Source organism: Endozoicomonas sp. GU-1, assembly GCF_027366395.1.
Lineage (GTDB): Bacteria > Pseudomonadota > Gammaproteobacteria > Pseudomonadales > Endozoicomonadaceae > Endozoicomonas.
In genome coordinates this window covers 4,208,123-4,265,793 of record NZ_CP114771.1, presented here as the reverse complement: position 1 = coordinate 4,265,793, position 57,671 = coordinate 4,208,123, and the positions used below count along the sequence as shown (strand labels likewise).

The 57,671-nt window shown below is 49.6% G+C and carries 23 protein-coding genes and 6 pseudogenes (2 of these 29 running past the window's edge); 11 read left to right on the top strand and 18 right to left on the bottom strand.

Translation table 11 applies throughout. The features are described 5' to 3' along the window. From O3276_RS17650 to O3276_RS17610, 9 genes are all read right to left on the bottom strand, one after another. Positions 1 to 1,573, bottom strand: partial view of an RAP domain-containing protein gene (locus O3276_RS17650; protein ID WP_269672515.1) — the 5' portion only. The gene continues 1,694 nt to the left of window position 1, outside the view; the window shows 1,573 of its 3,267 coding nt (coding positions 1-1,573); its start codon is at positions 1,571 to 1,573; the stop codon falls past the left edge of the window. Positions 1,574 to 1,651: 78 nt separating this feature from the next. Then, positions 1,652 to 4,531 carry an RAP domain-containing protein gene (locus O3276_RS17645; RefSeq protein ID WP_269672514.1) on the bottom strand — a complete coding sequence of 960 codons (2,880 nt, stop codon included), beginning with the start codon at positions 4,529 to 4,531 and terminating at the stop codon, positions 1,652 to 1,654. A gap of 90 nt (positions 4,532 to 4,621) precedes the next feature. After that, positions 4,622 to 7,642 carry an RAP domain-containing protein gene (locus tag O3276_RS17640; RefSeq protein ID WP_269672513.1) on the bottom strand — a complete coding sequence of 1,007 codons (3,021 nt, stop codon included), beginning with the start codon at positions 7,640 to 7,642 and terminating at the stop codon, positions 4,622 to 4,624. A 52-nt stretch (positions 7,643 to 7,694) separates the two neighbouring features. After that, positions 7,695 to 10,559, bottom strand: coding sequence for an RAP domain-containing protein (locus O3276_RS17635; RefSeq protein ID WP_269672512.1), 2,865 nt, complete (start codon positions 10,557 to 10,559; stop codon positions 7,695 to 7,697). 53 nt (positions 10,560 to 10,612) lie between these two features. Continuing rightward, positions 10,613 to 11,296: an RAP domain-containing protein gene (locus tag O3276_RS17630; protein ID WP_269672511.1), complete on the bottom strand. Its 684-nt coding sequence runs from the start codon at positions 11,294 to 11,296 to the stop codon at positions 10,613 to 10,615. Beyond that, the gene (locus tag O3276_RS17625; RefSeq protein ID WP_269672510.1) at positions 11,241 to 13,604 is read right to left on the bottom strand and encodes a DUF1601 domain-containing protein; all 2,364 of its coding nucleotides are present in this window, start codon (positions 13,602 to 13,604) and stop codon (positions 11,241 to 11,243) included. The genes O3276_RS17630 and O3276_RS17625 overlap by 56 nt, the downstream gene beginning before the upstream one ends. Positions 13,605 to 13,674: 70 nt before the next feature. Continuing rightward, on the bottom strand, positions 13,675 to 17,154 hold the full coding sequence (locus tag O3276_RS17620; RefSeq protein WP_269672509.1) for an RAP domain-containing protein: 3,480 nt from the start codon (positions 17,152 to 17,154) through the stop codon (positions 13,675 to 13,677). Positions 17,155 to 17,207: 53 nt separating this feature from the next. Next, positions 17,208 to 20,060, bottom strand: coding sequence for an RAP domain-containing protein (locus tag O3276_RS17615; RefSeq protein ID WP_269672508.1), 2,853 nt, complete (start codon positions 20,058 to 20,060; stop codon positions 17,208 to 17,210). Positions 20,061 to 20,154: 94 nt separating this feature from the next. Then, positions 20,155 to 20,967: an RAP domain-containing protein gene (locus O3276_RS17610; protein WP_269672507.1), complete on the bottom strand. Its 813-nt coding sequence runs from the start codon at positions 20,965 to 20,967 to the stop codon at positions 20,155 to 20,157. Positions 20,968 to 21,404: 437 nt separating this feature from the next. Here O3276_RS17610 and O3276_RS17605 point away from each other — a divergent pair, with 437 nt between their 5' ends. After that, complete coding sequence (locus tag O3276_RS17605) at positions 21,405 to 25,742, top strand: hypothetical protein (protein WP_269672506.1); 4,338 nt, start codon at positions 21,405 to 21,407, stop codon at positions 25,740 to 25,742. Here O3276_RS17605 and O3276_RS17600 read toward each other — a convergent pair. Next, positions 25,691 to 25,846 (bottom strand): annotated as a pseudogene (locus O3276_RS17600) (IS1595-like element ISEnu2 family transposase); the annotation flags it as partial. The gene O3276_RS17605 and the pseudogene O3276_RS17600 sit on opposite strands and share 52 nt — an antisense overlap. 120 nt (positions 25,847 to 25,966) lie before the next feature. On the opposite strand from O3276_RS17600, the gene O3276_RS17595 reads away from it, so the two are divergent. Next, positions 25,967 to 30,418 carry a hypothetical protein gene (locus O3276_RS17595; protein ID WP_269672505.1) on the top strand — a complete coding sequence of 1,484 codons (4,452 nt, stop codon included), beginning with the start codon at positions 25,967 to 25,969 and terminating at the stop codon, positions 30,416 to 30,418. Here the strand turns inward: O3276_RS17595 and O3276_RS17590 are convergent. Further along, positions 30,415 to 30,687 (bottom strand): annotated as a pseudogene (locus tag O3276_RS17590) (IS1595-like element ISEnu2 family transposase); the annotation flags it as partial. The gene O3276_RS17595 and the pseudogene O3276_RS17590 overlap by 4 nt on opposite strands. Between O3276_RS17590 and O3276_RS25855 the strand changes: the two are divergent. Both O3276_RS25855 and O3276_RS17585 read left to right on the top strand, forming a co-directional pair. Beyond that, positions 30,678 to 30,821: pseudogene (locus O3276_RS25855) on the top strand (transposase domain-containing protein); the annotation flags it as partial. The pseudogenes O3276_RS17590 and O3276_RS25855 sit on opposite strands and share 10 nt — an antisense overlap. Positions 30,822 to 30,836: 15 nt before the next feature. Continuing rightward, positions 30,837 to 35,396 (top strand): hypothetical protein, encoded by a 4,560-nt coding sequence (locus O3276_RS17585; protein WP_269672504.1) that lies wholly within the window; start codon positions 30,837 to 30,839, stop codon positions 35,394 to 35,396. On the opposite strand, the pseudogene O3276_RS17580 reads toward O3276_RS17585, so the two are convergent. Further along, positions 35,345 to 35,500: pseudogene (locus tag O3276_RS17580) on the bottom strand (IS1595-like element ISEnu2 family transposase); the annotation flags it as partial. The gene O3276_RS17585 and the pseudogene O3276_RS17580 sit on opposite strands and share 52 nt — an antisense overlap. Before the next feature lie 120 nt (positions 35,501 to 35,620). Between O3276_RS17580 and O3276_RS17575 the strand changes: the two are divergent. Then, positions 35,621 to 39,844, top strand: a complete 4,224-nt coding sequence (locus tag O3276_RS17575) for a hypothetical protein (protein ID WP_269672503.1) — start codon at positions 35,621 to 35,623, stop codon at positions 39,842 to 39,844. On the opposite strand, the pseudogene O3276_RS17570 reads toward O3276_RS17575, so the two are convergent. Then, positions 39,793 to 39,948 (bottom strand): annotated as a pseudogene (locus tag O3276_RS17570) (IS1595-like element ISEnu2 family transposase); the annotation flags it as partial. The gene O3276_RS17575 and the pseudogene O3276_RS17570 overlap by 52 nt on opposite strands. A 120-nt stretch (positions 39,949 to 40,068) precedes the next feature. Between O3276_RS17570 and O3276_RS17565 the strand changes: the two are divergent. Then, positions 40,069 to 45,201 (top strand): hypothetical protein, encoded by a 5,133-nt coding sequence (locus O3276_RS17565; RefSeq protein ID WP_269672502.1) that lies wholly within the window; start codon positions 40,069 to 40,071, stop codon positions 45,199 to 45,201. Here the strand turns inward: O3276_RS17565 and O3276_RS17560 are convergent. Continuing rightward, positions 45,150 to 45,305 (bottom strand): annotated as a pseudogene (locus tag O3276_RS17560) (IS1595-like element ISEnu2 family transposase); the annotation flags it as partial. The gene O3276_RS17565 and the pseudogene O3276_RS17560 sit on opposite strands and share 52 nt — an antisense overlap. A gap of 120 nt (positions 45,306 to 45,425) precedes the next feature. Between O3276_RS17560 and O3276_RS17555 the strand changes: the two are divergent. The 5 genes from O3276_RS17555 (at position 45,426) to yciH (ending at position 53,704) form a co-directional block, all read left to right on the top strand. Continuing rightward, positions 45,426 to 50,009 carry a hypothetical protein gene (locus O3276_RS17555; RefSeq protein WP_269672501.1) on the top strand — a complete coding sequence of 1,528 codons (4,584 nt, stop codon included), beginning with the start codon at positions 45,426 to 45,428 and terminating at the stop codon, positions 50,007 to 50,009. Between the two features lie 86 nt (positions 50,010 to 50,095). Next, positions 50,096 to 50,425, top strand: a complete 330-nt coding sequence (locus tag O3276_RS17550; RefSeq protein ID WP_269672500.1) for a zinc ribbon domain-containing protein — start codon at positions 50,096 to 50,098, stop codon at positions 50,423 to 50,425. Between the two features lie 109 nt (positions 50,426 to 50,534). Next, on the top strand, positions 50,535 to 51,350 hold the full coding sequence (gene mutM / locus O3276_RS17545) for a bifunctional DNA-formamidopyrimidine glycosylase/DNA-(apurinic or apyrimidinic site) lyase (RefSeq protein WP_269672499.1): 816 nt from the start codon (positions 50,535 to 50,537) through the stop codon (positions 51,348 to 51,350). A 72-nt stretch (positions 51,351 to 51,422) separates the two neighbouring features. Beyond that, positions 51,423 to 53,261: a hypothetical protein gene (locus O3276_RS17540; protein ID WP_269672498.1), complete on the top strand. Its 1,839-nt coding sequence runs from the start codon at positions 51,423 to 51,425 to the stop codon at positions 53,259 to 53,261. Positions 53,262 to 53,368: 107 nt separating this feature from the next. Continuing rightward, the gene (yciH, locus tag O3276_RS17535) at positions 53,369 to 53,704 is read left to right on the top strand and encodes a stress response translation initiation inhibitor YciH (protein ID WP_269672497.1); all 336 of its coding nucleotides are present in this window, start codon (positions 53,369 to 53,371) and stop codon (positions 53,702 to 53,704) included. 56 nt (positions 53,705 to 53,760) lie between these two features. Here yciH and O3276_RS17530 read toward each other — a convergent pair whose 3' ends face one another. From O3276_RS17530 to add, 4 genes are all read right to left on the bottom strand, one after another. Further along, a complete protein-coding gene (locus O3276_RS17530; RefSeq protein ID WP_269672496.1) occupies positions 53,761 to 55,869 on the bottom strand; it encodes a hypothetical protein in 2,109 nt (702 codons plus the stop codon). Between the two features lie 40 nt (positions 55,870 to 55,909). Beyond that, on the bottom strand, positions 55,910 to 56,086 hold the full coding sequence (locus O3276_RS17525; RefSeq protein ID WP_269672495.1) for a hypothetical protein: 177 nt from the start codon (positions 56,084 to 56,086) through the stop codon (positions 55,910 to 55,912). 375 nt (positions 56,087 to 56,461) lie between these two features. Further along, positions 56,462 to 56,752 carry a helix-turn-helix domain-containing protein gene (locus tag O3276_RS17520; RefSeq protein ID WP_269676011.1) on the bottom strand — a complete coding sequence of 97 codons (291 nt, stop codon included), beginning with the start codon at positions 56,750 to 56,752 and terminating at the stop codon, positions 56,462 to 56,464. A gap of 115 nt (positions 56,753 to 56,867) precedes the next feature. Further along, positions 56,868 to 57,671, bottom strand: partial view of an adenosine deaminase gene (gene add / locus O3276_RS17515; RefSeq protein ID WP_269672494.1) — the 3' portion only. 201 nt of this gene lie beyond the right edge of the window; 804 of the gene's 1,005 nt are visible here — the last part of the coding sequence; its start codon lies off the right edge, out of view — the gene reads right to left on this strand; it ends in the stop codon at positions 56,868 to 56,870.

Below are 57,671 nucleotides of genomic sequence, written 5' to 3'. Positions count from 1 at the left end.
CCAGTTTCGCCAAGGCCCACATCATGTTGGAGATATGCTGAGAAATAAAGTATTCCTTCTCTTCGTTTGATTTGGCTTTGGCCTTAATATGGCGCAAAAGTGCGGTAACAGCCTCTTTGAGCTTCGGTGTCTTCTCCAGCTCCAGCCCATGGTCCACCAGTTTCGCCACGGCCCAATATAGATTGGCAACTTCCTGTGGCGTGAAGTGGTCTTTCTCTTCTTTTGATTCGGCTTTGGCTTTCACATGGGACAACAGCACGGCCACAACCTCTTTCAGCTTCGGTGTGTTCTCCAGCTTCAGTCCGTGGTCCACCAGTTTCGCCAGGGCCCACAGCAGGTTGGCGGTAGTTTGATTGTTAAAGTGGTCTTTCTCCTCTTTTGATTCAGCTGTGGTTTTTACATGGGGCAACAGCGCAACCACGGACTCTTTGAGCTTCAGTGTCTTTTCCAGTCCGTTGTCCACCAGTTTTGCCACGGCCCACAGCAGGTTGGTGATATGCTGAGGAATAAAGTGGTCTCTCTCTTCTTTTAATCTGGCGTTGGTTGTCACATTGTGCAAAATTACGGCCACGACCTCTTTGAGCAACGGTGTCTTCTCCAGCTCTAGCCCGTTGTCCACCAGTTTCGCCACGGCCCACATCAGGTTGGCGTTACCTTGAGCGTTGAAGTGGTCTTTCTTCTCTTTTGATTCCGCTCTGGTTTTCGCCTGGTGCAACAACGTGGCCACAGCCTCCTGGAGCTTCGGTATCTTCTTCAGTTCCAGCCCGTTGTCCACCAGTTTTGCCACAGACCACAGCAGGCTGGCGATTCGCTTGGGAATAAAGTGGTCGTTCTCTTCTTTGGATTCGGCTTTGATTTTCGCATAGGGTAACAGCGCGGCCACGGCCTCTTTCAGCTTCGGTGTTTTCTTCAGTACCAGCCCATTGTCCACCAGTTTCGCCAGGGCCCACATCAGGTTGACGGCACCCAGTGCATCAATATCTCTGGTTTCCTGATTGCACTTAAGTATTACCAGATCAAGCAAATTTGACAGTAAAGCAGCTTGAGTTTCCTTAACCCACGCATCCATGTATTTATGAGGGGTAAAAACACCCGCCGAAGTAAATGAATGAAACGTTGTCGTCAGGCTTCGCCAGCTCCACCGGGGTGTTGCTTTAAAATCGTGCAACAATGATATCAGTTGACGTTGTTCACTGTGATTTAAAGGTCGTTGTGACGCTAATGTGTATTGTTTAATTAAAGTGGTAAATTGACTGTGTTTTTTCCCATCATAGTTTTTACCGTAATGGGCAGAGACCTTTGCCAGCCAATCCATTTTTTCTTTAGTAACGAGAGTATTAAAATCATCAACAGGTTTTACTGAATATCTTGGCGGATAGTCAGCAGAGCAGGCACCAGAAGCACGATAAAACTCATTACGCCCCGGAATATAGGGGGTTGGCGTATGCGCCTGCCTGGCTGTGCGATGTCGATATCGCCTGTCCCTTGAAGAATCGCCATGACTCTCCGATTGTTTATAATCATTACCTGATGTCGTGTATTTCCAACTTATGCCAGCACCGCCTCTATCCATATTTACATTTCATTAATTCATGGAAAATATAAAAGTAGACTACTGGCTTGTTTTTAGCCCATCTTGCTTAAATGTCTATCAACTCCTGTGTAATTGCCGCTTGAGTAAATGGGTTTTTACCGGCTTTTTTCTCTTCCTTTTTCTTTTTGATTTACCTGTTTTCTCTTCTAAATACTCTTCGGCAGTAAAATAACAGTCATCTGAACATTGTCCGTCTTCATTGGCAGTAAAATATACTTCATCTGCCGCCTCCTCTTCCCTGTCAGGTAACACAGAACCATGGGCCTCTGGCGGGATGGCTAACTTTGTCTTGAGTTGCTCAATAACGATTTTCCTTGAATCCTGGTTGTTAAGTTTGTTCACCGGGATTTCAACAACCTCAAATCCCAATTTCTGCAGCAGGGTGATTTTCAGTAACGTCGTGCCATTCCTGGTTTTGAAATCACCACTCACGTAATGAAAAGGTCCCTGAACGTCGATCACCATGTTGTAATCTGGCAATAGCAGGTCAACCGGGGGTAATGAGTTCAGACTCTTTTCTTCTTCTATCTGCAAAAACGGAAGGCTTGACTGGAGTTGGTCGCGGAAAGTGGCTTGTAATTCTGAAATGAATATCTGGTAATCGGGGACCACCGGGCACACTTTTCCAAGCCAACTTGCGGCCATGGCCATGACGGTTTTAACCTCTGTATTGTCCGGACAGGTATTTTCAAGGCGAGAAAAAAGTTTACCTATGTGCTTTTCAAGCGGGTTTTTATCATTGCTACCTGAGCCCAGATAAAATCTGGCACTGAATACCATGACTCCCCAGAGTGACATGGATATATTTTGCTGAGAGAGTCGAGGGTTTTTGCTGATTCTGTCAACAAGAAAATCGAACGTAGATTGAACCAGGTTCAACTCAATGGCCTCACCCAGTTTCGCCAGCGCCCACAGCAGGTTGACGGTACATTGAGTGTTGAAGTCGTCTCTCTCTTCTTTTGATTCAGCTTTGATTTTCACATGATACAGCAGCGCAGGCACGGCCTCTTCAAACTTCGCTGTCTGATCCAACACCGGTCCATTGTCCAACAGTATTGCCAGGGCCCAAAGCAGGTTGATGGCACCTTGAGTGGTGAAGTGGCCTTTCTCTTCTGTTGATTCGGCTTTGGTTTTCACATGGGGCAACAACGCGACTACGGCGTCTTTCAGCTGCCCAGTCTCCTCCAGCTCCAGCCCATTGTCTACCAGCTTGGCAAAAGACCACAGTAAGTTGGAGATTCCCTGTGGCTTGAAGTGGTCTTTCTCTTCTTTTGATTCCGCGTTGATTTTCACACGGGACAACAGCACGGCCACGGTCTCTTTCAGCTTCGGAGTATTCTCCAGCCCGTTCTCCACCAGTTTCGCCATGACCCACAGCAGATTAGCGATATGCCGAGGCACAAACTGGTCTTTCTCTGCTGTTGATTCAGCTTTGGTTGTCACATGGGGTAATAACGCGGCCACGGCCTCTGTGAGCTTCACTGTTTTCTCCAGCTTGAGCCCGTTGTCCACCAGCTTAGCCATGGCCCACAGCAGGTTAGAGATATGCTGAGGAGTAAAGTGGTCTTTCTCTTGTTTTGATTCGGCTTTGGTTGTCACAAGGGGTAATAGCGCGGCCACGGCCTCTTTCAACTTCGTTGTCTTCTCCAGTGTCAGACCGTTGTCCACCAGTTTCGCCAGGGCCCACAGCAGGTTGGCGATATGCTGAGGGATAAACAGGTCTTTCTCTTGTTTTGCTTCGGCCCTGGTTTTCACATGAAGCAACAGCGCGGTCACGGCCTCTTTGAGCTGCACTGTCTTCTCCAGCTCCAACCCGTGATCCACCAGTTTCGCCAACGCCCACAGCAGATTTGCGATAGTTTGAGCGTGCAAGTGGTCTTTCTCTTGTTTTGATTCGGCTTTGTTTTTCACCTGGGGCAACAACGCAGCCACAACATTTTTGAGATTCGGCATCTTCTCCAGCTTCAGCCCATTGTCCACCAGTTTCGCCACGGCCCACAGTAGATTGCTGACTTCCTGTGGCTTGAATTGGTCTTTTTTTGCATCAGCTTTGGTTTTCACCCGGGGCAACAGCGCGGCCACGGCCTCTTCGAGCTTCGGCGTATTGTCCAGTTTCAGCCCATTGCCCACCAGTTTTGCCATGGCCCATAGCAGGTTGGCGACTTCCTGTGGCATGAAGTGCTCTACTTTTGATTCAGCTTTGAATTGCACAAGGGGCAACAGCGCACTCACAGCCTCTTTCAGCTTCGGTGTCTTCTTCAGCTCCAGCCCATTGTTCACCAGTTTCGCAAGGGCCCACAGCTGGTTGGTGATACCTTGTATATCTACATCACTGCCTACAGTTTTCTGGTTGCACTTAAGGATTAATGCATCAAGTAACGTTGACAGTAAAGCAGCTTGAATTTCCCTATTCCCCTCATTCATGTATTTATGAGGGGTAAAAACACCTGCGGAAGTCAGTGAATGCAGCGTTGTTGTCAGACTTCGCCAGGACCACCCCGGCGTCACTTTAAAATCGTGTAGCAATGGTAGAAGTTGACGTTGTTCACTATGATTTAATGGTCGTTTTGACCCTGAGGTGTACTGTTTGATTGAACAGGCAAATTGACCATGATTTCTACCATCATAGCGATCACCATAACGAGCAGATCCCCCCGTCAGCCAATCCTTTATTTCTGGAGTAATAAGGGCATTAAAACCATCAACAGATTTTATTGAATGGCCTGGCGGATGGTGAGCAGAGCAGGCATCAGAAGCGGGATCAAATTCATTACGCTTTTGGGTATAGCGTAGCGGCACTTGCACCTGCCTGACTGTGCCAGACCGGTATTGCCCACTCCCTGAAGCACCGGCATGGTCATCCGGTTTTTTAAAATCATTACCTGAAGCTGTGTATTTCCAACCAGGTTGACAAACACCGGCACCGCCTCTGTCCATATTTATATTTCATTGATTCATGGAAAATATAAAAAAAGTAGACTGCTGTCTTGTTTATAGTTCATCTTGCTTAAATGTCTATAAGTTTAATCAGTGCTTGTGTAATTGAGTTTTTACCAGCTTTTTTCTCTTCCTTTTTCTTTTTGGTTTACCTGTTTGCTCTTCTGAATACTCTTCGGCGGTAAAATAACAGTCATCTGAAAATTGGCCTCCATCATCGGCCGTAAAATATGCCTCATCTGCCGCCCACTCGCCGCTGTTAAGAGACACAGAGTCATGAGCTTCTGGCAGGATGGCTAACTTTGCCTTCACTTGCTCAATAACCATTTTCATTGACTCCTGGTTATCAATCTTGTTCACCGGGATTTCAATAACCTCAAATCCTAATTTTTGCAGCAGGGCGATTTTCAACAAAGTCGAACCATTCCTGGTGTTGAAATCACCACTCACGTAATGAGAAGGTCCCTGAACGGCAATAACCGTGTTGTAATCTGGCAGCAGCAGGTCAACCGGAGGTAATGAGTTCAGACTCTTTTCTTCTTCTATCGTCAAAGATGGAAGGCTTGCTTGGAGTTGATCACGGAAAGCGGATTGTGGTTCGGAAATGACGATCCGGTAATGAGGGACCACCGGACATGCTCTGCCAAGCCAACTTGCGGCCATGGCAATGACGGTTTGAGCCTCTATATTGTCCGTGGCGGTATTTCCCAGGCGAACAAATAGTTCACCTATGTGCTTTTCCAGCGGGTTTTTATTATTCCTGCCTGAATCCAGATAAACTCTGGCACAAAATACCATGACTCCCCAGAGCGACAGCGATATATTTTGCTCAGAGAGTTGAGGGTTTTTACTGATTCGGTCAACAAGAAAATCGAACGTAGACTTAATCAGGTTCGGCTCAATGGCCTCACCCAGTTTCGCCAGGGCCCACAGCAGATTGACGGTACCTTGAGTAGTGAACTGACTTCTCTCTTCTTTTGCCTCGACTTTGGTTTTCACATGGTACAATAGCGCGGCCAGAGCCTCTTTGAGCTTTGCTGTCTTCTCCAGCTCGAGCCCATTGCCCACCAGTTTCACCACGGCCCACAGCAGGTTGGCGACTTCCTGTGGCTTGAAGTGGTCTTTCTCTTTTTTTGATTCGGCTTTGGTTGTCACATAGGGCAGCAGCACGATGACGACTTCTTTGAGTTTTGGTGTTTTCTCAAGTTCCAGCCCGTTGTCCACCAGTTTCGCCAAAGCCCACAGCAGGTTGGCGAGATGCTGAGGAATAAAGTAGCCTTTCTCTGATTCGGCTTTGCTTTTCACATGAGGCAGCAGAGTGGTCACAGTCTCTTTGAGCTTCGGTGTCTTCTCCAGCTCCAGCCCGTTGTCCACCAGTTTCGCCACGGCCCACAGCAGGTTCACGATAGCTTGAGCTTTCAAACGGCCTTTCTCTTCTTTTGCTTCGGCTTTGCTTTTCACATGGGGCAACAGCGCGGCCACGGCCTCTTTCAGCTTCGGTGTCTTCTCCAGCTCCAGCCCGCTGTCAACGAGTTTCGCTACCGCCCACAGCAGGTTGGCGACGCCCTGTGGCTTGAAGCCGTCTTTCTCTTCTTTTGCTTCGGCTTTGCTTTTCACATAGGGCAACAGGGCGGCCACGGCCTCTTTCAGCTTCGGTGTCTTCTCCAGCTCCAGCCCGTTGTCAACGAGTTTCGCTACCGCCCACAGCAGGTTGGCGACTCCCTGTGGCTTGAAGTGGTCTTTCTCTTCTTTTGCTTCGGCTTTGGTTTTCACATAGGGCAACAGCGCGGCCAGAGCCTCTTTGAGCTGCGCTGTCTTCTTCAGCTCCAACCCGTAATCCACCAGTTTCGCCAAGGCCCACAGCAGGTTGGCGATACCCTGAGTATTGAATTGGTCTTTCTCTTCTTTTGCTTCGGCTTTGGTTTTCACATGGGGTAACAGCGCAACCACGGCTTCTTTCAGCTTCGGTGTTTTCTCCAGCTCCAGACCATTGTCCACCAGTTTCGTCACCGCCCACAGTAGATTGGTGACTTCCTGTGGATTGAAGAGGTCTTCCTCTTGTTTTGAATTGGCTTTGGTTGTCACTTGGTACAACAGAGCAGCCACGGCCTCTTTCAGCTTCGGTGTTTTCTTCAGTTTCAGCCCGCTGTCCACCAGTTTCGCCACGGCCCACAGCAGGTTGGCGGTACCCTGAGCGTTGAAGTGCCCCTTCTTTGAATCGGCGTTGGTTGTCACATGAGGCAACAGCGCGACCACGGTCTCTTTGAGCTTCGGTGTTTTCTCCAGTTTCAGCCCGTTGTCCACCAGCTTCGCCATGGCCCGCAACAGGATGGCGATATGCTGAGGAATAAAGTGATCTTTTTCTCCTTTTGCTTCGGCTTTGGTTTGCACATGTGGCAACAGTGCGACCACGGCTTCTTTGAGCTTCGCTGTCTTGTGCAGATCCAGCCCATTGTCCACCAGTTTTACCAGGGCCCACAGCAGGTTGGCGGCACCTTGTGCATCAATATCCCAGGTTTCAGGTTTTTGGTTGCACGTATGTATTACTGCATCAAGTAAATTTGACAGTAAAGCGGCCTGAGTTTCACTAACCCCCTTGTTCATGTGTTCATAAGGGGTCAAAACACCCGCGGAAGTCAATGAATGAAGCGTTGTTGTCAGGCTTCGCCAGGTCCAACCGGATGTCACTTTAAAATCGTGCAACAATGGTATCAGTTGGCATTGTTCACTTTGATTTAATAATCGTTTTGCCCCTGATGTGTATTGTTTGATTGAACAGGCAAATTGACTGTGTTTTTTACCATCATAGTGATCACCATAACGAGCAGATACCCTCACCAGCCAATCCATTTTTTCTGGTGTGATGAGGGCATTAAAACCATGAACAGGTTTTATTGAATGTCCCGGTGGATGGTTAGCAGAGCAGGCGTCAGAAGCAGTATGGCATGTATTATGCATCTGGATGATATAGGGGAATGGTGCACTCACCTGCCTGACTGTGCCGTATCTGTATTGCCCGCTCCCTGAAGCACCGGCATTATCATCTGGTCGTTTATAATCATTACCTGATGTTGTGTACTTCCAACTTATACCAGAACCACCTATGTCCATAATTACATTTCATTAATTCATGGAAAATATAAAAATAGACTATTCTACGGTATCAGCAGGCAGCAGTTTTTGCTGGCTTTTTCCTTTTCCTTTTTCTTTTTTTGGGCTTTTTTATTTGCTCTTCTAAATATTCTTCAGCGGTAAAATAACAGTCATCTGAAAATTGCCCTCCATCATCGGCCGTAAAATATGCCTCATCTGCCGCCCACTCGCTGCTGTTAAGTGACACAGGGCCATGAGCTTCTGGCAGGATGGCTAACTTTGACTTTATTTGCTCAATAACTGTTTTCATTGACTCCTGGTTATCAAGCTCGTTCACCGGGATTTCAATGAACTCAAATCCCAATTTCTGCAGCAGGGCGATTTTCAACAAAGTCGAACCATTCCTGGTTTTGAAATCAGCACTCACGTAATGAAAAGGTCCCTGAACATCGATAACCGTGTTGTAATCTGGCAACAGCAGGTCAACCGGAGGTAATGAGTTCAGACTCTTTTCTTCTTCAATCTTCAACAACGGAAGGCTTGATTGGAGTTGATCACGGAAAGTGGATTGCAATTCAGAAATGTCTGTCTGGTAATGGGGGACCACCGGACACGCTCTGCCAAGCCAGCTTGCGGCCATGGCAATGACGGATTGAACCTGTATATTGCCCGGGGGTGTATTGACCAGGCAGGAAAATAGTTCACCTATGTGCTTTTCAAGCGAGTGTTTATCATTGCTGCCTGAGTCCAGATAAAACCTGGCACAAAATACCATGACTCCCCAGAGCGACATCGATATATTTTGCTGAGAGAGTTGAGGGTTTTTACTGATTCTGTCGACAAGAAAATCGAACATAGATTGAACCATGTTCAGCTCAATGGCCTCACCCAGTTTCGCCATGGCCCACAGCAGGTTGATGGTACCCGGAGTGTTGAAATCGTCTCTCTCTTCTTTTGATTCCGCTTTGGTTTTCACATGATACAACAGCACAGACACCACCTCTTTAAGCTTCGCTGTCTTCTCCAGCACCAGCCCGTCGTTCATCAGTGTTGCCAAGGCCCACAGCAGGTTGATGCTACCTTGAGTGTTGAAGTGGTCTTTCTCTTTTTTGGATTCAGCTTTGGTTTTTACCTGGGGCAACAGTGCGGCCACGACCTCATTGAGCTTCGGTTTGTTCCCCAGCCCGTTATCCATCAGTTTCGCCAGTGCCCACAGCAGGTTGGCGACTGCCTGTGACTTGAAGTGGTCTTTCTCTTCTTTTGATTCGGCTTTGATTTTCACCTGAGGCAGCAGTGCAACCAAGGCCGCTTGGAGCTTCGCTGTCTTCGTCAGCTCCAGTCCGTTGTCCACCAATTTCGCCATGGCCCACAGCAGGTTGGAGATGTGTTGAGGCATAAAGTGGTCTTTCTCTTCTTTTGATTCGGCTTTGATTTTCACATGGGGTAATAGCGCGGCCACGGCCTCTCTGAGTTTCGCTGTCTTATTCAGCTCCAGCCCGTTGTCCACCATTTTCGCCACGGCCCACAGCAGATTGGTGATATGCTGTGGCATAAAATGGTCTTTATCTTCTTTTGATTCGGCTTTGTTTTTCACCTTGGGCAGCAGCGCGGCCACGGCCTCTTTGAGCTTTGGTGTCTTCTCCAGTTCCAGCCCGTTATCTATCAGTTTCGCCAGGGCCCACAGCAGGTTGGAGATATACTGAGGAATAAAGTTATCCTTCTCTTCTTTTGATTGGGCTTTGGCTTTCAAATGGGGCAACAATGCGACCACAGCCTCTTTGAGCTTCGGTGTCTTCTCCAGCGCCAGCCCATTGTCCACCAGTTTTGCCATGGCCCAATATAGATTGGCGACTTCCTGTGTCTTGAAACGGTCTTTCTCTTCTTTTGCTTCGGCTTTCTTTTTCACCTGGGGCAGCAGCGCAGCCAGGGCCTCTTTGAAGTTCGTTGTCTTCTCCCACTCCAGCCCGTTGTCCACCAATTTCGCCACCGCCCACAGCAGGTTGGCGATATGCTGGGCATCAAAGTGGTCTTTCTCTGCTTTTGATTCGGCTTTGGTTTTTACCTGGGGCAACAGTGCGACTACGGCCTCTTTGAGCTGCGCTGTCTTCTTTAGCTCTAGTCCGTTGTCCACCAATTTCGCCATGGCCCACAGCAGGCTCGCGATTTCCTGCGGTTTGAAATGGTCTTTCTCTGCTTTTGATTCGGCTTTGGTTTTTACCCGGGGCAACAGCGCGGCCACGGCCTCTTTGAGCTTCGGTGTTTTCTCCAGCTCCAGCCCATTGTTCACCAGTTTCGCCAGGGCCCACAGCAGGTTGGTGGTACCTTGTGCATCAATATCCCTGGTTTCAGGTTTTTGGTTGCACTTATGTATTACTGTATCAAGTAAGTTTGACAGTAAAGCGGCTTGAGTTTCCCTATCCTCCTTGTTCATGTATTTATGAGGGGTCAAAACACCCGCTGAAGTAAATGAATGAAGCATTGTTATCAGGCTTCGCCAGGTCCACCCGGGTGTCACTTTAAAATCGTGCAACAATGGTATCAGTTGGCATTGTTCACTTTGATTTAATAATCGTTTTGCCCCTGATGTGTATTGTTTGATTGAACAGGCAAATTGACTGTGTGTTTTACCATCATAGTGATCACCATAACGAGCAGATAGCCTCACCAGCCAAGCCATTTTTTCTGGTGTGATGAGGGCATGAAAACCGTGAACAGGTTTTATTGAATGTCCTGATGTATGGTTAGCAGAGCAGGCGTCAGAAGCAGGGTGACATTCATTATGCTTCCGGAGATAGGGGCGTGGCACATTCACCTGCCTGACCGGGGCATACCTGTATTGCCCACTCCCTGAAGCACCGGCATGATCATCCGGTCGTTTGTAATCATGGCCTGAAGTTGTGTGTTTCCAACTTATACCAGCACCACCTCTGTCCATAATTATATTTCATTAATTCATTGAAAATATAAAAAGTAGACTATTCCAGGGCATCAGCAGGCAGCCGTTTTTACTGGCTTTTTTCTCTTTCTTTTTCTTTTTCTTTTTTTGGGCTTTTTGGTTTGCTCTTCTAAATATTCTTCGACGGTAAAATGTGCCTCGTCTACCTCCCACTCGCCGCTGTTAAGAGACACAGAGCCATGAGCCTTTGGCAGGACGGCTAACTTTGCCTTTATTTGCTCAATAACTGTTTTGATTGGATCCTGGCTATCAATCTTGTTCACTGGGATTTCAATGACCTCATATCCTGCTTTTTGCAGCAGGGCGATTTTCAGCAACGTCGAGCCATTCCTGGTTTTGAAATCAGCACTCACGTAATGAAAAGGTCCCTGAACGTCGATCACCATGTTGTAATCTGGCAGCAGCAGGTCAACCGGAGGTAATGAGTTCAGACTCTTTTCTTCTTCAATCTTCAACAACGGAAGGCTTGATTGGAGTTGATCGCAGAAAGTGGATTGCAATTCTGAAATGGCTATCTGGTAATGGGGGACCACCGGACACGCTCTGCCAAGCCAGCTTGCGGCCATGGCAATGATAGATTGATTCTCTGTATTGTCAGTATTTTTTTCCAAGCGAGAATAGAGTTCACCTATGTGCGTTTCAAGCGGGTTTTTATCATTGCTATCTGAGCCCAGATAAAATCTGGCACAGAATGCCATGACTCCCCAGAGAGACATCAATATATCTTGCTGAGAGAGTTGAGAAGCTTTTACTGATTCCACCGACAAGAGAATCGAACGTAGATTGAACCAGACTCAGCTCAATGGCCTCACCCAGTTTCGCCACAGCCCACAGCAGATTGGCGATATGCTGAGGAATAAAGTGGTCTTTGTCTTCTTTTGATTCAGCTTTGGTTTTCACATGGGGCAGCAGTGCGGCCAGGGACTCTTTGAGCTTCGGTGTCATCTCCAGCTCCAGCCCATTGTCCGCCAGTTTCGCCACGGCCCACACCAGGTTGGCGATACCTTGAGTGTTGAAGTGGTCTTTCTCTTCTTTTGATTCGGCTTTGGTTTTCACATGGCACAACAGCATGGCCACGACCTCTTTGAGCTGCGGCGTCTTCTCCAGCTCCGGCACATTGTCTACCAGTTTCGCCAAGGCACACAGCAGGTTGGTGACTCCCTGTGGGTTGAAGTGGTCTTTCTCTTTTTTTGATTCGGCTTTGGTTTTCACATGGGACAACAGCGCAGTCACGACCTCTTTACTATCCGCTGTCTTCTTCAGCTCCAGCCCGTTGTCCACGAGTGCCGCCACGGCCCACATCAGGTTGGCGATATGCTGAGGAATAAAGTGGTCTTTCTCTTTTTTTGATTTGGCTTTGGTTTTCACATGGGACAACAACGCAGTCACGGCTTCTTTACTACCCGCTGTCTTCTCCAGCTCCAGCCCGTTGTCCACCAGTTTCGCCAAGGCCCACAGTAGATTGGCAACTTCCTGTGGCTTGAAGTGGTCTTTCTCTTCTTTTGATTCGGCTTTGGTTTTCACATGGGGCAATAGCGCGGCCACGGCCTCTTTGAGCTTCGGCATCTTGTCCAGCTTCAACCCATTGTCCACCAGTTTCGCCAAGGCCCACAGCAGGTTGGCAACTTCCTGTCGCTTGAAATGGTCTTTCTCTTCTTTTGATTTGGCTTTGGTTTTCACATGGGGCAATAGCGCGGCCACGGCCTCTTTGAGCTTCGGTTTCTTCTCCAGCTCCAGCCCGTTGTCCACCAGTTTCGCCAAGGCCCACAGCAGGTTGGCAACTTCCTGTCGCTTGAAGTGGTCTTTCTCTTTTTTTGATTCGGCTTTGGTTTTCACATGGGGCAACAGCGTGGCCACGCCCTCTTCGAGCTTCGACATCTTGTCCATCTTCAACCCATTGTCCACCAGTTTCGCCAATGCCCACAGTAGATTGGCAAATTCCTGTGGCTTGAAGTGGTCTTTCTCTTCTTTTGATTCGGCTTTGGTTTTCACAAGGGGCAACAGCGCGGCCACGGCCTCTTCGAGCTTCGACATCTTGTCCAGCTTCAACCCGTTGTCCACCAGTTTTGCCAAGCTCCACAGGAGGTTGGCGACTCCCCTCGGTTGGAAGTGGTCTTTCTCTTTTGTTGATTTTGATTCGGCTTTGGTTTTCACCTGAGGCAGCAGTGCGACCAGAGCCTCTTCGAGCTTCGTTGTCTTCAGCTCCAGTCCGTTGTCCACCAATTTCGCCATGGCCCACAGCAGGTTGGAGATATGTTGAGGTATAAAGTGGTCTTTCGCTTCTTTTAATTCAGCTTTGGTTTGCACTAGGGGCAACAGCGCGGCCACGGCCTCTTTCAGCTTCGGTGTATTCTTCAGTGCTAGCCCATTGTCCACCAGTTTCGCCACGGCCCACAGCACGTTGGCGGTACCTTGGGCATCAATAATATCCCTGGCTTCAGGTTTTTGGTTGCACTTAAATATTACTGCATCCAGTAAAGCTGACAGTAAAACGGCTTGAATTTCCCTATCCCCCTCATCCATGTATTTATGAGGGATAAAAACACCTGCTGAAGTAAATGAATGAAGCGTCGTTGTCAGGCTTTTCCAGGTCCACCCGGGTGTCACTTTAAAATCGTGCAACAATGGTATCAGTTGGTGTTGTTCACTAAGATTTAATGGTCGTTTTGACCCTGATGCGTAGTGTTTGATTGAACAGGCAAATTGACCATGATTTCTACCGTCATAGTGATCATCATAACCCCCCTCCCCCGCCAGCCAATCCATTTTTTCTGGTGTGATGAGAGCTTTAAAATCAGGAACAGGTTTTATTGAATGTCCTTGTGGATGGTTAGCAGAACAGGCGTCAGAAGCAGGATGACCTTTATTACGCTTCTGGATATTGGACGGTGGCGGATTCACCTTTCTGACTGTGCCATGCCTGTATTGCCCTCTCCCTGAAGCACTGGCCTGAACGTCTGGTTGTTTGTAATCATGGCCTGAAGTTGTGTGTTGCCAACTTATACCAGAACCACTTCTGTCCATAATTATATTTCATTAATTCATTGAAAATATAAAAAGTAGACTATTCCAGGGCATCAGCAGACAGCAGTTTTTACTGTTTTTTTCTCTTCCTTTTTCTTTTTTTGGGCTTTTTGGTTTGCTCTTCTAAATATTCTTCGGCGGTAAAATAACAGTCATCTGAAAATTGCCCTCCATCATCGGCAGTAAAATATGCCTCATCTGCCGCCCACTCGCTGCTGTTAAGTGACACAGAGCCATAAGCCTTTGGCAGGACGGCTAACTTTGCCTTTATTTGCTCAATAACTGTTTTGATTGAATCCTGGTTATCAATCTTGTTCACCGGGATTTCAATGACCTCAAATCCCAATTTCTGCAGCAGGGCGATTTTCAGCAACGTCGAGCCATTCCTGGTTGTGAAATCGCCACTCACGTAATGAAAAGGTCCCTGAACGTCGATCACCATGTTGTAATCTGGCAGCAGCAGGTCAACCGGAGGTAATGTGTTCAGACTCTTTTCTTCTTCAATCTTCAACAACGGAAGGCTTGATTGGAGTTGATCGCGGAAAGTGGCTTGTAATTCTGAAATGACTGGCTGGTAATGGGGGACCACCGGACACGCTCTGCCAAGCCAGCTTGCGGCCATGGCCATGACGGATTGAACCTGCATATTGCCCGGAAACATACTGCCCAGACGGAAAAATAGTTCACCTATGTGCTTTTCAAGGGAGTGTTTATCATTACTGCCTGAATCCAGATAAAATCTGGCACAGAATGCCATGACTCCCCAGAGAGACATCGATATATCTTGCTGAGTGAGTTGAGGATTTTTACTGATTCTGTCGACAAGAAAATTGAACGTAGATTGAACCAGGTTCAGCTCGATGGCCTCACCCAGTTTCGCCAGGGCCCACAGCAGGTTGATGTTACCTTGAGTGTTGAAGTCGTCTCTCTCTTCTTTTGACTCAGCTCTGGTTTGCACATGATGCAACAGCGCGGGCACGGCCTCTTTCAGCTTCGCTGTCTTCTCCAGCACCAACCCGCTGTCCGCCAGTGTTGCCAAGGCCCACAGCAGGTTGATGCTACCTTGAGTGTTGAAGGGGTCTTGCTCTTTTTTTGCTTCGGCTTTGGTTTTCACATGAGGCAACAGTGCGGCCACGACCTCATTGAGCTTCGGTCTGTAATCCAGCCCCAGCCCGTTGTCCACCAGTTTCGCCAGCGCCCACAACAGGTTGACGACTCCCTGTGACTTGAAGTGGTCTTTCGCTTCTTTTGATTCGGCTTTGAGTTTCACCTGGGGCAGCAGTGCGGCCAGGGCCTTTTTGAACTTCGCTGTCTTCTTCAGCTCTAGCCCATTGTCCACCAGTTTCGCCATGGCCCACAGCAGGTTGGCAATATGCTGAGGCATAAAGTGGTCTTTCTCTTCTTTTGATTCGGCTTTGATTTTCACCTGGGTTAATAGCGCGACCACGGCCTCCGTGAGCTTCGCTGTCTTCTCCAGTTCCAGCCCGTTGTCCACCAGTTTCGCCACGGCCCACAGCAGATTGGTGACTCCCTGTGGCTTGAAGTGGTCTATCTCTTCTTTTGATTCGGCTTTGGTTTTCACATGGCACAACAGCACGGCCACGCCCTCTTTGAGCTCCGGTGTCTTCTCCAGCCCTTTGTCTACGAGTGTCGCCAGGGCCCACAACAGGTTGGTGATATGCTGAGGAATAAAGTGGTCTTTCTCTTCTTTTGATTCGGCTCTGGTTTTCACATGGGGTAACAGCACAGCTGCGGCCTCTTTGAGCTTCGGTTTCTTCTCCAGCTCCAGCCCGTTGTCCACCAGTTTCGCCACTGCCCACAGCAGGTTGGCGACTTCCTGTGGCTTGAAGTGGTCTTTCTCTTCTTTTGATTCGGCTTTGGTCTTCACATGGGACAACAGCGCAGTCACGGCCTCTTTGCACTTCTGTGTCTTCTCCAGCCCGTTGTCCACCAGTTTCGCTACTGCCCACAGCAGGTTGGTAGCTTCCTGTAGCTTGAATTGGTCTTTCTTTTCTTCTGATTCGGCTTTGGTTTTCACATGGGACAACAGCGCAGCCACGGCCTCTTTACTGTTCGCTGTCTTCTCCAGCTCCAGCCCGTTGTCCACCAGTTTCGCCACGGCCCACAGCAGGTTGGCGACTTCCTGTGGCTTGAAGTGGTCTTTCTCTTCTTTTGATTTGGCTTTGGTTGTCACTTGGTATAACAACGCGGCCACGACCTCTTTGAGCTTCGGTGTTTTTTCCGGTTTCAGCCCGTTGTCCACCAGTTTCGCCACGGCCCACAGCAGGTTGGCGACTTCCTGTGGCTTGAAGCAGTCTTTCTCTTCTATTGATTCGGCTTTGGTCTTCACATGAGGCAACAGCGCGGCCACGGTCTCTTTGAGCTTCGGTGTTTTCTCCAGTTTCAGCCCGTTTTCCACCAGTTTCACCACGGCCCAAAGCAGGTTGGCGACTTCCTGTGGCCTGAAGTGGTCTTGTTCTTCTTTTGATTTGGCTTTGGTTTTCACATGGGGCAATAGCGCGGCCACGGCCTCTTTGAGCTTCGGCATCTGGTCCAGCTTCAGCCCATTGTCCACCAGTTTCGCCAAGGCCCACAGCAGGTTGACAACTTCCTGTCGCTTGAAGTGGTCTTTCTCTTCTTTTGATTCGGCTTTGGTTTTCACATGGGGCAACAGCGCGGCCACGGTCTCTTTGAGCTTCGGTGTTTTTTCAAGCTTCAGCCCGTTGCCCACCAGCTTCGCCAGGGCCCTCAACAGGTTGGTGATATGCTGAGGAATAAAGCAGTCTTTTTCTTCTTTTGATTCAGCTTTGGTTTGCACATGGGGCAACAGCGCAGCCACTGCCGCTATCAGCTTTGGTGCCTTCTTCAGCTCCAGCCCATTGTCCACCAGCTTCACCAAGGCCCACAGCAGGTTGGCGACACCTCGTATATCAATATCACTGGCTTCAGGTTTTTGGTTGCACTTATGTATTACTGCATCAAGTAAATTTGACAGTAAAGCAGCTTGAGTTTCCCTATCCCCCTTATTCATGTATTTATGAGGGGTCAAAACATCCGCTGAAGTCAATGAATGAAGCGTTGTTGTCAGGCTTCGCCAGGACCACCCGGGTGTCACTTTAAAATCGTGCAACAATGGTATCAGTTGGCGTTGTTCACTAGGATTTAATGGTCGTTTTGCCCTTGATGTGTATTGTTTGATTGAACAGGCAAATTGACTGTGTGTTTTACCATCATAGTGATCACCATAACGAGCAGATCCCCTCACCAGCCAATCCATTTTTTCTGGTGTGAGGAGAGCATTAAAACCATAAACAGGTTTTATTGAATGCCCTGGTGGATGGGTTCCTGGTGGATGGTTAGCAGAGCAGGTGTCAGAAGCAGGATAACCTTCATTACGCTTCTGGATGCAGGACGGTGGCACATTTATCTTTCTGACTGTGCCATGCCTGTATTGCCCACTCCCTGAAGCACTGGCATGAACGTCTGGTTGTTTGTAATCATTACCTGAAGTTGTGTATTTCCAACTTATACCGGCACCGCCTCTGTCCATAATTATATTTCATTAATTCATCGAAAATATAAAAAGTAGACTATTCTACGGCATCAGCAGGCAGCAATTTTTACTGGCTTTTTTCTCTTCCTTTTTCTTTTTTTGGGCTTTTTGGTTTGCTCTTCTAAATATTCTTCGGCGGTAAAATAACAGTCATCTGAAAATTGCCCTCCATCATCGGCAGTAAAATATGCCTCGTCTGCCACCCACTCGCTGCTGTTAAGTGACACAGAGCCATGAGCCTTTGGCAGGACGGCTAACTTTGCCTGTATTTGCTCAATAACTATTTTCATTGAATCCTGTTTCCAAAGCTTGTTCGACGGAATTTCAATGACTTCAAGTCCTAATTTTTGCAGCAGGGCAATTTTCAGCAACGTTGAACCGTTCCTGGTTTTGTAATCACCACTCACGTAATGAGAAGGTCCCTGAACGTCAATAGCCATGTTGTAATCTGGCAGTAGCAGGTCAACCGGAGGTAATGAGTTCAGACTCTTTTCTTCTTCAATCTGCAAAGACGGAAGGCTTGATTGGAGTTGATCGCGGAAAGTGGCTTGTGATTCGGAAATGGATATCTGGTAATGGGGGACCACCGGACACGCTCTTCCAAGCCAACTTGCGGCCATGGCAATGATAACGGTTTGAACCTCTGTACTGCCCGGGCAGGCATTTTCCAGGCGAGAATAGAGTTCACCTATGTGCTTTTCAAGCGGGTTTTTATCATTGCTACCTGAGTCCAGATAAAATCTGGCACAGAATGCCATGACCCCCCAGAGAGACATCGATATATCTTGCCGAGAGCATTGAGAGTTTTTACTGATTCTACCGACAAGAGGATCGAACGTAGATTGAACCAGGCTCAGCTCAATGGCCTCACCCAGTTTCGCCACAGCCCACAGCAGGTTGGCGACTTCCTTTAGCTTGAAGTGGTCTTTCTCTTCTTTTGCTTCGGCTTTGGTTTGCACCTGGGACAACAGCGCAGCCACGGTCTCTTGCAGCTTCGCTGTCTTCTCCAGCTCCAGCCCATTGTCCACCAGTGTCGCCAAGGCCCAAAGCAGATTGGCGCTACCTTGAGTGTTGAAGTGGTCTTTCTCTTCTTTTGATTCAGCTTTGGTTTTCACATGAGGCAATAGCGCGGCCACGGCCTCTTTGAGCTTCGGCATCTTCTCCAGCTTCAACCCATTGTCCACCAGTTTCGCCAAGGCCCACAGCAGGTTGGCAACTTCCTGTCGCTTGAAGTGGTCTTTCTCATCTTTTGATTCGGCTTTGGTTTGCACATGGGGCAACAGCGCGGCCACGGCCTCTTTGAGCATCGCGGTCTTTTCCAGCTCCAGCCCGTTTTCCACCAGTTTCGCCAAGGCCCACAGCAAGTTCGCAGCGTCCTGTGGTATAAAGTGGTCTTTCTCTTCTTTTGATTCGGCCTTGGTTTTCACATGGGGTAATAGCACGGCCGCGGCCTCTCTGAGCTTCACTGCCTTCTCCAGCTTCAGACCATTGTCCACCAGTTTCGCCACCGACCACAGCAGGTTGGCAATATTTTGAGGAATAAAGTGGTTTGTCTCTTCTTTTGATTCGGCTTTGGTTTTCACATGGTAAAACAGCGCGGGCACGACTTCTTTGAGCATCGCTGTCTTCTCCAGCTCCAGCCCGTTGCTCACCAGTTTCGCCAAGGCCCATATCAGGTTGGTGATTTGCTGAGGATTAACGTGGTCTTTGTCTTCTTTTGATTCGGCTTTGGTTTTCCCCCTGAGCAGCAGCGTGACGATGGCTTCTTTGAGCTTCGGTGTTTTCTCAAGTTCCAGCCCGTTGTCCACCAGTTTCGCCAGGGCCCACAGCAGGTTGGCGATATGCTGAGGAATAAAGTGGTCTTTCCCTTCTTTTGATTCGACTTTGGTTTTCACATGGGGCAACAGCGCGGTCACGGTCTCTTTGAGCTTCGGTGTCTTCTCCAGCTTCAGCCCATTGTCCACCAGTTTCGCCACGGCCCACAGCAGGTTGGCGACTTCCTGTGACTTGAATTGGTCTTTTTTTGATTCGGCTTTGGTTTTCACATGGGGCAACAGCGCGGTCACGACCTCTTTCAGCTTCGGCATCTTCTCCAGCTTCAGCCCATTGCCCACCAGTTTCGCCACCGCCCACAGCAGGTTGGTGACTTCCTGTGGATTGAAGTGCTCTACTTTTGATTCAGCTTTGGTTTGTACATGGGGCAACAGCGCGGCCACTGCCTCTTTCAGCTTCGGCGTCTTCTCCAGTACCAGCCCATTGTCCACCAGTTTCGCCGCGGCCCATAGCAGGTTGGCGATACCTTGTACATCAATATCACTGGCTTCAGGTTTTTGGTTGCACTTAAGGATTAATGCATCAAGTAACGTTGACAGTAAAGCGGCTTGAGTTGCCCCATACCCGTATTTATGAGGGGTAAAAACACCCGCGGACGTAAATGAATGCAGCGTTGTGGTCAGACTTCGCCAGGACCACCCAGGTGTCACTTTAAAAGCGTGCAACAATGGTATCAGTTGGCGTTGTTCACTATGATTTAATGGTCGTTTTGCCTCTGATGTATACCGTTTGATTGAGCAGGCAAATTGACCATGATTTCTACCATCATCGTGGTCACCATAACGAGCCGATATCCACGCCAGCCAAGCCATTTTTTCTGGTGTGATGAGAGCATTAAAACCATGAACAGGTTTTATCGAATGTCCTGGTGGATGGTTAGCAGAGCAGGCGTCAGATGCAGGATGATATTCATTACGCTTTTGGAGATAGGTTCGTGGCGCATCCACCTGCCTGACTGTGCCATACCTGCATTGCCCACTCCCTGAATTACAGGCATGATCGTCCGGTTGTTTATAATCATTACCGGATGTCGTGTATTTCTGACGTATACCAGCACCGCCTCTATCCATATTTATATTTCATTCGTTCATGGAAAATATAAAAAGTAGACTGCTGTCTTGTTTATAGTTCATCTTATCTGAGTGTCTATAAACTCTGGTTTAATTAATGCTTATGTAAATAAGTTTTACCGGCTTTTCTTCTGTTCTTTTTTCTTTTTGGTTTATCTGTTGGCTCTTCCAAATACTCTTCGGCAGTAAAATATGCCTCATCTGCCGACTCCTCGTCCCTGTTAAATGACACAAAGCCACGAGCCTCTGGCAGGGCGGTTAACTTGGTCTTTACCTGCTCAATCACTGTTTTTATTGACTTCTGGTTGACAAGCTTGTTCACCGGGATTTCAATTACCTCAAATCCTGATTTCTGCAGCAGGGCAATTTTCAGCAACGTCGAACCATTCCTGGTTTTGAAATCACCACTCACATAATGATAAGGTCCCTGAATGTCGATCACCAGGTTGTAATCTGGCAGTAGCAGGTCAACCGGAGGTAATGAGTTTAAACTCTTTTCTTCTTCAATCTTCAAAGACGGCAAGCTTGATTGCAGTTGATCGCGGAAGTTGGATTGCGGTTGTGAAATAATTGTCGGGTAATGGGGGACGACCGGACACGCTCTGCCAAGCCAGCTGGTAGCCATGGCAACGATGGATGCATCCTCTGTATCTATTGGGAATGTGTTTTCCAGGCGAGCTAACAGGTCACCGATGTGCTTTTCAAGTGCGCTTTTATTGCCATCATAAAGATAAAACCTGGCACAAAATACCATGACTCCCCAGAGAGACATCAATATACCTTGTTGAGAGAACTGAGGGCTTTCACTGATTCTGTCGACAAGAGCATCGAACGTAGATTTAACCATGCTCAGCTCAATGGCCTCACCCAGTTTTGCCAGGGACCACAGCAGGTTGTTTATAATCATTACCGAATGTTGTATCTTGCCAACTTATACCATCAGCACCTCTATCCATAATTATTCCTGAATTCAAGCTGTAAAGAATATAAAAAGTAGACTACTGTTTTGTCCGAGGCTCATTATTATTCAGAAGGGTTGCCAGCGCTTGCAACTTTAAACGAAAAGGGTTGCAAACCATTCTGGAATCCGCAATGCTCGGGAATCCAACCCTTGTTGTGGTTACCACAATAAGGGTTCAGCGGTTACCTGCAAACTGACGGCTATGCCAGTTACAGTGCCGAAACGGTTGAGAAACTGGAGCAGCTTCTACCCTGGTCAGTGAAGGCATCTCAAGAATAAGCTGATCCGGTTGGCTATTACGCTGGTTAAATTAGCGTTTACGTTCTATTGTTGTCATCCCCAGACGATTCTCCAACTGCAAACAGGTAATCCCCGAAGAAACCATGCAGTCACCTTCCTCCTCAGTAACCGCAGACACGGCATCCCCGTTAACAGCCACTGAAGCCGGAAGGCACCGGCCAGCAAACAGCCGAAAACAAAAAAGAAAGCGATCCATGTCAGGTTACCAGGTGGAACAGACAACAACGGGCACTGGAACATTGCCACCGCATCAACTGCAATCTGAATCCGGGCCCATCCCATCCATAAAGCGCAGGCGTGTTACTGACAACAGCAGGCGTATTGTGTGTTCTGCAACTTCGCTACCTGCTAATCCGGAGCCAATGGAGACCGAACCGGCCATGCCTGCTGACCCAGCTTCCAGGCTTCCGGGAGTGATCAGTTTCCTATCAAGAAATCTACCAACAGTCAGCGACAACAGGCTATTAACTGGCAATGAACATACCTCAGCGATGGTGCAGGTCATGCCTGAACCAATGGAGGATCTACCGCTCACTACAGAAATTAACAGTGAAATATCAATTTCAGAATTTCCTGTAAGCCAGCAAAATGAACTGCGAACACATTTAAATAATCAAGAAATTCAAGCAATATTAACGAATGCCGGGACTCTTCTGAAAAACCTCAAAGACAGGAAAATCCAGTTAGCGCGAGACAGGGGAAAGCCGCCCGCACACTCCCTCTTTTCCAAGTTAAAAAACTTCAGCATTGTTAAAGATTCTCAGACTTTCAAAGGCTATTTTGCCAAGGCCAACACGTTCTTTTTAGCTGTCAATCCCCAGCAGATTACCAATACCAGCTGCCTTACCAGCATGCTCAATTCCAAGACTCAGATAAAAAAGTTTGCAGAAGAAAGCGAGGAAAACATTCAGGCGATTGCTGCTAACCCATGCTTGAAACAGATTGCCTCCATGTGTAATGGCAAAGGCTTGCCCGACCAAGCGAAGGTGGCAGCGTTCGTGGCGTGGGAGTGCTGGAAGGTGAACGGCGAATTCAGCCTGGAACTGCTGCGGGCCTTTTCCTCCATGTGTAATGGCAAAGGCTTGCCCGACAAAACGAAGGTGGAAGCGTTCTTGGCGTGGGAGTGCTGGAAGGTGAACGGCGAATTCAGCCTGGAACTGCTGCGGGCCTTTTCCTCCATGTGTCATGGCAAAGCCTTGCCCGACAAAGCGAAGGTGGAAGCGTTCGTGGCGTGGGAGTGCTGGAAAGTGAACGGCGAATTCAGCCTGGAACTGCTGCGGGCCTTTTCCTCCATGTGTCATTGCAAAGGCTTGCCCGACAAAGCGAAGGTAAAAGCGTTCGTGGCGTGGGAGTGCTGGAAGGTGAACGGTGAATTCAGCCTGGAACTGCTGCGGGCCTTTTCCTCCATGTGTCATGGCAAAGGCTTGCCCGACAAAGCGAAGGTGGAATCGTTCGTGGCGTGGGAGTGCTGGAAGGTGAACGGCGACTTCAGCCTGGAACTGCTGCGGGCCTTTTCCTCCATGTGTCATGGCAAAGGCTTGCCCGACAAAGCGAAGGTGGAAGCGCTCAAAGCGTGGGAGTGCTGGCAGGTGAACGGCGACTTCAGCCTGGAACTGCTGCGGGCCTTTTCCTCCATGATGAGCAGTAGGGGTTTGCCCGACAAAGCGAAGATGGAAGCGTTCGTGGCGTGGGAGTGCTGGAAGGTGAACGGCGACTTCAGCCTGGAACTGCTGCGGGCCTTTTCCTCCATGTGTCATGGCAAAGGCTTGCCCGACAAAGCGAAGGTGGAATCGTTCGTGGCGTGGGAGTGCTGGAAGGTGAACGGCGACTTCAGCCTGGAACTGTTGCGGGCCTTTTCCTCCATGTGTCATGGCAAAGGCTTGCCCGACAAAGCGAAGGTGGAATCGTTCGTGGCGTGGGAGTGCTGGAAGGTGAACGGCGAATTCAGCCTGGAACTACTGCGGGCCTTTTCCTCCATGTGTCATGGCAAAGGCTTGCCCGACAAAGCGAAGGTGAAAGCGTTCGTGGCGTGGGAGTGCTGGAAGGTGAACGGCGACTTCAGCCTGGAACTGCTGCGGGCCTTTTCCTCCATGATGAGCAGTAGGGGCTTGCCCGACAAAGCAAAGGTGGAAGCGTTCGTGGTGTGGGAGTGCTGGAAGGTGAACGGCGAATTCAGCCTGGAACTGCTGCGGGCCTTTTCCTCCATGTGTAATGGCAAAGGCTTGCCCGACAAAGCGAAGGTGGAAGCGCTCAAAGCGTGGGAGTGCTGGAAGGTGAACGGCGAATTCAGCCTGGAACTGCTGCGGGCCTTTTCCTCCATGATGAGCAGTAGGGGCTTGCCCGACAAAGCGAAGGTGGAAGCGTTCATGGCGTGGGAGTGCTGGAAGGTGAACGGCGAATTCAGCCTGGAACTGCTGCGGGCCTTTTCCTCCATGTGTAATTGCAAAGGCTTGCCCGACAAGGCGAAGGTGGAAGCGTTCGTGCATTGGCTACCCTCGGATGAAAATAAGAATATTCTGAAACTTTCTTGCCGAATATTTGCCAGTTTTGGTTTGCCCTCAGCAGAAAAACTGACTGAAAATGAGAAGACACTGCGCCAATGTCTTAATCAGTATGGTTGTACCACTGAACATGGAGACGACAATAGTGATGAAGATCTTTTAGAATCGAGTCAAATGAAAGCACTGGCCCTGTTCTTCTCCGGGCCCGCAAAATGGCGCATGAAAATTGCCGAATTCCAACAATATCTGGCTGCCCACAAGAGTCCTCGAAATGACAGAGTGGCTGTTCGTGCTGCGCTGAAATCATTGCTACCGATATTGGCTATCCATGGAGGAACTGGTATCCAGTTCTGGATGGAAAAATATCGTGAAAATCCACGCTGCAAAGGAGTACTCACTCAGGCATTAGCCATTCCTGCACCACTGGCTTTAACAAAATTTGCACTAACGCAACTCCCTGAATCTGAGAGGCAGGAATACCTTGAACTGTGCAGAAACCTGAAGCCAGCCCCGACTCAGGAACAGTGGTATGCATTAAAACCACTTTGCCAACAGCTTGGCCAGCGATTTGACTTCACGCAATCCAAACGCACGATGCTGGAGATTCTCTGGCAACAATCAGAAGATAACCGCTCAAAATACGCGGATAAGATGGATGAGCTATTCAAAACCTTGCCCACCATCTCACAGTGGCGCGGGTTACATCGGGTGCTTGGACCACACCAAATGCAGCAATTCATGGATGCCTGTCTTGACTATCAAGCTACCCCTGAAACCGCTCCTGATGTCACGATTCAGCAACGGTTGCTGGCAGGAATGCTGCTCACCAACCACTCTCTACCGGAACAAGGGAAAATACCGGATCTCTGCTTTTCAAACCGAGCGTCAACAGATGATAAAAGAGGGGTGATGGTCGGTGGTGATCCCGCCATGTCGGGCCAGGAACGCCTGTGGCGCTTTATCACGGCCATGTTAATTGAGCTTGAACAAACAGAATATCAATTCAAGAATCACAGACTAACCGTTTTGCCAGACGATGGCGATCCGGTGGTACTCCAAAATCCAAAGTTTACCCTGAGAGATACCGGCTTTGTTATCAAGAACTGGACATTGCAACAGTTAACCGCCTTTTTCAAGGCAACCGAGTTCACAGAACAATGGTATAAAAAGCCTCAGGACAAGCGCGATCCCTATGCGATCAGGCTTGAGGCAAAATTAGCCCAAATGCAAGCGAGAACCAAAGAGCCCAAGAAAGCCAAGCCGAAAAAAATACCACACCTGGTGGCACCCTCTCTGATTATTAGACTAATCAATTGCCATAAACCCTTAAAGCCTGCGGTCTGGTCATCTCTTGAACACTATGCCAGCAGCGGCCAGCTAAACGCCCGTTTATGCACGGCACTCGGCCCGGTTATCAAAGATGATAAAGACGGCATGGTTCCAGACCTCGTTAAGAAAGCGGTGGTTGCCAAGTTGGAACAGATTGAGGCAGCAAAAACGCCAGTAGTAACATCAATCCCTCAGCAAGGACTTCCAGCAAGGGCAAGCACATCAACTCAAGGGAACCAGGTTGCCAACCGTCGCATTCAAGGGCCGCTATCTGACTTTGACGCGGCAATGGAAGCTCTGGATCGTTTTCGCGAATTGGGAAATGCAGAACTTGAACTGCTGGAACCCCACCGAAGCCGAATGACTTATGTTGAATTAAGCATTGCTATCTGCAAAATGAGCTACGCAGTGGATTCAGAAACACGGAAAGAATGGCATGAAGCCAGCGAGAACAGGAGAAGAGACCCATTTGGGCTTGATGAAATAGTGGCATGGGATTTGGATTCGTTGGCGACATTGGATTCATTGGCGACAGAGTCAGAACTGGTCAACAACGATGACTGGATGGAAGAGTTCCTACAAGGGCTGTGATATGCAAGGCTTGCATCGGTGTATACGACTGCTTCAATATTTATTCGACCGTTCAAATGACGACAAAGCTCGTCTGCACTCTGATTCTCCAGAATGCCTGACAAAACAGGTCAGCCTTCCCTGATACCGGCTGCCTGGAACTTTACCGGGCTGACCAGGTCAGTTCTATTGTTGTCATCCCCAGACGATTCTCCAACTGGAAACAGGTAATCCCCAAAGAAACCATGCAGTCACCTTCCTCCTCAGTAACCGCAGACACGGCATCCCCGTTAACAGCCACTAAAGCCGGAAGGCACCGGCCAGCAAACAGCCGAAAACAAGAAAGAAAGCGATCCATGTCAGGTTACCGGGTGGAACAGACAACAACGGGCACTGGAACATTTCCACCGCATCAACTGCAATCTGAATCCGGGCCCATCCCATCCATAAAGCGCAGGCGTGTTACTGACAACAGCATGCGTATTATGTGTTCTGCAACTTCGCTACCTGCTAATCCGGAGCCAATGGAGACCGAACCGGCCATGCCTGCTGACGCAGCTTCCAGGCTTCCGGGAGTGATCAGTTTCCTATCAAGAAACCTACCAACCCTCAGCGACAACAGGCTATTAACTGGCAATGAACATACCTCAGCGATGGTGCAGGTCATGCCTGAACCAATGAAGGATGTACCGCTCACTACAGAAATTAACAGTGAAACATCAATTTCAGAATTTTCTGTAAGCCAGCAAAATGAACTGCGAACACATTTCAATAATCAAGAAATTCAAGCAATATTAACGAATGCCGGGACTCTTCTGAAAAACCTCAAAGACAGGAACATCCAGTTAGCGCGAGACAGGGGAAAGCCGCCCGCACATTCCCTCTTTTCCAAGTTAAAAAACTTCAGCATTGTTAAAGATTCTCAGACTTTCAAAGGCTATTTTGCCAAGGCCAACACGTTCTTTTTAGCTGTCAATCCCCAGCAGATCACCAATACCAGCTGCCTTACCAGCATGCTCAAGACGAAGACTCAGATAAAAAAGTTTGCAGAAGAAAGCGAGGAAAACATTCAGGCGGTTGCTGCTAACCCATGCTTGAAACAGATTGCCTCCATGTGTAATGGCAAAGACTTGCCCGACAAAGCGAAGGTGGAAGCGTTCGTGGCTTGGGAGTGCTGGAAGGTGAACGGTGAATTCAGCCTGGAACTGCTGCGGGCCTTTTCCTCCATGTATCATGGCAAAGGCTTGCCCGACAAAGCCAAGGTGGAAGCGCTCAAAGCGTGGGAGTGCTGGAAGGTGAACGGCGAATTCAGCCTGGAACTGCTGCGGGCTTTTTCCTCCATGTGTAATGGCAAAGGCTTACCCGACAAAGCGAAGGTGGAAGCGTTCGTGGCGTGGGAGTGCTGGAAGGTGAACGGCAAATTCAGCCTGGAACTGCTGCGGGCCTTTTCCTCCATGATGAGCCGTAGGGGCTTGCCCGACAAAGCGAAGGTAGAAGCGCTCAAAGCGTGGGAGTGCTGGAAGGTGAACGGCAAATTCAGCCTGGAACTGCTGCGGGCCTTTTCCTCCATGTGTAATGGCAAAGGCTTGCCCGACAAAGCGAAGGTGGAAGCGCTCAAAGCGTGGGAGTGCTGGAAGGTGAACGGCGAATTCAGCCTGGAACTGCTGCGGGCCTTTTCCTCCATGTGTAATGGCAAAGGCTTGCCCGACAAAGCGAAGGTGGAAGCGCTCAAAGCGTGGGAGTGCTGGAAGGTGAACGGTGAATTCAGCCTGGAACTGCTGCGGGCCTTTTCCTCCATGTGTAATGGCAAAGGCTTGCCCGACAAAGCGAAGGTGGAAGCGCTCAAAGCGTGGGAGTGCTGGAAGGTGAACGGCGAATTCAGCCTGGAACTGCTGCGAGCCTTTTCCTCCATGATGAGCAGTAGGGGCTTGCCCGACAAAGCGAAGGTGGAAGCGCTCAAAGCGTGGGAGTGCTGGAAGGTGAACGGCGAATTCAGCCTGGAACTGCTGCGGGCCTTTTCCTCCATGTGTCATGGCAAAGGCTTGCCCGACAAAGCGAAGGTGGAAGCGCTCAAAGCGTGGGAGTGCTGGAAGGTGAACGGCGAATTCAGCCTGGAACTGCTGCGGGCCTTTTCCTCCATGTGTCATGGCAAAGGCTTGCCCGACAAAGCGAAGGTGGAAGCGCTCAAAGCGTGGGAGTGCTGGAAGGTGAACGGTGAATTCAGCCTGGAACTGCTGCGGGCCTTTTCCTCCATGATGAGCAGTAGGGGCTTGCCCGACCAAGCGAAGGTGGAAGCGCTCAAAGCGTGGGAGTGCTGGAAGGTGAGCGGCGAATTCAGCCTGGAACTGCTGCGGGCCTTTTCCTCCATGATGAGCAGTAGGGGCTTGCCCGACCAAGCGAAGGTGGAAGCGCTCAAAGCGTGGGAGTGCTGGAAGGTGAACGGCGAATTCAGCCTGGAACGGCTGCGGGCCTTTTCCTCCATGTGTAATGGCAAAGGCTTGCCCGACAAAGCGAAGGTGGAAGCGTTCATGGCGTGGGAGTGCTGGAAGGTGAACGGCGAATTCAGCCTGGAACTGCTGCGGGCCTTTTCCTCCATGTATAATGGCAAAGGCTTGCCCGACAAAGCGAAGGTGGAAGCGCTCAAAGCGTGGGAGTGCTGGAAGGTGAACGGCGAATTCAGCCTGGAACGGCTGCGGGCCTTTTCCTCCATGTGTAATGGCAAAGGTTTGCCCGACAAAGCGAAGGCGGAAGCGTTCGTTCAATGGCTACCCTCGGATGAAAATAAGAATATTCTGAAACTTTCTTGCCGAATATTTGCCAGTTTTGGTTTGCCCTCAGGAGAAAAACTGACTGAAAATGAGAAAACACTGCGCCAATGTCTTAATCAGCATGGTTGTACCACTGAACATGGAGACGACAATAGTGATGAAGATCTTTTAGAATCGAGTCAAATGAAAGCACTGGCTCTGTTCTTCTCTGGGCCCGCAGCATGGCGCATGAAAATTGCCGAATTCCAACAATATCTGGCTGCCCACAAGAGTTCTCGAAATGACAGAGTGGCTGTTCGTGCTGCGCTGAAATCATTGCTACCGATATTGGCTATCCATGGAGGAACTGGTATCCAGTTCTGGATGGAAAAATATCGTGAAAATCCACGCTGCAAAGGAGTACTCACTAAGGCATTATCTATTCCTGCACCACTGGCTTTAACAAAATTTGTACTAACGCAACTCCCTGAATCTGAGATGCAGGAATACCTTGAACTGTGCAGAAACCTGAAGCCAGCCCCGACTCAGGAACAGTGGTATGCATTAAAACCACTTTGCCAACAGCTTGGCCAGCAATTTGACTTCACGCAATCCAAACGCACGATGCTGGAGATTCTCTGGCAACAATCAGAAGATAACCGCTCAAAATACGCGGATAAGATGGATGAGCTATTCAAAACCTTGCCCACCATCTCACAGTGGCGGGGGTTACATCGGGTGCTTGGACCACACAAAATGCAGCAATTCATGGATGCCTGTCTTGACTATCAGGCTACCCCTGAAACCGCTCCTGATGTCACGATTCAGCAACGGTTGCTGGCAGGAATGCTCCTCACCAACCACTCTCTACCTGAACAAGAGAAAATACCGGATCTCTGCTTTTCAAACCGAGTAGCAACAGATGATAAAAGAGGGGTGATGGTCAGTGGTGATCCCGCCATGTCGGGCCAGGAACGCCTGTGGCGCTTTATCACGGCCATGTTAATTGAGCTTGAACAAACAGAATATCAATTCAAGAATCACAGACTAACCGTTTTGCCAGCCGATGGCGATCCGGTTGTACTCCAAAATCCTGAGTTTACCCTCAGAGATACCGGCTTTGTTATAAAGAACTGGACATTGCAACAGCTAACCGCCTTTTTCAAGGCAACCGAGTTCACAGAACAATGGTATAAAAAGCCTCAGGACAAGCGCGATCCCTATGCGATCAGGCTTGAGGCAAAATTAGCCCAAATGCAAGCGAGAACCAAAGAGCCCAAGAAAGCCAAGCCGAAAAAAATACCACACCTGGTGGCACCCTCTATGATTATCAGTCTAATCAATTGCAATAAACCATTAAAGCCTGCGGTCTGGTCATCTCTTGAACACTATGCCAGCAGCGGCCAGCTAAACGCCCGTTTATGTACGGCACTTAGCCCGGTTATCAAAGATGATAAAGACGGCATTGTTCCAGACCTCGTTAAGAAAGCGGTGGTTGCAAAGTTGGAACAGATTGAGGCAGCAAAAACGCCAGTAGTAACATCAATCCCTCAGCAAGGGCTTCCAGCAAGGGCAAGCATACCAACTCAAGGGAACCAGGTTGCCAACAGTCGCATTCAAGGGTCGCTCTCTAACTTTGACACGGCAATGGAAGCTCAGGATCGTTTTCGCGAATTGGGAAATGCAGAACTTGAACTGCTGGAACCCCACCGAAGCCGAATGACTTATGTTGAATTAAGCACTGCTATCTGCAAAATGAGCTACGCAGTGGATTCAGAAACACGGAAAGAATGGCATGAAGCCAGCGAGAACAGGAGAAGAGACCCACTTGGGCTTGATGAAATAGTGGCATGGGATTTGGATTCATTGGCGACATTGGATTCATTGGCGACCAAGTCAGAACTGGTCAACAACGATGACTGGATGGAAGAGTTCCTACAAGGGCTGTGATATGCATTCACACGTTGCAGGTGAAAAACACCTTCTATAACCTGTATTCCAGAGGATGACACCCGTTCTTTAAAGGTGAACCCCAAGGTTCTCGCAAGCCTCTCATGTACAAGGCTTGCATCGGCGCATACGACTGCTTCAATATTTATTCGACCGTTCAAATGACGACAAAGCTCGTCTGCACCCTGATTCTCCAGAATGCCATCAACTGTCTGATTATCGGGGTCTCTGGCTACCATGACCGGTATTTGTCGACACTCTGTCTTCTTCTCATTACATTTGTTACGTACTGGAGGAGCTGCCGTATGCGGATACGGTTGAGAAGCTGGAAGCACTCCTGCCCTGGAATGTAAAAGCCAACGGTGCGCTATCCCGTAACACATCTCACTGCCAGAGTGCCTGACAAAACAGGTCAGCCTTGTTTGATACCGGCTGCCTGGAACTTTACCGGGCTGACCAGGTCAGTTCTATTGTTGTCATCCCCAGACGATTCTTCAACTGGAAACAGGTAATCCCCGAAGAAACCATGCAGTCACCTTCCTCCTCAGTAACCGCAGACACGGCATCCCCGTTAACATCCACTGAAGCCGGAAGGCACTGGCCGGCAAACAGCCGAAAACAAAAAAGAAAGCGATCCATGTCAGGTTACCGGGTGGAACAGACGACAACGGGCACTGGAACATTTCCACCGCATCAACTGCAATCTGAATCCGGGCCCACCCCATCCATAAAGCGCAGGCGTGTTACTGACAACAGCGGGCGTATTGTGTGTTCTGCAACTTCGCTATCTGCTAATCCGGAGCCAATGGAGACCGAACCGGCCACGCCTGCTGACGCAGCTTCCAGGCTTCCGGGAGTGATCAGTTTCCTATCAAGAAATCTACCAACAGTCAGCGACAACAGGCTATTAACTGGCAATGAACATACCTCAGCGATGGTGCAGGTCATGCCTGAACCAATGAAGGATGTACCGCTCACTACAGAAATTAACAGTGAAACATCAATTTCAGAATTTTCTGTAAGCCAGCAAAATGAACTGCGAACACATTTCAATAATCAAGAAATTCAAGCAATATTAACGAATGCCGGGACTCTTCTGAAAAACCTCAAAGACAGGAAAATCCAGTTAGCGCGAGACAGGGGAAAGCCGCCCGCACATTCCCTCTTTTCCAAGTTAAAAAACTTCAGCATTGTTAAAGATTCTCAGACTTTCAAAGGCTATTTTGCCAAGGCCAACACATTCTTTTTAGCTGTCAATCCCCAGCAGATTACCAATACCAGCTGCCTTACCAGCATGCTCTACTCGAAGACTCAGATAAAAAAGTTTGCAGAAGAAAGCGAGGAAAACATTCAGGCGGTTGCTGCTAACCCATGCTTGAAACAGATTGCCTCCATGTGTAATGGCAAAGGCTTGCCCGACAAAACGAAGGTGGAAGCGTTCGTGGCGTGGGAATGCTGGAAGGTGAACGGCGAATTCAGCCTGGAACTGCTGCGGGCCTTTTCCTCCATGTGTAATGGCAAAGGCTTGCCCGACAAAGCGAAGGTGGAAGCGTTTTTGGCGTGGGAGTGCTGGAAGGTGAACGGCGAATTCAGCCTGGAACTGCTGCGGGCCTTTTCCTCCATGTGTCATGGCAAAGGCTTGCCCGACAAAGCGAAGGTAGAAGCGTTGGTGGCGTGGGAGTGCTGGAAGGTGAACGGCGAATTCAGCCTGGAACTGCTGCGGGCCTTTTCCTCCATGTGTCATGGCAAAGGCTTGCCCGACAAAGCGAAGGTGGAAGCGCTCAAAGCGTGGGAGTGCTGGAAGGTGAACGGCGAATTCAGCCTGGAACTGCTGCGGGCCTTTTCCTCCATGTGTCATGGCAAAGGCTTGCCCGACAAAGCGAAGGTGGAAGCGCTCAAAGCGTGGGAGTGCTGGAAGGTGAACGGCGAATTCAGCCTGGAACTGCTGCGGGCCTTTTCCTCCATGTGTCATGGCAAAGGCTTGCCCGACAAAGTGAAGGTGAAAGCACTCAAAGCGTGGGAGTGCTGGAAGGTGAACGGCGAGTTCAGCCTGGAACTGCTGCGGGCCTTTTCCTCCATGATGAGCAGTAGGGGCTTGCCCGACAAAGCGAAGGTGGAAGCGTTCGTGGCCTGGGAGTGCTGGAAGGTGAACGGCGAATTCAGCCTGGAACTGCTGCGGGCCTTTTCCTCCATGATGAGCAGTAGGGGCTTGCCCGACAAAGCGAAGGTGGAAGCGCTCAAAGCGTGGGAGTGCTGGAAGGTGAACGGCGAATTCAGCCTGGAACTGCTGCGGGCCTTTTCCTCCATGTGTCATGGCAAAGGCTTGCCCGACAAAGCGAAGGTGGAAGCGCTCAAAGCGTGGGAGTGCTGGAAGGTGAACGGCGAATTCAGCCTGGAACTGCTGCGGGCCTTTTCCTCCATGTGTAATGGCAAAGGCTTGCCCGACCAAGCGAAGGTGGAAGCGTTTTTGGCGTGGGAGTGCTGGAAGGTGAACGGCGAATTCAGCCTGGAACTGCTGCGGGCCTTTTCCTCCATGTGTCATGGCAAAGGCTTGCCCGACAAAGCGAAGGTGGAAGCGCTCAAAGCGTGGGAGTGCTGGAAGGTGAACGGCGAATTCAGCCTGGAACTGCTGCGGGCCTTTTCCTCCATGTGTCATGGCAAAGGCTTGCCCGACAAAGCGAAGGTGGAAGCGCTCAAAGCGTGGGAGTGCTGGAAGGTGAACGGCGAATTCAGCCTGGAACTGCTGCGGGCCTTTTCCTCCATGTGTCATGGCAAAGGCTTGCCCGACAAAGCGAAGGTGGAAGCGCTCAAAGCGTGGGAGTGCTGGAAGGTGAACGGCGAATTCAGCCTGGAACTGCTGCGGGCCTTTTCCTCCATGTGTCATGGCAAAGGCTTGCCCGACAAAGCGAAGGTAGAAGCGTTCGTGGCGTGGGAGTGCTGGAAGGTGAACGGCGAATTCAGCCTGGAACTGCTGCGGGCCTTTTCCTCCATGATGAGCGGTAGGGGCTTGCCCGACAAAGCGAAGGTGGAAGCGTTCGTTCAATGGCTACCCTCGGATGAAAATAAGAATATTCTGAAACTTTCTTGCCGAATATTTGCCAGTTTTGGTTTGCCCTCAGGAGAAAAACTGACTGAAAATGAGAAAACACTTCGCCAATGTCTTAATCAGCATGGTTGTACCACTGAACATGGCGACGACAATAGTGATGAAGATCTTTTAGAATCGAGTCAAATGAAAGCACTGGCTCTGTTCTTCTCTGGGCCCGCAAAATGGCGCATGAAAATTGCCGAATTCCAACAATATCTGGCGGCCCACAAGAGTCCTCGACATGACAGAGTGGCTGTTCGTGCTGCGCTGCAATCATTGCTACCGATATTGGCTATCCATGGAGGAACTGGTATCCAGTTCTGGATGGAAAAATATCGTGAAAATCCACGCTGCAAAGGAGTACTCACTCAGGCATTAGCCATTCCTGCACCACTGGCTTTAACAAAATTTGCACTAACGCAACTCCCTGAATCTGAGAGGCAGGAATACCTTGAACTGTGCAGAAACCTGAAGCCAGCCCCGACTCAGGAACAGTGGTATGGATTAAAACCACTTTGCCAACAGCTTGGCCAGCAATTTGACTTCACGCAATCCAAACGCACGATGCTGGAGATTCTCTGGCAACAATCAGAAGATAACCGCTCAAAATACGCGGATAAGATGGATGAGCTATTCAAAACCTTACCCACCATCTCACAGTGGCGCGGGTTACATCGGGTGCTTGGACAACACAAGATGCAGCAATTCATGGATGCCTGTCTTGACTATCAGGCTACCCCTGAAACCGCTCCTGATGTAACGATTCAGCAACGGTTGCTGGCAGGAATGCTGCTCACAAACCACGCTCTACCTGAACAAGGGAAAATACCGGATCTCTGCTTTTCAAACCGAGTGTCAACAGGTGATAAAAGAGGGGTGATGGTCGGTGGTGATCCCGCCATGTCGGGCCAGGAACGCCTGTGGCGCTTTATCACGGCCATGTTAATTGAGCTTGAACAAACAGAATATCAATTCAAGAATCACAGACTAACCGTTTTGCCAGACGATGGCGATCCGGTGGTACTCCAAAATCCAGAGTTTACCCCGAGAGATACCGACTTTGTTATCAAGAACTGGACATTGCAACAGTTAACCGCCTTTTTCAAGGCAACCGAGTTCACAGAACAATGGTATAAAAAGCCTCAGGACAAGCGCGATCTCTATGCGATCAGGCTTGAGGCAAAATTAGCCCAAATGCAAGCGAGAACCAAAGAGCCCAAGAAAGCCAAGCCGAAAAAAATACCACACTTGGTAGCACCCTCTCTGATTATTAGACTAATCAATTGCAATAAACCCTTAAAGCCTGCGGTCTGGTCATCTCTTGAACACTATGCCAGCAGCGGCCAGCTAAACGCCCGTTTATGCACGGCACTCAACCCGGTTATCAAAGATGATAAAGACGGCATGGTTCCAGACCTCGTTAAGAAAGCAGTGGTTGCCAAGTTGGAACAGATTGAGCCAGCAAAAACGCCAGTAGTAACATCAATCCCTCAGCAAGGACTTCCAGCAAGGGCAAGCACATCAACTCAAGGGAACCAGGTTGCCAACCGTCGCATTCAAGGGCCGCTATCTGACTTTGACGCGGCAATGGAAGCTCTGGATCGTTTTCGCGAATTGGGAAATGCAGAACTTGAACTGCTGGAACCCCACCGAAGCCGAATGACTTATGTTGAATTAAGCATTGCTATCTGCAAAATGAGCTACGCAGTGGATTCAGCAACGCGGAAAGAATGGCATGAAGCCAGCGAGAAAAGGAGGAGAGACCCACTTGGGCTTGATGAAATAGTGGCATGGGATTTGGATTCGTTGGCGACATTGGATTCATTGGCGACAGAGTCAGAACTGGTCAACAACGATGACTGGATGGAAGAGTTCCTACAAGGGCTGTGATATGCAAGGCTTGCATCGGTGTATACGACTGCTTCAATATTTATTCGACCGTTCAAATGACGACAAAGCTCGTCTGCACTCTGATTCTCCAGAATGCCTGACAAAACAGGTCAGCCTTCCCTGATACCGGCTGCCTGGAACTTTACCGGGCTGACCAGGTCAGTTCTATTGTTGTCATCCCCAGACGATTCTCCAACTGGAAACAGGTAATCCCCGAAGAAACCATGCAGTCACCTTCCTCCTCAGTAACCGCAGACACGGCATCCCCGTTAACAGCCACTAAAGCCGGAAGGCACCGGCCAGCAAACAGCCGAAAACAAGGAAGAAAGCGATCCATGTCAGGTTACCGGGTGGAACAGACAACAACGGGCACTGGAACATTTCCACCGCATCAACTGCAATCTGAATCCGGGCCCATCCCATCCATAAAGCGCAGGCGTGTTACTGACAACAGCATGCGTATTATGTGTTCTGCAACTTCGCTACCTGCTAATCCGGAGCCAATGGAGACCGAACCGGCCATGCCTGCTGACGCAGCTTCCAGGCTTCCGGGAGTGATCAGTTTCCTATCAAGAAACCTACCAACCCTCAGCGACAACAGGCTATTAACTGGCAATGAACATACCTCAGCGATGGTGCAGGTCATGCCTGAACCAATGAAGGATGTACCGCTCACTACAGAAATTAACAGTGAAACATCAATTTCAGAATTTTCTCTAAGCCAGCAAAATGAACTGCGAACACATTTCAATAATCAAGAAATTCAAGCAATATTAACGAATGCCGGGACTCTTCTGAAAAACCTCAAAGACAGGAAAATCCAGTTAGCGCGAGACAGGGGAAAGCCGCCCGCGCATTCCCTCTTTTCCAAGTTAAAAAACTTCAGCATTGTTAAAGATTCTCAGACTTTCAAAGGCTATTTTGCCAGGGCCAACACGTTCTTTTTAGCTGTCAATCCCCAGCAGATTACCAATACCAGCTGCCTTACCAGCATGCTCAAGTCGAAGACTCAGATAAAAAAGTTTGCAGAAGAAAGCGAGGAAAACATTCAGGCGGTTGCTGCTAACCCATGCTTGAAACAGATTGCCTCCATGTGTCATGGCAAAGGCATGCCCGACAAAGCGAAGGTGGAAGCGTTCGTGGCGTGGGAGTGCTGGCAGGTGAACGGCGAATTCAGCCTGGAACTGCTGCGGGCCTTTTCCTCCATGTGTAATGGCAAAGGCTTGCCCGACAAAGCGAAGGTGGAAGCGCTCAAAGCGTGGGAGTGCTGGAAGGTGAACGGCGAATTCAGCCTGGAACTGTTGCGGGCCTTTTCCTCCATGTGTAATGGCAAAGGCTTGCCCGACAAAGCGAAGGTGGAAGCGCTCAAAGCGTGGGAGTGCTGGAAGGTGAACGGCGAATTCAGCCTGGAACTGCTGCGGGCCTTTTCCTCCATGTGTAATGGCAAAGGCTTGCCCGACAAAGCGAAGGTGGAAGCGCTCAAAGCGTGGGAGTGCTGGAAGGTGAACGGCGAATTCAGTCTGGAACTGCTGCGGGCCTTTTCCTCCATGTGTCATGGCAAAGGCTTGCCCGACAAAGCGAAGGTGGAAGCGCTCAAAGCGTGGGAGTGCTGGAAGGTGAACGGCGAATTCAGCCTGGAACTGCTGCGGGCCTTTTCCTCGATGATGAGCAGTAGGGGCTTGCCCGACAAAGCGAAGGTGGAAGCGTGCGTGGCGTGGGAGTGCTGGAAGGTGAACGGCGAATTCAGCCTGGAACTGCTGCGGGCCTTTTCCTCCATGTGTAATGGCAAAGGCTTGCCCGACAAAGCGAAGGTGGAAGCGCTCAAAGCGTGGGAGTGCTGGAAGGTGAACGGCGAATTCAGCCTGGAACTGCTGCGGGCCTTTTCCTCCATGATGAGCAGTAGGGGCTTGCCCGACAAAGCGAAGGTGGAAGCGCTCAAAGCGTGGGAGTGCTGGAAGGTGAACGGCGAATTCAGCCTGGACCTGCTGCGGGCCTTTTCCTCCATGTGTCATGGCAAAGGCTTGCCCGACAAAGCGAAGGTGGAAGCGCTCAAAGCGTGGGAGTGCTGGAAGGTGAACGGCGAATTCAGCCTGGAACTGCTGCGGGCCTTTTCCTCCATGATGAGCAGTAGGGGCTTGCCCGACAAAGCGAAGGTGGAAGCGCTCAAAGCGTGGGAGTGCTGGCAGGTGAACGGCGAATTCAGCCTGGAACTGCTGCGGGCCTTTTCCTCCATGATGAGCAGTAGGGGCTTGCCCGACAAAGCGAAGGTGGAAGCGCTCAAAGCGTGGGAGTGCTGGAAGGTGAACGGCGAATTCAGCCTGGAACTGCTGCGGGCCTTTTCCTCCATGTGTAATGGCAACGGCTTGCCCGACAAAGCAAAGGTGGAAGCGCTCAAAGCGTGGCAGTGCTGGAAGGTGAACGGCGAATTCAGCCTGGAACTGCTGCGGGCCTTTTCCTCCATGTGTAATGGCAAAGGCTTGCCCGACAAAGCGAAGGTGGAGGCGTTCGTTCAATGGCTACCCTCGGATGAAAATAAGAATATTCTGAAACTTTCTTGCCGAATATTTGCAAGTTTTGGTTTGCCCTCAGGAGAAAAACTGACTGAAAATGAGAAAACACTTCGCCAATGTCTTAATCAGCATGGTTGTACCACTGAACATGGAGACGACAATAGTGATGAAGATCTTTTAGAATCGAGTCAAATGAAAGCACTGGCTCTGTTCTTCTCTGGGCCCGCAAAATGGCGCATGAAAATTGCCGAATTCCAACAATATCTGGCTGCCCACAAGAGTCCTCGAAATGACAGAGTGGCTGTTCGTACTGCGCTGAAATCATTGCTACCGATATTGGCTATCCATGGAGGAACTGGTATCCAGTTCTGGATTGAAAAATATCTTGAAAATCCACGCTACAAAGGAGTACTCACTAAGGCATTATCCATTCCTGCACCACTGGCTTTAACAAAATTTGCACTAACGCAACTCCCTGAATCTGAGAGGCAGGAATACCTTGAACTGTGCAGAAACCTGAAGCCAGCCCCGACTCAGGAACAGTGGTATGGATTAAAACCACTTTGCCAACAGCTTGGCCAGCAATTTGACTTCACGCAATCCAAACGCACGATGCTGGAGATTCTCTGGCAACAATCAGAAGATAACCGCTCAAAATACGCGGATAAGATGGATGAGCTATTCAAAACCTTACCCACCATCTCACAGTGGCGCGGGTTACATCGGGTGCTTGGACAACACAAGATGCAGCAATTCATGGATGCCTGTCTTGACTATCAGGCTACCCCTGAAACCGCTCCTGATGTAACGATTCAGCAACGGTTGCTGGCAGGAATGCTGCTCACAAACCACGCTCTACCTGAACAAGGGAAAATACCGGATCTCTGCTTTTCAAACCGAGTGTCAACAGGTGATAAAAGAGGGGTGATGGTCGGTGGTGATCCCGCCATGTCGGGCCAGGAACGCCTGTGGCGCTTTATCACGGCCATGTTAATTGAGCTTGAACAAACAGAATATCAATTCAAGAATCACAGACTAACCGTTTTGCCAGACGACGGCGATCCGGTGGTACTCCAAAATCCAGAGTTTACCCCGAGAGATACCGACTTTGTTATCAAGAACTGGACATTGCAACAGTTAACCGCCTTTTTCAAGGCAACCGAGTTCACAGAACAATGGTATAAAAAGCCTCAGGACAAGCGCGATCTCTATGCGATCAGGCTTGAGGCAAAATTAGCCCAAATGCAAGCGAGAACCAAAGAGCCCAAGAAAGCCAAGCCGAAAAAAATACCACACTTGGTAGCACCCTCTCTGATTATTAGACTAATCAATTGCCATAAACCCTTAAAGCCTGCGGTCTGGTCATCTCTTGAACACTATGCCAGCAGCGGCCAGCTAAACGCCCGTTTATGCACGGCACTCAACCCGGTTATCAAAGATGATAAAGACGGCATGGTTCCAGACCTCGTTAAGAAAGCAGTGGTTGCCAAGTTGGAACAGATTGAGCCAGCAAAAACGCCAGTAGTAACATCAATCCCTCAGCAAGGACTTCCAGCAAGGGCAAGCACATCAACTCAAGGGAACCAGGTTTCCAACCGTCGCATTCAAGGGCCGCTATCTGACTTTGACGCGGCAATGGAAGCTCTGGATCGTTTTCGCGAATTGGGAAATGCAGAACTTGAACTGCTGGAACCCCACCGAAGCCGAATGACTTATGTTGAATTAAGCATTGCTATCTGCAAAATGAGCTACGCAGTGGATTCAGCAACGCGGAAAGAATGGCATGAAGCCAGCGAGAAAAGGAGGAGAGACCCACTTGGGCTTGATGAAATAGTGGCATGGGATTTGGATTCGTTGGCGACATTGGATTCATTGGCGACAGAGTCAGAACTGGTCAACAACGATGACTGGATGGAAGAGTTCCTACAAGGGCTGTGATATGCAAGGCTTGCATCGGTGTATACGACTGCTTCAATATTTATTCGACCGTTCAAATGACGACAAAGCTCGTCTGCACTCTGATTCTCCAGAATGCCTGACAAAACAGGTCAGCCTTCCCTGATACCGGCTGCCTGGAACTTTACCGGGCTGACCAGGTCAGTTCTATTGTTGTCATCCCCAGACGATTCTCCAACTGGAAACAGGTAATCCCCGAAGAAACCATGCAGTCACCTTCCTCCTCAGTAACCGCAGACACGGCATCCCCGTTAACAGCCACTAAAGCCGGAAGGCACCGGCCAGCAAACAGCCGAAAACAAGCAAGAAAGCGATCCATGTCAGGTTACCAAGTGGAACAGACAACAACGGGCACTGGAACATTTCCACCGCATCAACTGCAATCTGAATCCGGGCCCATCCCATCCATAAAGCGCAGGCGTGTTACTGACAACAGCAGGCGTATTGTGTGTTCTGCAACTTCGCTACCTGCTAATCCGGAGCCAATGGAGACCGAACCGGCCATGCCTGCTGATCCAGCTTCCAGGCTTCCGGGAGTGATCAGTTTCCTATCAAGAAATCTACCAACAGTCAGCGACAACAGGCTATTAACTGGCAATGAACATACCTCAGCGATGGTGCAGGTCATGCCTGAACCAATGAAGGATGTACCGCTCACTACAGAAATTAGTGAAACATCAATTTCAGAATTTTCTGTAAGCCAGCAAAATGAACTGCGAACACATTTAAATAATCAAGAAATTCAAGCAATATTAACGAATGCCGGGACTCTTCTGAAAAACCTCAAAGACAGGAAAATCCAGTTAGCGCGAGACAGGGGAAAGCCGCCTGCACATTCCCTCTTTTCCAAGTTAAAAAACTTCAGCATTGTTAAAGATTCTCAGACTTTCAAAGGCTATTTTGCCAAGGCCAACACGTTCTTTTTAGCTGTAAATCCTCAGAAGATTACAAATACCAGCTGCCTTACCAGCATGCTCATATCGAAGACTCAGATAAAAAAGTTTGCAGAAGAAAGCGAGGAAAATATTCAGGCAGTTGCTGCTAACCCATGCTTGAAACAGATTGCCTCCATGTGTAATGGCAAAGGCTTGCCCGACAAAGCGAAGGTGGAAGCGTTCGTGGCGTGGGAGTGCTGGAAGGTCAACGGCGAATTCAGCCTGGAACTGCTGCGGGCCTTTTCCTCCATGATGAGCAGTAGGGGCTTGCCTGACAAAGCGAAGGTGGAAGCGCTCAAAGCGTGGGAGTGCTGGAAGGTCAACGGCGAATTCAGCCTGGAACTGCTGCGGGCCTTTTCCTCCATGATGAGCAGTAGGGGCTTGCCCGACAAAGCGAAGGTGGAAGCGTTCATGGCGTGGGAGTGCTGGAAGGTGAACGGCGAATTCAGCCTGGAACTGCTGCGGGCCTTTTCCTCCATGTGTAATGGCAAAGGCTTGCCCGACAAAGCGAAGGTGGAAGCGCTCAAAGCGTGGGAGTGCTGGAAGGTGAACGGCGAATTCAGCCTGGAACTGCTGCGGGCCTTTTCCTCCATGATGAGCAGTAGGGGCTTGCCCGACAAAGCGAAGGTGGAAGCGTTCATGGCGTGGGAGTGCTGGAAGGTGAACGGCAAATTCAGCCTGGAACTGCTGCGGGCCTTTTCCTCCATGATGAGCAGTAGGGGCTTGCCCGACAAAGCGAAGGTGGAAGCGCTCAAAGCGTGGGAGTGCTGGAAGGTCAACGGCGAATTCAGCCTGGAACTGCTGCGGGCCTTTTCCTCCATGTGTCATGGCAAAGGCTTGCCCGACAAAGCGAAGGTGGAAGCGCTCAAAGCGTGGGAGTGCTGGAAGGTCAACGGCGAATTCAGCCCGGAACTGCTGCGGGCCTTTTCCTCCATGCGTCATGGCAAAGGCTTTCCCGACAAAGCGAAGGTGAAAGCGATCGTGGCGTGGGAGTGCTGGAAGGTGAACGGCGAATTCAGCCTGGAACTGCTGCGGGCCTTTTCCTCCATGTATCATAGCAAAGGCTTGCCCGACAAAGCGAAGGTGGAAGCGCTCAAAGCGTGGGAGTGCTGGAAGGTGAACGGCGAATTCAGCCTGGAACTGCTGCGGGCCTTTTCCTCCATGATGAGCAGTAGGGGCTTGCCCGACAAAGCGAAGGTGGAAGCGCTCAAAGCGTGGGAGTGCTGGAAGGTGAACGGCGAATTCAGCCTGGAACTGCTGCGGGCCTTTTCCTCCATGATGAGCAGTAGGGGCTTGCCCGACAAAGCGAAGGTGGAAGCGCTCAAAGCGTGGGAGTGCTGGAAGGTGAACGGCGAATTCAGCCTGGAACTGCTGCGGGCCTTTTCCTCCATGATGAGCAGTAGGGGCTTGCCCGACAAAGCGAAGGTGGAAGCGCTCAAAGCATGGGAGTGCTGGAAGGTGAACGGCGAATTCAGCCTGGAACTGCTGCGGGCCTTTTCCTCCATGTGTAATGGCAAAGGCTTGCCCGACAAAGCGAAGGTGGAAGCGCTCAAAGCGTGGGAGTGCTGGAAGGTGAACGGCGAATTCAGCCTGGAACTGCTGCGGGCCTTTTCCTCCATGATGAGCAGTAGGGGCTTGCCCGACAAAGCGAAGGTGGAAGCGCTCAAAGCGTGGGAGTGCTGGAAGGTGAACGGCGAATTCAGCCTGGAACTGCTGCGGGCCTTTTCCTCCATGATGAGCAGTAGGGGCTTGCCCGACAAAGCGAAGGTGGAAGCGCTCAAAGCGTGGGAGTGCTGGAAGGTGAACGGCGAATTCAGCCTGGAACTGCTGCGGGCCTTTTCCTCCATGTGTCATGGCAAAGGCTTGCCCGACAAAGCGAAGGTGGAAGCGCTCAAAGCGTGGGAGTGCTGGAAGGTGAACGGCGAATTCAGCCTGGAACTGCTGCGGGCCTTTTCCTCCATGTGTCATGGCAAAGGCTTGCCCGACAAAGCGAAGGTGGAAGCGCTCAAAGCGTGGGAGTGCTGGAAGGTGAACGGCGAATTCAGCCTGGAACTGCTGCGGGCCTTTTCCTCCATGATGAGCAGTAGGGGCTTGCCCGACAAAGCGAAGGTGGAAGCGCTCAAAGCGTGGAAGTGCTGGAAGGTGAACGGTGAATTCAGCCTGGAACTGCTGCGGACCTTTTCCTCCATGTATAATGGCAAAGGCTTGCCCGACAAAGCGAAGGTGGAAGCGTTCCTGGCGTGGGAGTGCTGGAAGGTGAACGGCGAATTCAGCCTGGAACTGCTGCGGGCCTTTTCCTCCATGTGTCATGGCAAAGGCTTGCCCGACAAAGCGAGGGTGGAAGCGCTCAAAGCGTGGGAGTGCTGGAAGGTGAACGGCGAATTCAGCCTGGAACTGCTGCGGGCCTTTTCCTCCATGTGTAATGGCAAAGGCTTGCCCGACAGAGCGAAGGTGGAAGCGTTCGTTCAATGGCTACCCTCGGATGAAAATAAGAATATTCTGAAACTTTCTTGCCGAATATTTGCAAGTTTTGGTTTGCCCTCAGCAGAAAAACTGACTGAAAATGAGAAAACACTTCGCCAATGTCTTAATCAGCATGGTTGTACCACTGAACATGGAGACGACAATAGTGATGAAGATCTTTTAGAATCGAGTCAAATGAAAGCACTGGCTCTGTTCTTCTCCGGGCCCGCAACATGGCGCATGAAAATTGCCCAATTCCAACAATATCTGGCTGCCCACAAGAGTCCTCGAAATGACAGAGTGGCTGTTCGTGCTGCGCTGCAATCATTGCTGCCGATATTGGCTATCCATGGAGGAACTGGTATCCCGTTCTGGATTGAAAAATATCGTGAAAATCCACGCTGCAAAGGAGTACTCACTAAGGCATTAGCCATTCCTGCACCACTGGCTTTAACAAAATTTGCACTAACGCAACTCCCTGAATCTGAGATGCAGGAATACCTTGAACTTTGCAGAAACCTGAAGCCAGGCCCAACTCAGGAACAGTGGTATGCATTAAAACCACTTTGCCAACAGCTTGGCCAGCGATTTGACTTCATGCAATCCAAACGCACGATGCTGGAGATTCTCTGGCAACAATCAGAAGATAACCGCTCAAAATACGCGGATAAGATGGATGAGCTATTCAAAACCTTGCCCACCATCTCACAGTGGCGCGGGTTACATCGGGTGCTTGGACCACACAAAATGCAGCAATTCATGGATGCCTGTCTTGACTATCAGGCTACCCCTGAAACCGCTCCTGATGTCACGATTCAGCAACGGTTGCTGGAAGGAATGCTGCTCACAAACCACTCTCTACCTGAACAAGAAAAAATACCGGATCTCTGCTTTTCAAACCGAGTGGCAACAGATGATAAAAGAGGAGTGATGGTCGGTGGTGATCCCGCCATGTCGGGCCAGGAACGCCTGTGGCGCTTTATCACGGCCATGTTAATTGAGCTTGAACAAACAGAATATCAATTCAAGAATCAAAGACTAACCGTTTTGCCAGCCGATGGCGATCCGGTGGTACTCCAAAATCCAAAGTTTACCCTGAGAGATACCGGCTTTGTTATCAAGAACTGGACATTGCAACAGTTAACCGCCTTTTTCAAGGCAACCGAGTTCACAGAACAATGGTATAAACAGCCTCAGGACAAGCGCGATCCCTATGCGATCAGGCTTGAGGCAAAATTAGCCCAAATGAAAGCGAGAACCAAAGAGCCCGAGAAAGCCGAGCCTAAAAAAATACCACACCTGGTGGCACCCTCTATGATTATCAGTCTAATTAATTGCAATAAACCATTAAAGCCTGCGGTCTGGTCATCTCTTGAACACTATGCCAGCAGCGGCCAGCTAAACGCCCGTTTATGCACGGCACTCAGCCCGGTTATCAAAGATGATAAAGACGGCATGGTTCCAGACCTCGTTAAGAAAGCGGTGGTTGCAAAGTTGGAACAGATTGAGGCAGCAAAAACGTCAGTAGTAACATCAATCCCTCAGCAAGGACTTCCAGCAAGGGCAAGCATACCAACTCAAAGGAACCAGGTTGCCAACAGTCGCATTCAAGGGCCGCTATCTAACTTTGACGCGGCAATGGAAGCTCTGGATCGTTTTCGCGAATTGGGAAATGCAGAACTTGAACTGCTGGAACCCCACCGAAGCCGAATGACTTATGTTGAATTAAGCATTGCTATCTGCAAAATGAGCTACGCAGTGGATTCAGAAACACGGAAAGAATGGCATGAAGCCAGCGAGAACAGGAGAAGAGACCCATTTGGGCTTGATGAAATAGTGGCATGGGATTTGGATTCGTTGGCGACATTGGATTCATTGGCGACAGAGTCAGAACTGGTCAACAACGATGACTGGATGGAAGAGTTCCTACAAGGGCTGTGATATGCAAGGCTTGCATCGGTGTATACGACTGCTTCAATATTTATTCGACCGTTCAAATGACGACAAAGCTCGTCTGCACTCTGATTCTCCAGAATGCCTGACAAAACAGGTCAGCCTTCCCTGATACCGGCTGCCTGGAACTTTACCGGGCTGACCAGGTCAGTTCTATTGTTGTCATCCCCAGACGATTCTCCAACTGGAAACAGGTAATCCCCAAAGAAACCATGCAGTCACCTTCCTCCTCAGTAACCGCAGACACGGCATCCCCGTTAACAGCCACTGAAGCCGGAAGGCACCGGCCAGCAAACAGCCGAAAACAAGAAAGAAAGCGATCCATGTCAGGTTACCGGGTGGAACAGACAACAACGGGCACTGGAACATTTCCACCGCATCAACTGCAATCTGAATCCGGGCCCATCCCATCCATAAAGCGCAGGCGTGTTACTGACAACAGCATGCGTATTATGTGTTCTGCAACTTCGCTACCTGCTAATCCGGAGCCAATGGAGACCGAACCGGCCATGCCTGCTGACGCAGCTTCCAGGCTTCCGGGAGTGATCAGTTTCCTATCAAGAAACCTACCAACAGTCAGCGACAACAGGCTATTAACTGGCAATGAACATACCTCAGCGATGGTGCAGGTCATGCCTGAACCAATGAAGGATGTACCGCTCACTACAGAAATTAACAGTGGAACATCAATTTCAGAATTTTCTGTAAGCCAGCAAAATGAACTGCGAACACATTTCAATAATCAAGAAATTCAAGCAATATTAACGAATGCCGGGACTCTTCTGAAAAACCTCAAAGACAGGAAAATCCAGTTAGCGCGAGACAGGGGAAAGCCGCCCGCACATTCCCTCTTTTCCAGGTTAAAAAACTTCAGCATTGTTAAAGATTCTCAGACTTTCAAAGGCTATTTTGCCAGGGCCAACACGTTCTTTTTAACTGTAAATCCCCAGCAGATTACCAATACCAGCTGCCTTACCAGCATGCTCAATTCGAAGACTCAGATAAAAAAGTTTGCAGAAGAAAGCGAGGAAAACATTCAGGCGGTTGCTGCTAACCCATGCTTGAAACAGATTGCCTCCATGTGTAATGGCAAAGGCTTGCCCGACAAAGCGAAGGTGGAAGCGCTCAAAGCGTGGGAGTGTTGGAAGGTGAACGGCGAATTCAGCCTGGAACTGCTGCGGGCCTTTTCCTCCATGTGTAATGGCAAAGGCTTGCCCGACAAAGCGAAGGTGGAAGCGCTCAAAGCGTGGAAGTGCTGGAAGGTGAACGGCGAATTCAGCCTGGAACTGCTGCGGGCCTTTTCCTCCATGATGAGCAGTAGGGGCTTGCCCGACAAAGCGAAGGTGGAAGCGTTCCTGGCGTGGGAGTGCTGGAAGGTGAACGGCGAATTCAGCCTGGAACTGCTGCGGGCCTTTTCCTCCATGATGAGCAGTAGGGGCTTGCCCGACAAAGCGAAGGTGGAAGCGTTCCTGGCGTCGGAGTGCTGGAAGGTGAACGGCAAATTTAGCCTGGAACTGCTGCGGGCCTTCTCCTCCATGATGAGCAGTAGGGGCTTGCCCGACAAAGCGAAGGTGGAAGCGCTCAAAGCCTGGGAGTGCTGGAAGGTGAACGGCGAATTCAGCCTGGAACTGCTGCGGGCCTTTTCCTCCATGTGTCATGGCAAAGGCTTGCCCGACAAAGCGAAGGTGGAAGCGTTCGTGGCGTGGGAGTGCTGGAAGGTGAACGGCGAATTCAGCCTGGAACTGCTGCGGGCCTTTTCCTCCATGATGAGCAGTAGGGGCTTGCCCGACAAAGCGAAGGTGGAAGCGCTCAAAGCGTGGGAGTGCTGGAAGGTGAACGGCGAATTCAGCCTGGAACTGCTGCGGGCCTTTTCCTCCATGATGAGCAGTAGGGGCTTGCCCGACAAAGCGAAGGTGGAAGCGTTCGTGGCGTCGGAGTGCTGGAAGGTGAACGGCGAATTCAGCCTGGAACTGCTGCGGGCCTTTTCCTCCATGTGTCATGGCAAAGGCTTGCCCGACAAAGTGAAGGTTGAAGCGCTCAAAGCGTGGGAGTGCTGGAAGGTGAACGGCGCATTCAGCCTGGAACTGCTGCGGGCCTTTTCCTCCATGTGTCATTGCAAAGGCTTGCCCGACAGAGCGAAGGTGGAAGCGTTCTTGGCGTGGGAGTGCTGGAAGGTGAACGGCGAATTTAGCCTGGAACTGCTGCGGGCCTTTTCCTCCATGTGTAATGGCAAAGGCTTGCCCGACAAAGCGAAGGTGGAAGCGCTCAAAGCGTGGGAGTGCTGGAAGGTGAACGGCGAATCCAGCCTGGAACTGCTGCGGGCCTTTTCCTCCATGATGAGCAGTAGAGGCTTGCCCGACAAAGCTAAGGTGGAAGCGTTCGTGGCGTGGGAGTGCTGGAAGGTGAACGGCGAATTCAGCCTGGAACTGCTGCGGGCCTTTTCCTCCATGATGAGCAGTAGGGGCTTGCCCGACAAAGCGAAGGTGGAAGCGCTCAAAGCGTGGCAGTGCTGGAAGGTGAACGGCGAATTCAGCCTGGAACTGCTGCGGGCCTTTTCCTCCATGTGTCATGGCAAAGGCTTGCCCGACAAAGCGAAGGTGGAAGCGCTCAAAGCGTGGGAGTGCTGGAAGGTGAACGGCGAATTCAGCCTGGAGCTGCTGCGGGCCTTTTCCTCCATGATGAGTAGTAGGGGCTTGCCCGACAAAGCGAAGGTGGAAGCGCTCAAAGCGTGGGAGTGCTGGAAGGTGAACGGCGAATTCAGCCTGGAGCTGCTGCGGGCCTTTTCCTCCATGATGAGTAGTAGGGGCTTGCCCGACAAAGCGAAGGTGGAAGCGTTCGTTCAATGGCTACCCTCGGATGAAAATAAGAATATTCTGAAACTTTCTTGCCGAATATTTACAAGTTTTGGTTTGCCCTCAAGAGAAAAACTGACTGAAAATGAGAAAACACTGCGCCAATGTCTTAATCAGTATGGTTGTACCACTGAACATGGCGACGACAATAGTGATGAAGATCTTTTAGAATCGAGTCAAATGAAAGCACTGGCCCTGTTCTTCTCCGGGCCCGCAAAATGGCGCATGAAAATTGCCGAATTCCAACAATATCTGGCTGCCCACAAGAGTCCTCGAAATGGCAGAGTGGCTGTTCGTGCTGCGCTGAAATCATTGCTACCGATATTGGCTATCCATGGAGGAACTGGTATCCAGTTCTGGATGGAAAAATATCGTGAAAATCCACGCTGCAAAGGAGTACTCACTCAGGCATTATCCATTCCTGCACCACTGGCTTTAACAAAATTTGCACTAACGCAACTCCCTGAATCTGAGATGCTGGAATATCTTGAACTGTGCAGAAACCTGAAGCCAGCCCCAACTCAGGAACAGTGGTATGCATTAAAACCACTTTGCCAACAGCTTGGCCAGCGATTTGACTTCACGCAATCCAAACGCACGATGCTGGAGATTCTCTGGCAACAATCAGAAGATAACCGCTTAAAATACGCGGATAAGATGGATGAGCTATTCAAAACCTTGCCCACCATCTCACAGTGGCGCGGGTTACATCGGGTGCTTGGACCACACAAAATGCAGCAATTCATGGATGTCTGTCTTGACTATCAGGCTACACTTGAAACCGCTCCTGATGTCACGGTTCAGCAACGGTTGCTGGAAGGAATGCTGCTCACCAACCACTCTCTACCTGAACCAGAGAAAATACCGGATCTCTGCTTTTCAAACCGAGTGGCAACAGATGATAAAAGAGGGGTGATGGTCGGTGGTGATCCCGCCATGTCGGGCCAGCAACGCCTGTGGCGCTTTATCACGGCCATGTTAATTGAGCTTGAACAAACAGAATATCAATTCAAGAATCAAAGACTAACCGTTTTGCCAGCCGATGGCGATCCGGTTGTACTCCAAAATCCAGAGTTTACCCTCAGAGATACCGGCTTTGTTATAAAGAACTGGACATTGCAACAGTTAACCGCCTTTTTCAAGGCAACCGAGTTCACAGAACAATGGTATAAAAAGCCTCAGGACAAGCGCGATCCCTATGCGATCAGGCTTGAGGCAAAATTAGCCCAAATGCAAGCGAGAACCAAAGAGCCCAAGAAAGCCAAGCCTAAAAAAATACCACACCTGGTGGCACCCTCTCTGATTATTAGACTAATCAATTGCCATAAACCCTTAAAGCCTGCGGTCTGGTCATCTCTTGAACACTATGCCAGCAGCGGCCAGCTAAACGCCCGTTTATGCACGGCACTCAGCCCGGTTATCAAAGATGATAAAGACGGCATTGCTCCAGACCTCGTTAAGAAAGCGGTGATTGCCAAGTTGGAACAGATTGAGGCAGCAAAAACGCCAGTAGTAACATCAATCCCTCAGAAAGGGCTTCCAGCAAGGGCAAGCATAGCAACTCAAGGGAACCAGGTTGCCAACAGTCGCATTCAAGGGTCGCTCTCTAACTTTGACACGGCAATGGAAGCTCTGGATCGTTTTCGCGAATTGGGAAATGCAGAACTTGAACTGCTGGACCCCCACCGAAGCCGAATGACTTATGTTGAATTAAGCACTGCTATCTGCAAAATGAGCTACGCAGTGGATTCAGAAACACGGAAAGAATGGCATGAAGCCAGCGAGAACAGGAGAAAAGACCCACTTGGGCTTGATAAAATAGTGGAATGGAATTTGGATTCATTGGCGACATTGGATTCATTGGCGACATTGGATTCATTGGCGACAGAGTCAGAACTGGTCAACAACGATGACTGGATGGAAGAGTTCCTACAGGGGCTGTGATATGCATTAAGAAGGTCTTGAAACTGTTGGGACTGCATAACAGAATCTCCCATTTCAGGGCTTAATGAAGCAAGTAGATCGACTGTTTGGGCAAAAGCAAAAAATATGGCAAACATGTCGTGGATTGCAACGAAGCCTACACATCAAAAACCCGCTCATGGAATGGATCGATTGATGATAGACTTGGAGCTTTAAAGGTAATAAAGGGTAATGGCTTTACTGTTGATCGTGATATCAATGGTGCCAGAAATATTTTTATTAAAAACTTAACCAGGCAGCTTGAGCCTGAGGTCATAAGTAGTTGGCCAAATGGAATCGTATATTTCTGGCTAAGTGGGCAGTTGCTATGCAAGGCGCAACGTAGGGAGCATAGCCGTAGCTATGTGACCGGAGTTGCAACGCCGCAGAGTGACTGACAACTTAGTCAGAAATATATGATTTCATTTGGTTAACTACTTAACAACGAATGTTGCGTTCGTTGCGGTTTAAATCAAGAGTTTGAATGTATCAATGGAGCAGACAACCATGCCGGAGCTACCAGAAGTTGAAACCACCCGGCGAGGCATTAAGCCTCATATTGAAGGTCACACCATTCAGGAAATCATCGTCCGTGAACCCAGACTCCGCTGGCCGGTGCCTGACAATATCAATCAAATTCTCAGTGGCAAGACGATCAGGCAGGTAAAGAGAAGGGCAAAGTATCTGCTGCTGGATACCGGGTCAGGCCACCTGATTCTGCACCTGGGGATGTCCGGCAGCCTGAGGGTGATAACAACCAATACACCCCCGGAAAAACACGACCATATTGATATTCTGCTGACCGATGGCCAACGGTTAAGATACACCGATCCTCGCCGCTTCGGCGCTGTTCTCTGGTCTGCACGCCCTCTCCATGAACATAAGCTGCTCAAGCATTTGGGGCCTGAACCGCTGGACAGTGAGTTCACGGCCCGGCGTCTATGGCAAATGTCCCGGGGCAGAAGCCAGTCTGTCAAGACGTTTATCATGGACAATAAAGTAGTGGTCGGTGTCGGTAATATTTATGCCAGTGAAGCGTTGTTCAAAGCCGGAATAAGGCCTGACCGGGCCTGTGGCAAAATCTCTCTGAACCGCTATGAACGGTTAGTTGACGCCATCAAAGAGACTCTGGCCAAAGCCATTGAACAAGGCGGTACCACCTTGCGTGATTTTGTCGGGGGAGATGGCAAACCCGGTTACTTTAAACAGGAGCTGGCGGTGTATGGCCGGGCTGGCCTGCCGTGCATAAAGTGCGGCAAAACCATTAAGGAAATAAAACTGGGGAACCGGAGCAGCTGTTATTGTGCTTATTGCCAGCGGTGATGAACGACAGTATTAGGGCTAGGTTAACGACTTAACAGAGAACGCAATTTGAGATTGATAAACAACTATTGCGTGCAAAAAAAATCAGGAACTTGTCACGGGCTTAAATGGTCAGATTCGTCACTGTTTGCATATCATCTCAAACCAGCGAAAACAGGTCATTTCAAGTTGCTGCCAAGACGGGGTCATGGAAAGCAGATGAATCTTACAATTAACGCCATATATGATCGCCGGGGGAATTGGTATCAGGAAGACAAACCCTACGAAGGGTTTGGTAATGTCATCAAGCTGAATATACATACTAAGAACTATAAGCATGGAGTCGACAACAATCAACGGGTTGTACAGGCAGTATCCTGCCAGCATCCCATCCTGGTTGATTCGTGCGAGTCAAGCAGTTGCCTGGTAGAAATGGATTTATCCAGCCGCTATATAGTGGTTGCCGATGAGTGGCGAGGCCCTGATTTTCATGTGATCGTCCAAAAATTACAAGAGAGAAGGATATACGCCTTGACTCCAGTTCAACGTGAAGATTTTCATGCCGTAAAATCCATGCTTGAAAAAAGCTACTACACAGATGACGGTGAGTTAAGGGACAGTACATTTAAAGGGCATTTGTCTCCGGCAAACATGGCTGAAGCGGGCATCGGGTTGCACAGGGAAAAAGTCGAAGGAGTCGAAGGAGTCGTAAATTGTCACTATGGTTTTTTTGGATATGGCGCGACTCACTATAGGCACCACTATATGTCAATTAAACGATGGCATGACTGCTGGTCCACACCAAAGGTCAGGCATCAAGAGTTTTATGACTGTCCGCCCTGCATAGAGAGGAAAAAATACCAATTTCCGGTGTTGACCACTGAGTCTGGTGAAGATGTCACCGGAGCAACATTCCAAATGGTCATAGGGGGTGGTTTTGTCCCGCATCCAGACCCCGGTTGCACACAAGCAGTGCTGGTGACTAACAAAAATCATGAATTCCCGGTAATGGACAGCCAGGCCGCACAACGCGAAGTGTTTTTGATCATCATTGACACACTGAAGAAAGGGATAAGACACAGGGTTGAGAAAAATGATATTGGTATTTTGGACTTCGCCCAACAGGTTCAACAGGTGATATATCTTGAACACTTCAATGCCTTATTGTTGAAGCTTCAGCTGGAAACAGACCGATTCATAACGCTTTTAAACCAGTTTCAATTGCAGGTAGAAAATAAAGATGACAAAGATGAGATCAGAAAAAAAACAAAGGTAATTACTGAGGCATTAAAAGCGGATGTCATTAAAAAAGAAATAAGTGAATTTATTGATGTAATCACTAATTACGAGAAGGCAAACGCTTTTTCAACAATAATGAAACGACTGAAAGACCGTAAGCGTATGGCTGGAGCCGAAGATATGCCTGAGCTTGATAGGGTTGAGCAAGAGCTGGTCAAATTGAGTAAACGTTATTCCGGACAATTTTTTCTGGATGATTTTTTTGACAGTTCCGTCAAGACAGCAGACTTCGACGATTTTTTTGCCGATTTTCAGCACTATTTCTGGAACGGGTCAGACGACAGTCAGTTAATTGCTGATATAATGATTTCCCGTTCTGAACTTCTGGCAAGCATACACCCGGTTCATGATAAAGTCGAAGAGCTGTTAACCACCTACCTGGAAGCTGGCAATAGCCAGAACCCTTCTGTTTCAGGCAACCCTGCTCAAACTTTGCAAAGTCCCCTGTTAGGTGAGTTTGTACCCAGTCGGCTAACCTCTGCATCCCTGGCTAATGATAAAACGTCTTATTTTTGGAAAGTAACAAGGAATATTTTATGGAAAACAAGGAATACTTTTCGAATACCAAACTGCTGCGTAACCGGCTGGTTGACTGACACTGACCACGTACTTCACTGTCATTTACCATCCTGATTATCGGTCACTCTGCACAATGAGGAGAATTGTGAGGCAGCTTTTTCTTCAAGACCTGATACTGTTTTTTTGTTAAAAAGATCATTTTCTGAACCCAGAGGTTAGCAATGAGCAACTATCAACGTAGCTCGGACAGTAAACTGGTCTATTCCACCGATGTTGGTCGAATCAAGGAAGAAGCCGCCCAACCGGAAGTGGTGGGCGATGGCAATGTGCGGGTCCGCCCGGAGAAAAAAGGACGAGGCGGTAAACTGGTCACCGTCATCAGCGGGCTGCCACTGTCAGGTAATGAACTGAAAGCGTTTGCCAAGCAGTTAAAGAAGCGCTGTGGCGGCGGGGGTGCGGTTAAAGAGGGTAATATTGAACTTCAGGGAGACCATGTTGATATCATGGTTGAACATTTGAAAAAAGCGGGTTTTGATGCCAAGAGATCCGGCGGGTAACAGACACCGGTCGGCTACAGAATAAGCCAGCCGGTGATGGTTAAGACTGAACGGAATCAAACGGTTTTCAGCCGGTCAGCATAAGCCTGCAGCTCTGTGCCCAGTTGCTTGATCAGTGGATCGTCATTATCCCTGGTCATCTCCAGGGCGGATATCTCAATAAAACTGGCCATTGACATGGTTGCGGCACGTGTTTGCTGACAGGCATCCAGAATGTTACGCACAATTCCCAGCGTTTTCGTTCTCTGTTCCTGCAGTTGACCGGTGAACAGCTGGTTGTACCATTTTGCCGAGGTACCGCTTTCCAGCGATGCCATTTCCTGCACAAGCGCTTGTGGAATATCAACGTTACTGTTCCTGGCCTGAGTTGCATCGGGCTCCTCTATACAGGTCCGGACTTCAAGAAACAGTGCGATGATCTTACTGGCCTGGTCGTTGGTCAGAGACTTCTCCGAAATGGCTTCCTGGATGTGTGTCCGGCACCCGGCAATGGCTTGCTTTGCCTGTGCGTTTACCGGCGACTGATCGGTGATTTTCTGTAGTTCGGTATCTATGTTGTTCAGTAGCGCTTCCTGCCGGGTATCTGAGCAAGCCAGTGTTTCCGTCAGTTGTCTGCTGAGTTGGGAGAGAATCGTCGCGTGTTCAGACTGGCTGTGTTCGCACTCGCTGTTGATGTTTTCTGCCTGCTTTCGGATTAACCCCGTGGTCTTGTAATAATCCGAATACTTTGTGAGTACGGCGTCGGTTAACTGCTTATGGGTCTGGCTGGTTTCAGCCGGGCGATAACCATTGATTTCCGACGTCAGCTGTTCCGGTATTGTGGTTATCAGACAGTCAAAAGCAGCCGCTCCCGACATCAGGCATGCCAGCTTCTGTTCATCGCCAATCACTTTGAACGCCTCAATCATCTCTGCCAGGCGAGCCTGTTCATCGGCTTTCTGGCGGGCAAACATCTGCAACAGTGCCTGAGTCTCATGGGGTTTATTCACCACATTGAGTGTTTTTTTCAGGTGGGATGGCGAGGTAAATATCGGGCCATAGGCATTGATAAACTGTTGATCAAACGCCTGATCTTCAGCATTTTCTCCAGACTGGCATAGCAGCTGTCCAACGTCTTTAAATTTATTCAGTACCGTTTTTTGTGTTAACGGTGTGGGGCCATCCAAAAGCAGCTTACGGCACAGCAGGTTTAACAAATGGTATCGACTGTTGCCTTGGTCAGGTGTCAGCTCTGTTAATAGCTGCCAGACTTCACCAGGCAACTTTTTATCGAAGGAAGCCAGTTTGCCAATGGCCTTGTCGATTTGAGTCAACGACTCCAGGGACAGCTCCGGCTCGTCAGCGGATGAAACACTGTTCAGCAGTGCCAGGGCATCCTGGCATGCCTTACAGGCCTTATCAGGGTTCATTGACAACCGTTCGCACTTCTGCCCGGCCGCTGACAGAAAAGGGCTGAGAGGGACATAGCGCTGATATTCCGAAGCCACGAAACGGATAACAGACTGGCTGGCTCTTTTGCCGTTCTCAGGGCTGTCAGTATCGAGTGTTATTGCCAGTGCTTTTAGCGGCTGTGATACCAGATCTTCCGCTGAATATGTCGGCTTCTGGCTCTGCGGGTGTGGCAAGGGGGCAGTATGGGCAGGTTCAACCTTAATGGTGGATATCGGTTTAGCAGAGGTGCTGGCCATATTATGCAACGAGGCTGTAACACCGGGGTTCTGTACTTGCTGCTTTAGCTCCGACGCTTCCTGTTCCAGGCGTTGGCTTAACTGTTTCTGAAGTATCTGTGCCGGCTTTAAGGGTTTGGTATATCTGGTTAGCCGACTTTTGGCCTCTTTAAATACATTCTCAACGTTTGCCAATTCATCCACCGCCGACTGCTGCAGTTGCTCGATGGGTTCTTCTTCTGATTTTTTCCGTGTTGATGCCAGTGTTTTTTCCAGACTTTTTATCTTTTCCAGTGGCGGCATTAATCCCCGAATCATGAACGCTGAGATTTCAGAGGAGTGCCGGTATAAAAAACGATCATCCATCAACAGGCTCTGGATTCTCTGGTTGTAACAGGTCATCAGCTCATGGGCCTTTTTGTAGAGTTCTGACAGTTTTTTCCTGAGTTCACTCTTATCACTGATTGCAGCCGCAGACAGTGCACTGATGTCAGACAAAAGCCTCTGCTCTATAGTTCTGGAATCCTGTTCCCACGGCTCAGGGGGATACTCTTGCCCCCCCCCCGTTATCAACAGGTTCTGCCACGACCTGCCCTTTAAGCTTGCGGTGATCGGTCATCTGCCCAGACGGAGCCTTACCCTCAGCATGGAATGGGCCATTAATAGTGACAAGTGCTTCACTACTTGAATCTTTTTGTATTTGCTCAGAATCCATGGCCGTTGTCCTTTCCTTGCCTTCAGGCGTTTAACCTCTGTGTGCCAGAAAATGCCGTTTTCTGGCCTTTGTTATCATCTTTATTCTGTTTGCAGTGATACGCTGCTTACCGGGAGCCACTCATGGCTAATTACTGATAATTACTCGGCAGCGCAACTGGATGCTGGATAACGGCTCGTCGGAAAGGGACATCCTGTGTCAGACTGGATGCCTGCTTAAAGGGGTAGCAGAAGCCTGCTGGATGAAGAGCAACCTGTTTTTGCACGGAGGTTTAAACGGGGAGTTGGGGTTGCATTCCCACGGGTAACCGTGGGAACCAAGGTATATCCTCTTGCATCACGGGCGTAGTCCTGTCGATGCGGTTGTTATGCTCACTTACTCGAAACCATCCGCCCATGAAGTGTCGGTCATGCGAGGATCGTCGATCCGCTGGCCGAAGCAATTGTATTGTTCTTCCCTGATACGCTTGAACACAAACGGCTCAAACAGCATCCGGTAAATTTTACTGGCGTTACCCCCGTTTTTGGTTTTACGGTGACAGCTTTCGATCAGCCGTTCCTGTTCCAATTTCTTTAAACCCGCACTGACTGTAGGCTGACTGGCCCCAACTATTTCTGACAGCACCCCCTGACTTGGCCAACATTCACCGTCTGAATGTTTCGATATACTCTATCAAAACAGACTCATTTCAATATCGAAATCTCGATACAAACAAGATAAAGAACAGTATCAAAGAACAAGTTGCACAATGCGGCCTACGTGAGTGAACATAACACAGCTTTCAGGTACGGTTCTTTGCTTTGGCTTGCAAAGCAACTTTTTCCTCATAAGATAAAAAAGCAATACTTAAACCGTTTTCCTGTGCCTGGCGGATATCATCCTGTGTCAGCCCGGCTGCTGGTGCCGCAACCTCATATTCATGGGGCAGTTCAATGCCTTCCACCGCCGGATCGTCCGTGTTGATAGTGGCCAAAATACCATGGTCGAGAAACTGCTTGAGTGGATGGCTCTGAATATCGGGGAAGGTATTGGTCTGGATATTGGAGGTCAGACAGGACTCAATACCGATCTGGTGTTCTGCCAGATAATCCATCAACTCAGGGTCATAGATGGCTTTTACCCCATGGCCTATGCGGGTAGCACCCAATTCCCTGATGGCCTGCCACATGCTTTCGGGGCCAGCGGCTTCTCCGGCGTGAATGGTGATGTGCAGGCCAGCATCGCGAACCTGGCGGAAATGGTCAACAAACAGCGCTCCGGGTTTACCCAGCTCATCACCGGCAAGATCAATCGCAACCAGCTTGTCTTTGCATGCAAGGCAGGCGTCCAGCTCTTTCTGGCAGGCTTCCTGGCCAAAGGTACGACTCAGAATGCCGATCAGGTTGGTTGCCACACCGAAGTCACGGCTACCGGCAATCACGCCGTCAATCACCGCTTCAACAATACCTTCAGGGTCAAGGCCGTGGGTCATCGCCATGTACCCCGGACTGAAGCGCAGCTCGGCATAATCAATGCGGGCGTTCATGGCATCTTCGACATTTTCATAGGCTATCCGGCGGCAATCATCGTAGTCCGCAAGGACCTT

Excerpts from the sequence above, each read along its gene's own strand:
- O3276_RS17645 (WP_269672514.1), bottom strand. The coding sequence starts at position 4,531 with ATGGACAGAGGCGGTGCCGGTGTTTGTCAACCTGGTTGGAAATACACA.
- O3276_RS17640 (WP_269672513.1), bottom strand. The coding sequence starts at position 7,642 with ATGGACATAGGTGGTTCTGGTATAAGTTGGAAGTACACAACATCAGGT.
- O3276_RS17635 (WP_269672512.1), bottom strand. The coding sequence starts at position 10,559 with ATGGACAGAGGTGGTGCTGGTATAAGTTGGAAACACACAACTTCAGGC.
- O3276_RS17630 (WP_269672511.1), bottom strand. The coding sequence starts at position 11,296 with ATGTCTCTCTGGGGAGTCATGGCATTCTGTGCCAGATTTTATCTGGGC.
- O3276_RS17625 (WP_269672510.1), bottom strand. The coding sequence starts at position 13,604 with ATGGACAGAAGTGGTTCTGGTATAAGTTGGCAACACACAACTTCAGGC.
- O3276_RS17620 (WP_269672509.1), bottom strand. The coding sequence starts at position 17,154 with ATGGACAGAGGCGGTGCCGGTATAAGTTGGAAATACACAACTTCAGGT.
- O3276_RS17615 (WP_269672508.1), bottom strand. The coding sequence starts at position 20,060 with ATGGATAGAGGCGGTGCTGGTATACGTCAGAAATACACGACATCCGGT.
- O3276_RS17610 (WP_269672507.1), bottom strand. The coding sequence starts at position 20,967 with ATGATTATAAACAACCTGCTGTGGTCCCTGGCAAAACTGGGTGAGGCC.
- O3276_RS17605 (WP_269672506.1), top strand. The coding sequence starts at position 21,405 with ATGCAGTCACCTTCCTCCTCAGTAACCGCAGACACGGCATCCCCGTTA.
- O3276_RS17595 (WP_269672505.1), top strand. The coding sequence starts at position 25,967 with ATGCAGTCACCTTCCTCCTCAGTAACCGCAGACACGGCATCCCCGTTA.
- O3276_RS17575 (WP_269672503.1), top strand. The coding sequence starts at position 35,621 with ATGCAGTCACCTTCCTCCTCAGTAACCGCAGACACGGCATCCCCGTTA.
- O3276_RS17565 (WP_269672502.1), top strand. The coding sequence starts at position 40,069 with ATGCAGTCACCTTCCTCCTCAGTAACCGCAGACACGGCATCCCCGTTA.
- O3276_RS17555 (WP_269672501.1), top strand. The coding sequence starts at position 45,426 with ATGCAGTCACCTTCCTCCTCAGTAACCGCAGACACGGCATCCCCGTTA.
- mutM (WP_269672499.1), top strand. The coding sequence starts at position 50,535 with ATGCCGGAGCTACCAGAAGTTGAAACCACCCGGCGAGGCATTAAGCCT.
- yciH (WP_269672497.1), top strand. The coding sequence starts at position 53,369 with ATGAGCAACTATCAACGTAGCTCGGACAGTAAACTGGTCTATTCCACC.
- O3276_RS17525 (WP_269672495.1), bottom strand. The coding sequence starts at position 56,086 with ATGGATTCTGAGCAAATACAAAAAGATTCAAGTAGTGAAGCACTTGTC.